The sequence below is a fragment of the Sphingopyxis sp. EG6 genome (assembly GCF_003609815.1).
In the GTDB taxonomy this organism is placed as follows: Bacteria; Pseudomonadota; Alphaproteobacteria; order Sphingomonadales; family Sphingomonadaceae; genus Sphingopyxis.
In genome coordinates, this window is record NZ_AP017603.1 from 1,024,958 (window position 1) to 1,078,913 (window position 53,956).

The 53,956-nt window shown below is 64.7% G+C and carries 58 protein-coding genes and 4 tRNA genes (1 of these 62 only partly in view); 30 read left to right on the forward strand and 32 right to left on the reverse strand.

Translation table 11 applies throughout. The annotated features are described in order from the left end of the window. Positions 1-81 precede the first annotated feature (81 nt). The 5 genes from gatC (at position 82) to SPYCW_RS05025 (ending at position 4,027) form a co-directional block, all read left to right on the forward strand. The gene (gene gatC / locus SPYCW_RS05010) at positions 82-384 is read left to right on the forward strand and encodes an Asp-tRNA(Asn)/Glu-tRNA(Gln) amidotransferase subunit GatC (protein WP_120215870.1); all 303 of its coding nucleotides are present in this window, start codon (positions 82-84) and stop codon (positions 382-384) included. Continuing rightward, the gene (gatA, locus tag SPYCW_RS05015; protein ID WP_120215871.1) at positions 384-1,865 is read left to right on the forward strand and encodes an Asp-tRNA(Asn)/Glu-tRNA(Gln) amidotransferase subunit GatA; all 1,482 of its coding nucleotides are present in this window, start codon (positions 384-386) and stop codon (positions 1,863-1,865) included. Before gatC ends, gatA begins: the two co-directional genes overlap by 1 nt. Continuing rightward, entirely contained in the window at positions 1,859-2,002 is a 144-nt protein-coding gene (locus tag SPYCW_RS18935) for a hypothetical protein (protein WP_172595425.1), read from the forward strand. Before gatA ends, SPYCW_RS18935 begins: the two co-directional genes overlap by 7 nt. Continuing rightward, on the forward strand, positions 1,995-3,461 hold the full coding sequence (gene gatB / locus SPYCW_RS05020; RefSeq protein WP_120215872.1) for an Asp-tRNA(Asn)/Glu-tRNA(Gln) amidotransferase subunit GatB: 1,467 nt from the start codon (positions 1,995-1,997) through the stop codon (positions 3,459-3,461). The genes SPYCW_RS18935 and gatB overlap by 8 nt, the downstream gene beginning before the upstream one ends. 92 nt (positions 3,462-3,553) lie before the next feature. Next, positions 3,554-4,027 (forward strand): hypothetical protein, encoded by a 474-nt coding sequence (locus SPYCW_RS05025; protein ID WP_172595426.1) that lies wholly within the window; start codon positions 3,554-3,556, stop codon positions 4,025-4,027. A gap of 7 nt (positions 4,028-4,034) precedes the next feature. On the opposite strand, the gene SPYCW_RS05030 is transcribed toward SPYCW_RS05025, so the two are convergent. Together SPYCW_RS05030 and SPYCW_RS05035 are read right to left on the reverse strand one after the other, a co-directional pair. Next, a complete protein-coding gene (locus tag SPYCW_RS05030) occupies positions 4,035-5,726 on the reverse strand; it encodes an amidohydrolase (RefSeq protein WP_120215874.1) in 1,692 nt (563 codons plus the stop codon). Positions 5,727-5,821: 95 nt separating this feature from the next. Further along, entirely contained in the window at positions 5,822-6,040 is a 219-nt protein-coding gene (locus SPYCW_RS05035; protein ID WP_120215875.1) for a hypothetical protein, read from the reverse strand. Between the two features lie 169 nt (positions 6,041-6,209). On the opposite strand from SPYCW_RS05035, the gene SPYCW_RS05040 reads away from it, so the two are divergent. Then, a tRNA-Leu gene (locus tag SPYCW_RS05040) sits at positions 6,210-6,294 on the forward strand. A gap of 100 nt (positions 6,295-6,394) precedes the next feature. Next, positions 6,395-8,002 carry a trigger factor gene (gene tig, locus SPYCW_RS05045; RefSeq protein WP_120215876.1) on the forward strand — a complete coding sequence of 536 codons (1,608 nt, stop codon included), beginning with the start codon at positions 6,395-6,397 and terminating at the stop codon, positions 8,000-8,002. 267 nt (positions 8,003-8,269) lie between these two features. Here tig and SPYCW_RS05050 read toward each other — a convergent pair whose 3' ends face one another. After that, positions 8,270-8,887, reverse strand: a complete 618-nt coding sequence (locus SPYCW_RS05050) for a DNA-3-methyladenine glycosylase family protein (RefSeq protein ID WP_120215877.1) — start codon at positions 8,885-8,887, stop codon at positions 8,270-8,272. A gap of 100 nt (positions 8,888-8,987) precedes the next feature. Here SPYCW_RS05050 and SPYCW_RS05055 point away from each other — a divergent pair, with 100 nt between their 5' ends. After that, complete coding sequence (locus tag SPYCW_RS05055; RefSeq protein WP_120218115.1) at positions 8,988-9,305, forward strand: 2Fe-2S iron-sulfur cluster-binding protein; 318 nt, start codon at positions 8,988-8,990, stop codon at positions 9,303-9,305. Positions 9,306-9,397: 92 nt separating this feature from the next. On the opposite strand, the gene rlmB is transcribed toward SPYCW_RS05055, so the two are convergent. Then, positions 9,398-10,165, reverse strand: coding sequence for a 23S rRNA (guanosine(2251)-2'-O)-methyltransferase RlmB (rlmB, locus tag SPYCW_RS05060; RefSeq protein ID WP_120215878.1), 768 nt, complete (start codon positions 10,163-10,165; stop codon positions 9,398-9,400). An 80-nt stretch (positions 10,166-10,245) separates the two neighbouring features. Here rlmB and SPYCW_RS05065 point away from each other — a divergent pair. Beyond that, positions 10,246-10,331 (forward strand) — tRNA-Tyr (locus SPYCW_RS05065). A 58-nt stretch (positions 10,332-10,389) separates the two neighbouring features. Here the strand turns inward: SPYCW_RS05065 and SPYCW_RS05070 are convergent. From SPYCW_RS05070 to SPYCW_RS05080, 3 genes are all read right to left on the reverse strand, one after another. Beyond that, the gene (locus tag SPYCW_RS05070; RefSeq protein WP_120215879.1) at positions 10,390-12,495 is read right to left on the reverse strand and encodes a prolyl oligopeptidase family serine peptidase; all 2,106 of its coding nucleotides are present in this window, start codon (positions 12,493-12,495) and stop codon (positions 10,390-10,392) included. Between the two features lie 101 nt (positions 12,496-12,596). Next, positions 12,597-13,019, reverse strand: a complete 423-nt coding sequence (locus SPYCW_RS05075) for a DUF4112 domain-containing protein (RefSeq protein ID WP_120218116.1) — start codon at positions 13,017-13,019, stop codon at positions 12,597-12,599. 40 nt (positions 13,020-13,059) lie between these two features. Continuing rightward, positions 13,060-14,562 (reverse strand): ABC transporter substrate-binding protein, encoded by a 1,503-nt coding sequence (locus SPYCW_RS05080; RefSeq protein WP_120215880.1) that lies wholly within the window; start codon positions 14,560-14,562, stop codon positions 13,060-13,062. Positions 14,563-14,651: 89 nt separating this feature from the next. Between SPYCW_RS05080 and SPYCW_RS05085 the strand changes: the two genes are divergently transcribed. Next, positions 14,652-15,584, forward strand: a complete 933-nt coding sequence (locus SPYCW_RS05085; RefSeq protein WP_120215881.1) for a GNAT family N-acetyltransferase — start codon at positions 14,652-14,654, stop codon at positions 15,582-15,584. A 14-nt stretch (positions 15,585-15,598) separates the two neighbouring features. Here the strand turns inward: SPYCW_RS05085 and SPYCW_RS05090 are convergent. Further along, a tRNA-Leu gene (locus SPYCW_RS05090) sits at positions 15,599-15,684 on the reverse strand. 91 nt (positions 15,685-15,775) lie between these two features. Between SPYCW_RS05090 and SPYCW_RS05095 the strand changes: the two genes are divergently transcribed. After that, positions 15,776-16,714, forward strand: coding sequence for an ABC transporter ATP-binding protein (locus SPYCW_RS05095; RefSeq protein WP_120215882.1), 939 nt, complete (start codon positions 15,776-15,778; stop codon positions 16,712-16,714). Then, entirely contained in the window at positions 16,711-17,478 is a 768-nt protein-coding gene (locus SPYCW_RS05100) for an ABC transporter permease (protein ID WP_120215883.1), read from the forward strand. Before SPYCW_RS05095 ends, SPYCW_RS05100 begins: the two co-directional genes overlap by 4 nt. A gap of 7 nt (positions 17,479-17,485) precedes the next feature. Here SPYCW_RS05100 and SPYCW_RS05105 read toward each other — a convergent pair whose 3' ends face one another. Beyond that, a complete protein-coding gene (locus tag SPYCW_RS05105; RefSeq protein WP_120215884.1) occupies positions 17,486-17,971 on the reverse strand; it encodes a MarR family winged helix-turn-helix transcriptional regulator in 486 nt (161 codons plus the stop codon). Positions 17,972-18,065: 94 nt separating this feature from the next. Here SPYCW_RS05105 and SPYCW_RS05110 point away from each other — a divergent pair, with 94 nt between their 5' ends. Next, positions 18,066-19,583 carry a serine hydrolase domain-containing protein gene (locus tag SPYCW_RS05110; protein WP_145985940.1) on the forward strand — a complete coding sequence of 506 codons (1,518 nt, stop codon included), beginning with the start codon at positions 18,066-18,068 and terminating at the stop codon, positions 19,581-19,583. A 198-nt stretch (positions 19,584-19,781) separates the two neighbouring features. Here SPYCW_RS05110 and SPYCW_RS05115 read toward each other — a convergent pair whose 3' ends face one another. From SPYCW_RS05115 to aroA, 5 genes are all read right to left on the reverse strand, one after another. After that, positions 19,782-20,060 carry an integration host factor subunit beta gene (locus SPYCW_RS05115; protein ID WP_120215886.1) on the reverse strand — a complete coding sequence of 93 codons (279 nt, stop codon included), beginning with the start codon at positions 20,058-20,060 and terminating at the stop codon, positions 19,782-19,784. Between the two features lie 206 nt (positions 20,061-20,266). Continuing rightward, positions 20,267-21,979: a 30S ribosomal protein S1 gene (gene rpsA, locus SPYCW_RS05120; RefSeq protein WP_120215887.1), complete on the reverse strand. Its 1,713-nt coding sequence runs from the start codon at positions 21,977-21,979 to the stop codon at positions 20,267-20,269. A gap of 274 nt (positions 21,980-22,253) precedes the next feature. Then, complete coding sequence (locus SPYCW_RS05125) at positions 22,254-22,883, reverse strand: (d)CMP kinase (RefSeq protein ID WP_120215888.1); 630 nt, start codon at positions 22,881-22,883, stop codon at positions 22,254-22,256. Further along, positions 22,883-23,419: a hypothetical protein gene (locus tag SPYCW_RS05130; RefSeq protein WP_120215889.1), complete on the reverse strand. Its 537-nt coding sequence runs from the start codon at positions 23,417-23,419 to the stop codon at positions 22,883-22,885. The genes SPYCW_RS05125 and SPYCW_RS05130 overlap by 1 nt, the downstream gene beginning before the upstream one ends. Next, entirely contained in the window at positions 23,416-24,744 is a 1,329-nt protein-coding gene (gene aroA / locus SPYCW_RS05135; RefSeq protein WP_120215890.1) for a 3-phosphoshikimate 1-carboxyvinyltransferase, read from the reverse strand. The genes SPYCW_RS05130 and aroA overlap by 4 nt, the downstream gene beginning before the upstream one ends. A gap of 124 nt (positions 24,745-24,868) precedes the next feature. Here aroA and SPYCW_RS05140 point away from each other — a divergent pair, with 124 nt between their 5' ends. Continuing rightward, entirely contained in the window at positions 24,869-25,192 is a 324-nt protein-coding gene (locus SPYCW_RS05140) for a TIGR02300 family protein (protein WP_120215891.1), read from the forward strand. A gap of 139 nt (positions 25,193-25,331) precedes the next feature. Continuing rightward, a tRNA-Ala gene (locus SPYCW_RS05145) sits at positions 25,332-25,407 on the forward strand. Between the two features lie 230 nt (positions 25,408-25,637). On the opposite strand, the gene SPYCW_RS05150 is transcribed toward SPYCW_RS05145, so the two are convergent. Continuing rightward, a complete protein-coding gene (locus tag SPYCW_RS05150) occupies positions 25,638-26,078 on the reverse strand; it encodes an RrF2 family transcriptional regulator (protein WP_120215892.1) in 441 nt (146 codons plus the stop codon). 148 nt (positions 26,079-26,226) lie between these two features. Between SPYCW_RS05150 and SPYCW_RS05155 the strand changes: the two genes are divergently transcribed. From SPYCW_RS05155 to SPYCW_RS05165, 3 genes are all read left to right on the forward strand, one after another. After that, positions 26,227-26,787 carry a hypothetical protein gene (locus SPYCW_RS05155; protein ID WP_232014837.1) on the forward strand — a complete coding sequence of 187 codons (561 nt, stop codon included), beginning with the start codon at positions 26,227-26,229 and terminating at the stop codon, positions 26,785-26,787. After that, a complete protein-coding gene (locus SPYCW_RS05160; protein ID WP_172595427.1) occupies positions 26,771-27,484 on the forward strand; it encodes a hypothetical protein in 714 nt (237 codons plus the stop codon). Before SPYCW_RS05155 ends, SPYCW_RS05160 begins: the two co-directional genes overlap by 17 nt. A 71-nt stretch (positions 27,485-27,555) precedes the next feature. Next, a complete protein-coding gene (locus SPYCW_RS05165) occupies positions 27,556-28,158 on the forward strand; it encodes an HD domain-containing protein (RefSeq protein ID WP_120215893.1) in 603 nt (200 codons plus the stop codon). Between the two features lie 87 nt (positions 28,159-28,245). Here the strand turns inward: SPYCW_RS05165 and SPYCW_RS05170 are convergent, their stop codons facing one another. Both SPYCW_RS05170 and SPYCW_RS05175 read right to left on the reverse strand, forming a co-directional pair. Continuing rightward, positions 28,246-29,052 (reverse strand): enoyl-CoA hydratase-related protein, encoded by an 807-nt coding sequence (locus tag SPYCW_RS05170; protein ID WP_120215894.1) that lies wholly within the window; start codon positions 29,050-29,052, stop codon positions 28,246-28,248. Between the two features lie 531 nt (positions 29,053-29,583). After that, positions 29,584-30,402 (reverse strand): SDR family NAD(P)-dependent oxidoreductase, encoded by an 819-nt coding sequence (locus tag SPYCW_RS05175; protein ID WP_120215895.1) that lies wholly within the window; start codon positions 30,400-30,402, stop codon positions 29,584-29,586. Positions 30,403-30,716: 314 nt separating this feature from the next. Between SPYCW_RS05175 and SPYCW_RS05180 the strand changes: the two genes are divergently transcribed. Continuing rightward, a complete protein-coding gene (locus tag SPYCW_RS05180) occupies positions 30,717-31,244 on the forward strand; it encodes a CarD family transcriptional regulator (protein ID WP_120215896.1) in 528 nt (175 codons plus the stop codon). Positions 31,245-31,407: 163 nt separating this feature from the next. Here SPYCW_RS05180 and truA read toward each other — a convergent pair whose 3' ends face one another. Beyond that, the gene (truA, locus tag SPYCW_RS05185; protein ID WP_120215897.1) at positions 31,408-32,148 is read right to left on the reverse strand and encodes a tRNA pseudouridine(38-40) synthase TruA; all 741 of its coding nucleotides are present in this window, start codon (positions 32,146-32,148) and stop codon (positions 31,408-31,410) included. A 112-nt stretch (positions 32,149-32,260) separates the two neighbouring features. Next, on the reverse strand, positions 32,261-33,181 hold the full coding sequence (gene fmt / locus SPYCW_RS05190; RefSeq protein ID WP_120215898.1) for a methionyl-tRNA formyltransferase: 921 nt from the start codon (positions 33,179-33,181) through the stop codon (positions 32,261-32,263). Positions 33,182-33,408: 227 nt separating this feature from the next. On the opposite strand from fmt, the gene recR reads away from it, so the two are divergent. From recR to def, 3 genes are read left to right on the forward strand one after another with little or no spacing between them, the layout of a single operon-like run. Next, on the forward strand, positions 33,409-34,005 hold the full coding sequence (recR, locus tag SPYCW_RS05195; protein ID WP_120215899.1) for a recombination mediator RecR: 597 nt from the start codon (positions 33,409-33,411) through the stop codon (positions 34,003-34,005). Next, positions 34,002-34,292, forward strand: a complete 291-nt coding sequence (locus SPYCW_RS18780; protein ID WP_145985941.1) for a hypothetical protein — start codon at positions 34,002-34,004, stop codon at positions 34,290-34,292. The genes recR and SPYCW_RS18780 overlap by 4 nt, the downstream gene beginning before the upstream one ends. 57 nt (positions 34,293-34,349) lie before the next feature. Beyond that, entirely contained in the window at positions 34,350-34,883 is a 534-nt protein-coding gene (gene def, locus SPYCW_RS05200; protein ID WP_120215900.1) for a peptide deformylase, read from the forward strand. Positions 34,884-35,084: 201 nt separating this feature from the next. Here def and grpE read toward each other — a convergent pair whose 3' ends face one another. Both grpE and hrcA read right to left on the reverse strand, forming a co-directional pair. After that, complete coding sequence (gene grpE, locus SPYCW_RS05205; protein ID WP_120215901.1) at positions 35,085-35,645, reverse strand: nucleotide exchange factor GrpE; 561 nt, start codon at positions 35,643-35,645, stop codon at positions 35,085-35,087. 4 nt (positions 35,646-35,649) lie between these two features. Next, positions 35,650-36,693 (reverse strand): heat-inducible transcriptional repressor HrcA, encoded by a 1,044-nt coding sequence (hrcA, locus tag SPYCW_RS05210; RefSeq protein WP_120215902.1) that lies wholly within the window; start codon positions 36,691-36,693, stop codon positions 35,650-35,652. Positions 36,694-36,917: 224 nt separating this feature from the next. Here hrcA and SPYCW_RS05215 point away from each other — a divergent pair, with 224 nt between their 5' ends. The 5 genes from SPYCW_RS05215 (at position 36,918) to SPYCW_RS05235 (ending at position 41,617) form a co-directional block, all read left to right on the forward strand. Further along, entirely contained in the window at positions 36,918-37,718 is an 801-nt protein-coding gene (locus tag SPYCW_RS05215) for a dienelactone hydrolase family protein (RefSeq protein WP_120215903.1), read from the forward strand. A 48-nt stretch (positions 37,719-37,766) separates the two neighbouring features. Further along, a complete protein-coding gene (gene rph, locus SPYCW_RS05220) occupies positions 37,767-38,483 on the forward strand; it encodes a ribonuclease PH (RefSeq protein WP_120215904.1) in 717 nt (238 codons plus the stop codon). Between the two features lie 214 nt (positions 38,484-38,697). Further along, positions 38,698-39,324 carry an RdgB/HAM1 family non-canonical purine NTP pyrophosphatase gene (rdgB, locus tag SPYCW_RS05225; protein ID WP_120215905.1) on the forward strand — a complete coding sequence of 209 codons (627 nt, stop codon included), beginning with the start codon at positions 38,698-38,700 and terminating at the stop codon, positions 39,322-39,324. Between the two features lie 153 nt (positions 39,325-39,477). Continuing rightward, positions 39,478-40,623: a radical SAM family heme chaperone HemW gene (gene hemW, locus SPYCW_RS05230; protein ID WP_120215906.1), complete on the forward strand. Its 1,146-nt coding sequence runs from the start codon at positions 39,478-39,480 to the stop codon at positions 40,621-40,623. 100 nt (positions 40,624-40,723) lie between these two features. Continuing rightward, complete coding sequence (locus tag SPYCW_RS05235) at positions 40,724-41,617, forward strand: tyrosine-type recombinase/integrase (protein WP_120218119.1); 894 nt, start codon at positions 40,724-40,726, stop codon at positions 41,615-41,617. 82 nt (positions 41,618-41,699) lie between these two features. Here SPYCW_RS05235 and SPYCW_RS05240 read toward each other — a convergent pair whose 3' ends face one another. The 4 genes from SPYCW_RS05240 to rsmI form a co-directional block, all read right to left on the reverse strand. After that, positions 41,700-42,308: a DedA family protein gene (locus SPYCW_RS05240; RefSeq protein ID WP_120215907.1), complete on the reverse strand. Its 609-nt coding sequence runs from the start codon at positions 42,306-42,308 to the stop codon at positions 41,700-41,702. A 109-nt stretch (positions 42,309-42,417) separates the two neighbouring features. Beyond that, positions 42,418-43,368 (reverse strand): glutathione synthase, encoded by a 951-nt coding sequence (gshB, locus tag SPYCW_RS05245; RefSeq protein WP_120215908.1) that lies wholly within the window; start codon positions 43,366-43,368, stop codon positions 42,418-42,420. A 174-nt stretch (positions 43,369-43,542) separates the two neighbouring features. Then, a complete protein-coding gene (locus SPYCW_RS05250) occupies positions 43,543-43,893 on the reverse strand; it encodes a YraN family protein (RefSeq protein ID WP_120215909.1) in 351 nt (116 codons plus the stop codon). Continuing rightward, positions 43,890-44,750, reverse strand: coding sequence for a 16S rRNA (cytidine(1402)-2'-O)-methyltransferase (gene rsmI / locus SPYCW_RS05255; RefSeq protein ID WP_120215910.1), 861 nt, complete (start codon positions 44,748-44,750; stop codon positions 43,890-43,892). The genes SPYCW_RS05250 and rsmI overlap by 4 nt, the downstream gene beginning before the upstream one ends. A gap of 10 nt (positions 44,751-44,760) precedes the next feature. On the opposite strand from rsmI, the gene SPYCW_RS05260 reads away from it, so the two are divergent. Together SPYCW_RS05260 and infC are read left to right on the forward strand one after the other, a co-directional pair. Further along, the gene (locus tag SPYCW_RS05260) at positions 44,761-45,948 is read left to right on the forward strand and encodes a penicillin-binding protein activator (protein WP_120218120.1); all 1,188 of its coding nucleotides are present in this window, start codon (positions 44,761-44,763) and stop codon (positions 45,946-45,948) included. A 165-nt stretch (positions 45,949-46,113) separates the two neighbouring features. Continuing rightward, entirely contained in the window at positions 46,114-46,650 is a 537-nt protein-coding gene (gene infC, locus SPYCW_RS05265; RefSeq protein WP_039572576.1) for a translation initiation factor IF-3, read from the forward strand. A gap of 90 nt (positions 46,651-46,740) precedes the next feature. Here infC and SPYCW_RS05270 read toward each other — a convergent pair whose 3' ends face one another. Beyond that, a complete protein-coding gene (locus tag SPYCW_RS05270) occupies positions 46,741-47,442 on the reverse strand; it encodes an NRDE family protein (protein WP_331852388.1) in 702 nt (233 codons plus the stop codon). A 163-nt stretch (positions 47,443-47,605) separates the two neighbouring features. On the opposite strand from SPYCW_RS05270, the gene SPYCW_RS05275 reads away from it, so the two are divergent. Continuing rightward, positions 47,606-48,043: a hypothetical protein gene (locus tag SPYCW_RS05275; protein WP_120215911.1), complete on the forward strand. Its 438-nt coding sequence runs from the start codon at positions 47,606-47,608 to the stop codon at positions 48,041-48,043. Positions 48,044-48,215: 172 nt separating this feature from the next. Here the strand turns inward: SPYCW_RS05275 and SPYCW_RS05280 are convergent, their stop codons facing one another. From SPYCW_RS05280 to uvrB, 6 genes are all read right to left on the reverse strand, one after another. Beyond that, positions 48,216-49,718 (reverse strand): S10 family peptidase, encoded by a 1,503-nt coding sequence (locus SPYCW_RS05280; RefSeq protein ID WP_120215912.1) that lies wholly within the window; start codon positions 49,716-49,718, stop codon positions 48,216-48,218. A 68-nt stretch (positions 49,719-49,786) separates the two neighbouring features. Next, complete coding sequence (locus tag SPYCW_RS05285; RefSeq protein WP_120215913.1) at positions 49,787-51,304, reverse strand: S10 family peptidase; 1,518 nt, start codon at positions 51,302-51,304, stop codon at positions 49,787-49,789. Positions 51,305-51,397: 93 nt separating this feature from the next. Next, complete coding sequence (locus tag SPYCW_RS05290; RefSeq protein WP_120215914.1) at positions 51,398-51,688, reverse strand: addiction module antidote protein; 291 nt, start codon at positions 51,686-51,688, stop codon at positions 51,398-51,400. After that, the gene (locus tag SPYCW_RS05295) at positions 51,663-52,028 is read right to left on the reverse strand and encodes a type II toxin-antitoxin system RelE/ParE family toxin (RefSeq protein ID WP_145985942.1); all 366 of its coding nucleotides are present in this window, start codon (positions 52,026-52,028) and stop codon (positions 51,663-51,665) included. Before SPYCW_RS05295 ends, SPYCW_RS05290 begins: the two co-directional genes overlap by 26 nt. Before the next feature lie 146 nt (positions 52,029-52,174). Further along, positions 52,175-53,143 (reverse strand): Gfo/Idh/MocA family protein, encoded by a 969-nt coding sequence (locus SPYCW_RS05300; RefSeq protein ID WP_120215915.1) that lies wholly within the window; start codon positions 53,141-53,143, stop codon positions 52,175-52,177. A 7-nt stretch (positions 53,144-53,150) separates the two neighbouring features. Continuing rightward, positions 53,151-53,956: the 3' portion of an excinuclease ABC subunit UvrB gene (gene uvrB, locus SPYCW_RS05305; RefSeq protein ID WP_120215916.1), read on the reverse strand. The gene runs 1,381 nt beyond the window's last position; 806 of the gene's 2,187 nt are visible here — the last part of the coding sequence; its start codon lies off the right edge, out of view — the gene reads right to left on this strand; it ends in the stop codon at positions 53,151-53,153.

Sequence of the window (53,956 nt, forward strand, 5' to 3'; positions counted from 1 at the left end):
ACGAAGCCATGGGGAGGATCATAGTTGAAGCGATCGGGTGAGAATGCTAGCGGCGCTGCTTCTCCCGATAAGGCGAAATACATGGCAATCGATCAGGCAACGGTCAGGAAAATAGCGTCGCTGGCGCGCATCGCGATCAGCGATGCCGAAGCCGCCGCGATGGAAGGTGAACTCAACGGCATTTTGGGCTGGGTCGAGCAACTCGGCGAGGTCGATGTGACCGGGGTCGAACCGATGACCGCGGTGATCCCGAACAAATTGCGGCTGCGCGACGATGTGATCGACGCCGACCCGCTGACCGGCGGCAACCGCCGCGATGATATTTTGGCCAATGCGCCTGCCGCGCAGCATGGCTTCTTTGGCGTGCCCAAGGTGATCGAATAATGACCGAGCTGACCAACCTGACCGTCGCGCAGATTCGCGATGGCCACCGCGCGGGCGACTTCAGTGCCGTCGAGGTCGCCGAGGCGTTCAACGCCAATGTCGCGGGCGCGAAGGCGCTGAACGCGTTTATCGTCGAGACGCCCGAGCATGCGATCGCCGCGGCGAAGCAAGCCGACGCCGACCGCGCGGCGGGGACGCTGAAGCCGCTGTCGGGCGTGCCGATCGGGATGAAGGATCTGTTCGCAACGAACGGCGTCCAGACGACCGCCGCGAGCCATATGCTCGAAGGCTTCGTGCCGCGCTATGAATCGACGGTTTCGCAGAAATTGTGGGACGCGGGTTGCGGCATGCTGGGCAAGCTGAACCTCGACCAGTTTGCGATGGGGTCGTCGAACGAGACCAGCTATTTCGGCAACGTCATCAGTCCGTGGAAGCGCAAGGACGGCGGCAATGCCGCGCTGGCGCCAGGCGGCTCGTCGGGTGGGTCGTCGTCGGCGATCGCGGCGCGGCTCTGCCCCGCGGCGACGGGAACCGACACCGGCGGTTCGATCCGCCAGCCCGCGGCCTTCACGGGCATTTCGGGGATCAAGCCGACCTATGGCCGCTGCTCGCGCTGGGGCATTGTCGCGTTCGCGAGCTCGCTCGACCAGGCGGGCCCTATGGCGCGCGACGTCCGCGACTGCGCGATTATGCTCGAAAATATGGCGGGCTTCGATCCAAAGGACGCGACGAGCCTCGATATGGCGGTGCCGAATTGGGAAGCGGCTTTGTCGAGTGATTTGAAGGGCAAGACGGTCGGGATTCCGAAGGAATATCGTCTCGAGGGCATCGATCCCGAGATCGATGCGATGTGGGATGCCGGCATCGCGATGCTGAAGGATGCTGGCGCCGCGGTCGTCGAGATCAGCCTGCCGCACACCAAATATGCGCTGCCGACTTACTATATCATCGCGCCCGCCGAAGCGTCGTCGAACCTCGCGCGCTACGACGGCGTGCGTTACGGGCTGCGCGACCTGCCGGAGGGGGCGGGGTTGCAGGACATGTACGCCGCGACGCGTGCCGACGGCTTCGGGCCCGAGGTCAAGCGCCGCATCATGATCGGTACCTATGTGCTGTCGGCGGGCTTCTACGACGCCTATTACACGCAGGCGCAGAAGGTGCGGACGCTGATCGCGCGCGATTTCGAGGCGGCTTTTGGCTCTTGCGACGTGATCCTCGCGCCGACCGCGCCGTCGGCGGCGTTCGGGCTGGGCGAAAAGATGGCCGACCCGCTGGCGATGTACCTCAACGACGTGTTCGCGGTCCCTGCGAGCCTCGCGGGGCTGCCCGCGATGTCGGTCCCCGCGGCGCTGAACCGCGAAGGGCTGCCGCTGGGCTTGCAGATCATCGGCAAGGCGTTCGACGAGCAGGGCGTGCTGAATGCGGGGCTGGCAATTGAAGAGCGGGCGGGCTTTACCGCGCGCGCCGAGAAGTGGTGGTAAGCGCACTGATCGAAGCGTTTGCCGCTCTCGTGCAAGAGGCTTTGCAGAGCCTCTTCATCAGGGACAAGCGCGCCGGCAAGAAAACCGGCACGGCGCAGTCGAGTGACAAAACGGGAAAGAAAAAACGCGATGTCTGATTATCGCATCAAGGGCGAAACCGGCGAGTGGGAGGTCGTGATCGGCCTTGAGGTCCACGCGCAGATCACCTCCAACGCCAAGCTGTTCTCGGGCGCCGCGACGGCGTTCGGAGCCGAGCCGAACACGCAGGTGTCGCTGGTCGACGCCGCGATGCCGGGGATGCTGCCGGTGCCGAACCGCGAGTGCATCCGCCAGGCGGTGCGCACCGGCATGGCGATCGAGGCGCAGATCAATCGCTGGTCGCGGTTCGACCGCAAGAATTATTTCTACGCCGACCTGCCGCAGGGATACCAGATTTCGCAGCTTTATCATCCGCTTGTCGGCGAAGGTTCGCTGACGATCGCCGCCGATGAAAAAGCGGGGATTCCGGCCGACAAGGTGATCGGGATCGAGCGTATCCATGTCGAGCAGGACGCCGGCAAGCTGATGCACGACCAGCATCCGACGATGTCGTACGTCGACCTCAACCGCTCGGGCGTCGCGCTGATGGAGATCGTCTCGCGCCCCGACATGCGCTCGCCCGCCGAAGCCGGCGCCTATGTGCGCAAGCTGCGCTCGATCCTGCGCTATGTCGGCTCGTGCGACGGCAATATGGAAGAAGGCTCGATGCGCGCCGACGTCAACGTGTCGGTCCGCAAGCCCGGCGACGAGTTCGGGACGCGCACCGAGACGAAGAATGTCAATTCGGTGCGCTTCGTGATGGCGGTGATCGAGGGCGAGGCGAAGCGCCAGGTCGAGCTGATCGAAAGCGGCGGCACGGTGGTGCAGGAAACGCGGCTTTACGATCCCGACCGCAATGAGACGCGCTCGATGCGGTCGAAGGAAGATGCGCATGATTACCGCTATTTCCCCGATCCCGATTTGTTGCCGCTCGAACTCGACGATGCGTTTCTCGACGAATGCCGCGCGAGCCTGCCCGAACTGCCGGACGCCAAGCGCGCGCGTTACCTGAGCGAAGGCATTTCGGCGTATAACGCCGATGTGCTGACCGCCGAGGTCGAGGCGGCGCGCTGGTTCGACGCGCTGCTCGAAGCGGGCGCGAAGCCGGTCGCGGCAGCGAACTGGGTGACGAGCGAGCTGTTCGGCGCGCTCAACCGCCTCGGCCGCGACATTTCGGATTCGCCGGTATCGCCCGCGCAGGCGGCCGAACTGCTCGGGCTTGTCGCCGATGGCACGATTTCGGGGACCATCGCCAAGCAGGTGTTCGAAAAGATGCTCGAAACCGGCGACGGCGCCGCGGCGATCGTCAATCGCGAGGGGCTGAAGCAGACGAGCGACACCGGCGCGATCGAAGCCGAGATCGCCAAGGTGCTCGCCGCGAACGCCGACAAGGTCGAGCAATATAAGGGCGGCAAGGAAGCCTTGTTCGGTTTCTTCGTCGGCCAGACGATGAAGGCGATGCAGGGCAAGGCGAATCCGCAGGTGGTCAACGAGCTGCTCAAAAAGGCGCTCGGCTGATCCGTCCTTGTGATCGACTTCACAGCAAATTCAGCGACTTCTGCCGCATATAGGCGCAACTGCGACGCGGATATGCGAATGAAGGAGCAATGATGGGGCGAACGATGATTACGGTGGGCGGCGCAATGATGCTGGTGCTCGGCGGCACCGCAAGCGCCGCGCCCGCGGTGAACGACGGCTATGACTGGACGATGCGGGTCAACGAGGACCGGATTTCCGACGCGATCCTGGCCTATGAAGTCGACGGCACCGACGACCAGCCGCTAAATTTCACTTGCGAGCAGGGCGGCAATCGTATCTTTGCCGGGATTTCGGGCGGGTCGCCCGATCTGACCGCGATCGAGCTGGTGTCGGGCAGCGCCAAACTACGCGTCACCGGCACCACCGAAGTCGACGAAATGCCCTTCTTTCGGTCGCAGGAAATTGCCGGCGGGTCGCCGCTGATCCGCGCCTTTGCCGCGAATGGCTGGTTGCGCATGACCGCCAAAGGCCGCGCAGTCGACATGGCGGCGACGGCGACCGGCAGACAGGCGATCGCGCGCTTCGTGGCCTTTTGTACCGAGTGAAGCGGGGTTAGTCGGCAGCGCGCCAGACGCTGCGGCCCTCCTTGATCGTTTCGACAACCTTCATGGCCTTGATGGCGCCCACCGGCGTCGTCAGCGGGTTTTTGTCGAGGATGACGAAATCGGCGAGCAGGCCGGGCTTGATCCGGCCTTTGCGGTCTTCTTCGAAGATTTGCCATGCCGGGCCGGTGGTGAGCGCCTGAAGCGCCGCATAGGCATCGACGCGTTCGTCGGCGCCGCTGACGACGCCGGTGGGCGAGACGCGCGCCATCGACGTCCACAGCATGAAGCGGGTATCGAGCGGGGTGACGCTATAGTCGCTGTGGTTCGACGGGATGAGCCCCGTGGCGCGCGCCGAGCGGAGCGGGCTGATGAAGTCGACGACTTCGGCGGGAAAATTGGTGCGGTGGACGTCGCCCCAGTACCACGCATGGTTCGAGAAATAGGCGGGGCCGACGCCGATGCGCTTATAGGCGGGCAGTTGGTCGCGGCGCTGGAACTGCGAATGGATCACGATCGGGCGGCGATCGTCGGCGGCCTTGATGCCGAGCGCGTCGAAGCCGCGGACCGCCATGTCGATCGCGGCATCGCCATTGGCGTGGACGAACAGCTGCCAGCCGCGGTCGTGAACCTTTTTGGCCTGCGCGATGAAGTCGCCTTCGGACAGGATCGGTTCGCCGTGCCAGGGGTGATGCCCCTCGGGACTGCCGCGCCGGTAATCGCGGGTAAAATAGCCGGTGCGCGCCTGCACCGATCCGTCGAGGACGAACTTGATTCCCTGCAGCTTCACATGGCCCTGATAGACGCCGAATTTGAGGTCGGGATTGGCAACCAGGCCGTCGAGGCCGGTCGAAAAGGGGAGCAGCGCGAGATCGATCCTGAGCCGCTCGCGCGCCGCCGCGCTGGTGAGGAAGGCGATATCGGGCGGCTGCGTCGCGCCGTCCTGCGCATGGGTATAGCCTTCGGCGAAATAGGCATTTTGCGCGGCGTCGAGCGCGGCGAGCTTTTGCTCGGCGGTCGGCTGCGGCATTTTGGCGAGCAGCAGGAACATCGCCTTTTCGAGCAGCACCCCGTTGAGCTTGCCTGCCTCGTCGCGCAGCATCATGCCGCCGGGCGGCACCGCAGTCGCCTCGTCGATCCCCGCGGCCTTTAGCGCGGCGCTGTTCGCGACCGCGCCGTGAAGTGAGACATGGAGCACGACGACCGGATGGTCGGGGACGATTGCGTCGAGTTCGGCGCGCGTGATGTAGCGCTTTTCGGTTAGGTTTTCCTGATCGAATTGCCAGACCGTCGTCCAGCCGCCGGGCGTCGGACCACGGCGCTGCATATAGTCGCTGATCTCGCGCTGGACGTCGTTGATGTCGGAAACCGGCTGACGGGCGCCCGTGCGCAGGTCGAAACCACCCGCGCTCATCGTCGCGACGGTGAAGTGCGAATGGGCGTCGATGAAGCCGGGGAGCAGGGTTGCGCCCTTCAGGTCGCGAATGGCGGCATCATCGCCAGCGGCCGCGCGCGCTGCTCCCTCCGGACCGGCAAAGATGATGCGGCCATCGCGTGCCACGACCGCCTCGACGGTCTGCGGTGTGTCGCCGTCCATCGTGATGATCGGCCCGCCGTGGTAGAGCGTCGCGCCGTCCTGCGCGCTGGCTGGCGCGGCTATCGCCAGCAAGGATGCGGCGATGGCGGCAATAATCGCTTTCATACAACTCTCCCCGCCGCGCACCGTGCGGAGCGGGCGGGGAGAGGTCAAGTCTCTCTATGCAAGTTATCGGGCGCTTGGCTGGTAAACGCGACCGTTCAGACCTGCTGCGGCGGGACTTCGTCGGGGCCGCGGCCCGGTTCGTCGATGTCGCCGCCGCCGGGTCCGCCGGGGATTTCCTGCGGCTGGCCCGCCGGGTCTTCCTGCGGGGTCGGTTGCACCGGATGCTCGGGCGGCGCCATCGGCTCGATGGTGTCGGGCTTGGGTTTGGGAAAGGGGTCGGTGGCGCGGACGTGCAGGCTGGATGCAAAGGTCATTGGGGCTCTCCTTGTCCCCAACAACGAACGGGCGTGACGCGCGTTCCCGCCGCCGAATTGTCGGGCTTTCGGCGCTTGCCCTCGGCGCCGCGTCTGCTATAGCCCCGCGCGGCCCGCACGGGCGTGCGCGGCACAGCGCGCGGCTTTGTGCACCCGGCCGACAGCCTCTGCGGGCGTGGCGGAATTGGTAGACGCGCTGGTTTTAGGTACCAGTATCGCAAGATGTGGGGGTTCGAGTCCCTTCGCCCGCACCAGTTCCGACGATCTGACGGGGATGCAGCCGGGATAGGGGAACCCCGCCATATGGCCGGGGTTCATCGATACGAGATTTTGAGCAAGGATAAGACCAAGGCAATGAAGACCGTCGAAACGCTGAACGAAGGCCTGAAGCGCGAATTTCGCGTGACCATCACCGCCAAGGATATCGACGCGCGCGTCGACGACGAGGTGAAGAACATCGCCCCGACCGTCCGGATGCCCGGCTTCCGCCCCGGCAAGGTTCCGCCGAACCTGATCCGCAAGATGCACGGCGCCGCGCTGTCGGCCGACGCGCTGAACAAGGCGATCGATCAGAGCGTCCGCGACCTGATGGCCAAGGAAAAGCTTCGCCCGGCGCTGCAGCCGGCGGTGACGCTGGCCGACGGTTATGAAACGGGCCAGGATGCTGAACTGACCGTGGCGCTGGAAGTGCTGCCCGACATCGAAACCCCGTCGATCGACGGTCTGAAGCTCGAGCGGCTGACGGTCCCCGCCGACGACAAGGCGGTGATGGCCAAGATCGAGGAATTCGCGGCGCAGATGAAGCGCTTTGAAGAAGCGCCCAAGACCAAGAAGGCCGCCACCGGCGATCAGGTCATCATCGACTTCGCCGGCAGCGTCGACGGCGTTGCTTTCGACGGCGGCACCGGCGAAGACATGGCGGTCGAGATCGGTTCGGGCCAGTTGATCCCGGGCTTCGAAGACCAGCTGATCGGCGCCAAGGTCGGTGACGAAAAGACCGTCAAGGTGACCTTCCCCGACGAATATCCGGTCGAGAATCTGAAAGGCGCCAAGGCAGAATTCGCCGTGACGGTGAAGGAAGTGAAGGTTCCGGCGGCGTCGAAGATCGACGACGAGTTTGCGAAATCGCTGGGCCTCGAAAGCCTCGACAAGCTGAAAGAGCTGATGAAGGATCAGGTCGAGCAGGAACTGAACGGCCTGACGCGCACCTATATGAAGCGCAAGCTGCTCGACCAGCTCGCCGCTGCCCACGACTTCGACGTGCCGCCGACGATGGTCGAGGCCGAATTCGGTCAGATCTGGCAGCAGCTGGAACAGGAAGTCGAGCGCGAGGACGATCCCGCTGCGGCAAAGGCCGAACTGGAAGCCGACCGCGACGATTATCACGCGATCGCGGTGCGCCGCGTGCGCCTGGGCCTGCTGCTGTCGGAAATCGGCCAGGCGCATGGCGTGCAGGTCAGCCAGCAGGAAATGCAGCGCCTGATCATGCAGGCTGCGCAGCAGTATCGCCCCGAAGATCGCGGCCGCTTCATGGAATATGTGCAGCAGGACGCGCTCGCCGCGGCCCAGCTCCGCGCCCCGCTCTATGAAGACAAGGTCGTCGACTTCCTGTTCGAAAAGGCCGAGATCAGCGACCGCGAAGTGACGCGCGAAGAGCTGGAAGCAGCGATCGAAGCCGACGACGACAGCGGCCATGTCCACGGCCCGGGCTGCGGCCACGACCACGACCACAAGCCGGCCAAGAAGGCGGCAGCGAAAAAGCCCGCGGCCAAGAAGGCCGAGGTGAAGGAAGAAGCCAAGGCCGAGGAAGCTCCCGCCAAGAAGGCTCCGGCGAAGAAGGCCGCCGCCAAGGCTGAAGCCGAAGAGAAGCCCGCTGCGGCGAAAAAGGCTGCTCCGGCGAAGGCCGCAGCAGAAAAGCCCGCCGCCAAGGCTCCGGCGAAAAAGGCCGCGGCGAAGAAATAAGCTTCGGCTGACGGATCACCGAAAAGGCCGGGTGGAGGATGCTCCACCCGGCCTTTTTTTTTGGATTTCGTGTAACCCTCCCCCTTGATGGGGGAGGCAGCGAGACTTGCCAGCTCGCTGGCTTAGTCGCAGCGGTGGGGGTGCGCTGTCGGCCTGAAGCGACGGGCGATGACGGGCCCTCACCCTCATCCAACTTCGCCTAATCGCTTCGCGATAAGGCTACGTATCCTTCCCCCATCAAGGGGGAGGGATATTTGACGATGAACTTCAAATCACCGCCATATTATAGCAATGCCAGCTGAAGATCGCGGCGGCACCGCGGTGCGGGCGCCAGGGTTCGGCGAGTTCGCGTGCCTGCTTCTCGCTCGGGCGCGCGCCGAGTTGGAGGATGCGGCCCACCGCTTCCTGTACCGCAAGATCGCCCGCGGGCCAGATGTCGGGGCGTCCTTCGGCGAAGAGCAGGTAAATCTCCGCCGACCAGCGGCCGATGCCCTTGACCTTGGTGAGCAGCGCGATGGCGTCCTCGTCGTCGGCGGGGAGGGCGTCGAACTTCAGCTCGCCATCGAGGATCAGTTGCGCGAGGCTCTTGGCATAGCTCTGCTTCTGCCCCGACAGGCCGCAGGCGCGCAGCGTATCGAAATCAGCGGCGGCCACCACCTCGGCAGGACAGCCTGCGCCAAACTGCGCTTCCAGCTTGTTCCAGATCGAGGTCGCGGCGGCAACGCTGACCTGCTGGCCGACGATCGTGCGGAGGAGGGTGGTGTAGCCCGGCGCGCGGATGCGCGGTTCGGGGTAGCCCGCGTTGCCGAGCGCGCGGGCAAAATTGGCGTCGCGCGCCGCCAGTGCGTCGATTCCGGCGTTCAGCTGTTCTTGCGACAGACCCATATATATTCCCTTTTTGTTCCTCTGATCGTCACTAGCAGCGCTTGATTTGGCGCGCAACGCGCGACATAGCGCCAGCAACTTCGAAGATATGGGGACTAGCATGGCCAAGCTGATTGTCGTGACGCGTGACGGAACCGAACATGAGATCGAGGGCGACACCAGCCTGACGGTGATGGAAAATATCCGCGACGCCGGGTTTGACGAACTGCTGGCGCTGTGCGGCGGGTGCTGTTCGTGCGCGACGTGCCATGTCCATGTCGAGGCGGGCGCCACCGATCAACTGCCCGCGATGAGCGAGGACGAGAACGACCTGCTCGATTCGACCACCGACCGCGATGCCACTTCGCGCCTGTCGTGCCAACTGCCGTTCAGCGAGGCGCTGGATGGGTTGAAGGTGCGGATCGCGGCGGAGGACTAAAACGTCGCCCCCGCGAAGGCGGGGCCGCTAGAGGTTTATGCCGCGGCGAAGGACACGGCCGACAAGGGCTCCCGCCTGCGCGGGGGCGACGCTTACTTGCCCGCCGCCGCGACCGCGTAGAGCGCGATCGCCGCGGCGTTCGAGATGTTGAGGCTCTCCATCCGCGGCGAGATCGGCAGCTTGGCCAGTACGTCGCAATGCTCCATGACATTGTGCCGCATGCCGTCGCCCTCGGACCCCAGCACCAGCGCGACCTTGCTGCCGTCGAGCGTCGAGCCGAGCGTCGTTTCGGTGTCGCCCATCAGCCCGATGCGCCAATATTGCGCCTCGGCGATTTCCTCCAGCGCGCGCGACAGGTTGACGACGCGCACCCATGGCACCGTCTCCAGCGCACCCGACGCCGATCGCGCGATCACGCCGCTTTCGGGCGGGCTGTGCCGATCCTGCGTGATGATCGCCGCCGCGTCGAACGCCGCCGCCGACCGCAGCACGGCGCCGATATTATGCGGGTCAGTGACCTGGTCGAGGATGACGAGCGGACGTTTGCTTTCGGCGTCGACCTCTTCCTGCAACAGGTCGCCGAGGTAGATGCCCTCCAGCGGATCGACCTCGATCACGAGTCCCTGGTGCGGCGCATCGCGCGCAACGAGTCGCGCGAGGTCGGTGACGTCGGCATAGGAGATCGGCACCACCGGCGGCAGATCGAGCTGGCCCAGCGCATCGCGGGTGCCCCAGATGCGCTTGACGGTGCGCTCGGGGTTGGCGAGCGCCGCCAACACGGCGTGGCGACCCCAGAAGCGAATGGCCTGTCCGCGCTGGCTTTGCCCGGCGGGACGGCGATGGCGAGAAAATTGACGCATGATGGGGCGCCTTTCCCACGACTGCCATTGACAGGCAAGCATCGTTTCGCCATTGGACCGCTTCCCAAAGCGGACCCCATGGACAGGTGGCCGAGTGGTTAAAGGCAGCAGACTGTAAATCTGCCCGGGTTTCCGTACGCTGGTTCGAATCCAGCCCTGTCCACCACCCTCTTCGATCGATGCCAGCAATGGCCCGGAGCCCGAGAGGCTCCGGGGTGATCGCGTTATTTTCTCTCCACCAGTTCCCGCAGCAGAAAGGCGTGGAGCATCGCGGCGCGGACCGCGTCTTCGGCGTGGTCGGCGCCGACCGAGTGGCCGCCTTCGATATATTCGTGGTAATAGACGCTGTTGCCGAGTTCCTTCAGTCGCGCCGCATATTTGCGGGCGTGCCCCGGATGAACGCGGTCGTCCTTGGTCGACAGGTAAAGGAAGATCGGCGGATATTTCACGCCCTTGCGCAGTGCCTGATAGGGCGAATATTTCGACAGGAAGGCCCAATCTTCGGGAACGTCGGGATCGCCATATTCGGCGACCCATGACGCGCCCGCGAGCATCTTGTCATAGCGCCACATATCCTTGATCGGCGATCCTGAGATGACCGCGCCATAGAGGTCGGGGCGCTGAGTCATCGCGGCGCCGACCAGGACGCCGCCGTTCGAGCGGCCCGAAATCGCGATCTTGCCTTTCGCGCTGATCCCGGCGGCGACCAGATCCTCGGCCACGGCGTGCAGGTCATCGAAGCTGTTCTGGCGTTTTTCGCGCAGCGCCGCCTGATGCCAGGCCGGACCATATTCGCCCCCGCCGCGGATGTTGGCGAGGACATAGGCATTGCCGCCCTCGACCCAGTACAGGCCGAGCGGGCCGGCGCGGTAAGGCTGGCCCGTGAGATAGCCAGGCGTCTGTGCGGCGCGGAAACCGCCATAGGCATGGACCAGCGCGGGGACGGGGCCGCTGGCGCCTTTTTTGCGGGCGAGGAAATAGGGGATTTTGGTGCCGTCCTTCGACGTCGCAAAGCGCTTCTCGACGGTCATGTCCGCGGCGTCGAAGGTCGCGGGCAGGCTCTGTACCGCTTGCGGTGCCTTGTCTTCGGCCACTGCGTAGAGGGTCGGCGGGGTCAGCATCGTTTCGGCGGTAGCGAGCACAAGGTCGCGTTTGCCGACCGTCCCGGCGATCCCGACGGTGGCGTTGGCGGCCAGCGGCACCTCCTTCTGGCTCCATTGGCCGGTTGCCGGGTTGCGGCGCAGCGCGAACAATTTGCCTTCGACGTCGTCCAGCGCCTTGACCCACAGGATATTGTCGGTCGCCGACACCTCCTCGATTGCCTGCGCGCTGGTCGGCGTCATCGCCGTGACGATCGGCACCTGCCGGTCGGCGGCCATGTCGGCGAGCGACAGCGAGACGAGTGATCCCGCGGGGATGCCCGACCATGGCTGGTTGAGGAAAATGATGAGCTGTCCGCCGATCACGTCGCGGATGCTCGCGGTGTCGGGGACGATGGTGGAGATGTAGCGCGACCCGTCGCCGCTGCGCAGCTTGATGTCGGCGGTGTAGAATGTCTTGCCGCGGCTGATCATCGGCCAGCGCCGGTCGCCATCGGTCAGCGCAAAGACGTTCATCCCGACGTCTTCGGTTTCACCCTCTGCCACCGTTTCGGCGGCGGCCAGCGGTGTCCCGCGTTTCCAGCGCTTGACGATGCGGGGATAGCCCGACGCGGTCATGCTGCCCGCGCCATAATCGGTCGCCACCAGCAGCGTGTCGGCATCCTCCCACGTCACGCTGCTTTTCGCCTGCGGCACGGTGAACCCGCCCTCGACAAAGCTTTTGGTCGTCCGGTCCCATTCGCGCACGACATCCGCGTCGGTGCCGCCGGGGCTCAGCGACACGAGGCAGCGGGTATAGGTGGGCGCCAAGCACTCGGCGCCGTGCCACACCCAGCTTTGCTTTTCGGCTTTGCCCAGTACGTCGACGTCGATCAGCGTCGTCCACTCGGGCTTGCCAGCCAGCCAGGCATCGAGCGGGCTTTGCCGCCACAGCCCGCGCGGGTTGGCGGCGTCGCGCCAGAAGTTGACGATCATGTCGCCCATCACGCCGCCGGGCATCGCGATCTGGCGATCATCGTCCAGAATGTCGCGGGCGCGCTTGCGATCGGCCTCGAAACCCGGGCGATTGACGACCAGCGCGTCGGTGGCGGCATTTTCCTGTTTGACCCAGCCGAGCGCCTTTTCGCCTTCGATGTCTTCCAGCCACAGATAGGGATCGGATTCTTGCGCGGCGGCGACCGCCCCGAACGAACAGCTGAGAGCAAGCGCGGCAATGCTGGCGCGGATCATCAATATATCTCCCCTGGGGTATGGTGACGCTGTGCTAGCATCATCAGACACCCAAGGGGAAGGCTCTACCCGGTGTCGTTTCGTTCCGCGCCAAGACGGGGCTATTGATCGATAATCATCGTCCCGGGGTGATGTTTGTCGAGGTGGCGCTTGATGATCTTGAGATTGCGGCTGTTCGAACGAAAGAACAGGTCGAACGCGTCGCCCACCAGCGGGATTGCGCCCAGCGCCGTATCGACGCCGACGTTCCCGGCCATGCGCCACAGCTTCCATTTCGGCATGCCCAGATTGCGCGCTTCCCAGATCAGATAGGCGCCCATCAGTCCGGCGATGACGTCGCCGACCACCGGTACCAGACCGACGACGGCGTCGAGGCCGACCTGGCGATTGATGCCAGGAATGACGAAGCTGCGTTCGAGCAGGACTTCCAGCGTCTCGACGCGCTTGCGTAGCGCCGCAGGGTCGGTGCGGTTCGGGATCAGCGCGTCGAAAATGGCGTCGGGATTGGGCGGCGAAGGGGCCATGGGCGTGCTTTCATAAAGCGCCAAGATTGGCGCCGTCATTTTAGTTGGGAGCGGCGATCACGTGATTCAATGGGTGCTGCGCGCGCGGGTTCGCGCGCAGGCCGGTCAGACGCTGCGCGGCGACCGACCAGCGGAGCGGGGTGGCGAGGGGGATGAAGGGGGTATAGCGCGCCAGCAGGACCTCGGCCTCGGTCACTTGGGCCGACCGCTGGCCGACGTCGATGTTGCGCATCGCCTGTTCGATCAGATCCTGTGCCTCGCGATTGCACAGCGTGTCGCGTCGGCACGACAGGCGGCGCAGCGCCCACAGCGGATCGTCATTGGGCGCTACCTCGTCGATCAGGCGCAGGTCGGCCGTCGACGCCATCGCCACCCGGCGGCTGGGAACGCCGATCGCGGTGAAATCGGCCGCGATATAAGCGAACAGGATGCGCCCGCCCGGCGAATCGGGGACGGCGATGCGGATCGGCTCGATCTCGCGGCCCGCCGCGCGCCACGCGTCGACGACGCGTTTTGCCTGCGCCTGCCGCGACGCATCGTCATAGTCGGCCCATGCCGGCTGCAACGGCGCGGGGCCGCCACTGCGAACATGGACCACGGGGCGCAAGGTCAGCTGCGCTTGCCATTCTTCGAGCCCGAACGCTTCGACCAGCCGCTCGCGCCGGATCGCACGCGTCAGCGCGTCGCGATTGGTGTCGGTCGCCAGAAACCCTTCGGCGCGGACGAACGACAGGCCGAACAGGCCGGGCGCGGGGTCGACGACTAGCCGCGATCGCGCGATGTTCGATGCGGCGAAATAGGGAAGGGTCGAAAATCGGCCGCCGACCACCCCGTCGGCATAGCCGTTCTTGAACCGCGCGAGCGCCCCGGCGGGCGAGGTGCCGACAAGCTCGATCGACGCGGCGGGATCATTGGCGGCGGCTTCGGCGGCGGCGGGGTCTTCCGCGAGCGGATCGGGCACCGGCGACAGCAGGATGGCGCGGCCGATCCTGCGCGCGCGCATCGGACCCCATCCCATCCCCTTGTTGACGATCGCCATCGACGGTTGCGCCAGCAGTTCGAGAATCGCGGGCTGCGGCACCGACAGCCGGATTTCGATCACCGTGTCGGTCATCGCCCGGATCGTCTCGATTTCCGGGAAGTCGTTTTTCAGCATGTGGCGGCTCGCCGGGGCCAGATAGGTGCGAAGGATCGCCGCGACATCCTGAGCCGTCACCTTGCGACCGTTGCCCCACTTTGCCTCGCGCAGCCGAAAGATATAGCTTCGCCCGTCGGTGGTCACCGTCCAGCGATCGGCCAGCCCGGTATCGATCTGGCCCTCGCCATCATAGCTGACCAGCCCCTGCGACGTCGCGTCGAGCAGCGCGGCGTTGGTCGCGGACAATTCGCCGTTCAGCGGACTGGCGGCAGGGTTGATCGATCCCATCGCGGCGATCCGCACCGGGCCCGCCTCTCCGAAGAGGCCGCAGCTCGACACGGTCAGCACAAGGCCTGCCGCCGCCATCAGCATGGTGGTGCGCCGATATCTGCCTGCCGCCGTCATTCCTGGTCTGGTCCTTTTCGTCTGCGTAAGCCAATCATAACCAAAGGCTGCGAAACCGGAATAGGGCTATCGTCGCAAATGGTGAGAGAATGAACGGGCAGGGCGACCAACTACCGGGGCAATCGGTGGCGCTGCGCGTCGAGGTGGCCGGGCGCGCGGTCGGGCATGTCCGGCGGCAATTGAGCGTGGTCCCGCACGGGCTGGACGCCGCCCTGGCAGGGGGCGCGGCCGTGCTGCCGCCGGCAGGGCGCGACGGCTGGCTGCTGCGGTCGCTGCCGGCGCAGCATCTGCCCGCGCTCCGCGCCCAACTCGGCGGCTGGCTGTTCGCCGTCCGCCAGCATTATCCGCGCCACTATATCGCGATGCAGGGCGGCAGTTTCGACGATTGGTGGCAGGGGTTTTCGTCAAAGACCCGTTCGACGCTGTCGCGCAAGGCGCGGCGGCTGGGCGACCAGTTCGACGGTGGTTTCACCGTACGCTCATATCGCACTGCGGCGGAGGTCGCCGAATTCATGGCGATCGCGGGCGATCTGTCGCGCCGCACCTATCAGGCCCGGTTGATGCAGGCCGGGCTCCCTTGCGACGTGGCGGACGTTGCGCAGGCGGTTGCCGCCGCTGCGGACGACAAGATCCGCGCCTTTCTGTTGTTCGCGGGTGGGCGGGCGATCGCCTATCTGTATCTGCCGGTCGAGCACGACGTGCTGGTCTATGCCTATCTTGGCTATGATCCCGACTACGCCGATCTTTCGCCCGGCACGGTCTTGCATGTCGAGGCGATGCGCGCGCTATATGGCGAAAACCGCTTTCGCGCCTTCGATTTCACCGAAGGCGATGGCGCGCACAAGGCGCAGTTCGGCCGCGCGACCATCGCCTGCGCCGATATACTCATACTCCGCCCGACGCTGCGAAACCGGCTAACACTGGCGGCGATGCAGGGAATCGACAGCGCGGCGGCGCGTGGCAAGGCGGTGCTCGACCATCTGGGACTGCGTGCCAAAGTGAAGGCACTTATCCGCCGCTGACGGGACTGGATTGCTGGTGCGGACGGCGGGACTTGAACCCGCATATCCAGAGGATGGCAGATTTTAAGTCTGCTGCGTCTACCGATTTCGCCACGTCCGCACGGGGCGGTGCCGGTCAAGCCGATGGGTCGATTGAGGTCAAGCAATGTTTGCCGCTTCACCCGGCGATGCTGCTCGGCTAGACCGCGAACATGACAGCAGTTCTTGAAATTTCCGGGCTCGGGAAAACCTATAAAAGCGGCCATGTCGCACTCAGCGACGTCGACCTTTCGATCAACAAGGGCGAGATTTTCGCGCTGCTCGGGCCGAACGGCGCGGGCAAAACGACGCTGATCAGCATCGTTTGCGGCATCGTGACCGCCAGCGAGGGGAGGGTGACCGTCGCGGGGCATGACCATGCGCGCGATTATCGCGCGGCGCGGACGATGATTGGACTGGTGCCGCAGGAATTGCACACCGACGCGTTTGAAACCGTGCTGGCGACGGTCAGCTTCTCGCGCGGCTTGTTCGGCAAACCGCGCGATCCCGGGTTCATCGAACAATTGCTGCGCGACCTGTCGCTGTGGGACAAGCGCGGGTCAAAGATCATGGAATTGTCGGGCGGCATGAAGCGCCGCGTGATGATCGCCAAGGCGCTGAGCCACGAGCCCGAAATCCTGTTCCTCGATGAGCCGACCGCGGGGGTCGACGTCGAGCTGCGCCGCGACATGTGGCAGATGGTCCACGGGCTGCGCGAGCGCGGGGTGACGATCATCCTGACCACCCATTATATCGAAGAGGCCGAGGAAATGGCCGATCGGGTCGGGGTGATCAGCAAGGGCCGGTTGATCCTGGTCGAAGAAAAGCACGCGCTGATCAAGAAATTGGGGCGCAAGACGCTGACCCTGAACCTTGCCGAACCGATCGCGGCGGTGCCCGCGGAACTGGCGGACTGGAAACTGGTACTTGCCGGCGACGGCCACGAACTCGTCTATGAATTCGACAGTCAGGCGGAGGCGACGGGGGTGCCGTCGCTGCTGCGGCGGATGACCGACATCGGGATCGCGTTCAAGGATCTGCATACGAAACAAAGCTCGCTCGAGGATATTTTCGTCGGGCTGGTGCATGAAACCAAGGGAGAGGGCGCATGACCGCGAACTGGCGCGGGGTGCGCGCGATCTATGCGTTCGAGTTGGCGCGCTTCGGGCGGACGGTCTGGACCAGCCTGGCGCTGCCGGTGATCACCACCGCGCTCTATTTCGTGGTGTTCGGATCGGCGATCGGCGGCCGGATGAGCGAAGTCGGCGGCGTGCCTTATGGCGCCTTCATCGTTCCCGGCCTGATGATGCTGACGATGTTCACCGAAAGCATCAGCAACGCGTCGTTCGGCATCTATATGCCGAAGTGGACGGGGACGATCTACGAGATGCTGTCGGCGCCGCTGTCGCCGCTGGAAACGGTCCTTGCCTATGTCGGGGCGGCGGCGACCAAGTCGGTGATCATCGGATCGATCATCTTTGCGACCGCGCATCTGTTCGTCGATGTCCAGGTCGCGCATCCGCTGCTGATGGTCGGCTTCATGCTGTTGATGGCAGTGACATTCTGCCTGTTCGGCTTCATAATCGGCATCTGGGCGCAGAGCTTCGAACAGTTGCAGGCTATCCCGATGCTGGTGATCTATCCGCTCACCTTCCTGGGCGGCGCCTTCTACTCGCTCGACATGCTCCCCGCCGCGTGGCGCGCGGTGACGCTGTTCAATCCGGTCGTTTATCTGATCAGCGGGTTCCGCTGGACCTTCTTCGGCAAGGGCGACGTCGGCATCGAGGTGAGCATGGCGGCGGTCGCCTTGTTCTTCGCGCTGTGCCTGGGCGTGATATTCTGGATGTTCCGTACCGGGTACCGGCTCAAGAACTGACCCTCGATCAGCGACCGAGGCGGCGCAGCGCCGCTTCGACCGCGGCGATCTGATCGGCGCCCAAACCGGCGAGCGATTGCCGCGCCAAGGCGAAGCGGGCGTCGATCAGCTCTTCGACCATCGCAAAGCCCTTGGGCGTCAATCGGGCGGATAGCTTGCGCCGATCGTCTGGGCTGGTGCCGCGCTCGATCAGTCCGGCGCACTCCAGCCGCCGCAGACACGCGGTCATCGCGCCCGATGTCAGCAGCACATTGTGCTGAAGTCGGGAAGGGACGCTTTCATAGGGCGGTCCCGCGCGCCGCAGCGTCGCGAGCACGTCGAAGTCGGAATAGCTCATGCCGTGCGTGCGCAACAACTGCGAAGCCTCCTGTTCATAGACGCGGCCGAGCCGGATGATCCGGCCGACGACCTGCATTGCCTCGGCGTCCGACGCGGGCCGCTCGCGCCGCCAGTCGGCGACCAGATTGTCGATCAGATCGGGCGGTGTCGTCATATGTACCGGTGCTTTGTCCGAGGTCAGTTGCTGCAATTAATCTTTATATGAAGATAAATTCGTGTGGCAATATTCTGGCGTGGAGATTGATCGAGTGGCTAGCGTGAAGATGACCCGGTTCCAGCATGTGCTGCTGTCGTGCGCAGCGTTAATGTCGATCGCCGCGCCCGTCGCCGCGCACACCAGCGCGGCGCCCGCTGTCGTACCGGCTCCACCGCCGTCGCACGCCGATGTCGACAGCGCGAAATGGCAGGCGATGGATGTCTATATGCAAGCGCAGGTGCGGAACGATATGTTCAGCGGCACCGCGCTGGTCGCCCGCGATGGCGAGCCCCTCTTCGTCAAAAGCTATGGCATGGCGAATTATGAATTGGGGGCGCCGAACACGGCCGAGAATAGTTATTTGCTGGGATCGGTGGTCAAGCAGTTCACCGCGACCGCGATCCTGCAATTGCAGGAGCAGGGGAAGCTGAAGGTCAGCGATCCAATCTGCCGGTACCTCGAAACCTGTCCGCAAAGCTGGCAGGAGATCACGCTGCACCATCTGCTGACCCATACGTCGGGCATTCCCAATCTTACGAGCCTGCCCGGTTGGGACGAGAAACTGGCGATGCTGAGCTACACCCGTCCCGAGCTGGTCGCGCTGTTTCGGGACTTGCCGCTGGACTTCGCGCCGGGCGAAAAGTTCGACTATTCCAATTCAGGATATACGCTGCTCGGGGTGGTTATCGAACGCGTCGCGGGGCAGGGATATTATCAATATCTCGACGAAAGGCTGTTCAAACCCGCCGGGATGACGCGCACCTACAGGGGTGACACGCGCGCGCTCGTCCCCGGTCGGGTGACCGGCTATTATTCGGTTGGAACCGATTTTATCAGCGCGCGACTGGTTAGCCCGACCGTCGACCTTGGCTCCAGCGGTGTCTATTCGACGGTGGGCGATATGCTGCGGTGGGACAAGGCGCTGACCGACGACCGCCTGATCTCGCGCGCGTCGCGCGACGCAATGTTTACCGCGGGCAGGGGGGATTATGGCTATGGCTGGTTTATCGGCCAGCGGCATGGTCGGCCGATCCAGTTTCATTCGGGCAGCGACAACGGGTTTTCGACCAATATCGCGCGCTTTCCAGACGACCGGTTGACCGTGGTGGTGCTGAGCAACAGCGACCGGGCCAACGCCGGGCGGGTGAGCAGCGACCTCGCGGCGATCGCTTTTGGCGCGCCGTACAAAATGCCGGCCGAACGATTGGGCGACCTGCTGTGGAATGTCATGCGCGATCGCGGCGTGGCGGCGGCTCTGGCGCGCCATGCCGAGCTGAAGCGGACGGCGCCGACGGCCTATGACTTCGGCGACGAAACGCTCGTGACGATGGGCTATGACCTGTTCGAAGTCCGGCGACTGGCCGAGGCGAAAGCGGTTTTCGAATATAATCTGCAGCAATACCCCAAATCGGCATACAGCTATGACGGGCTTGCCGATGTTGCCGATGCCGAAGGCGACAAGGTTCGCGCGATTGCGATGTTCGAAAGGTCGCTCGAGGTGGATCCCAAGAACCGCTATGCGGTCGAGGGACTGGCCCGGCTCCGCGCCGTGGGTGCGACAACGCCCTGACGGGTTCCTGAATCATATCGAACGGGGCCGCTGATGAACAATCTTAGGCGGCCCCGCGATCGTGTCAGCAACCGCGGGCAGCCCGAAGCGCCGCGCGCCGCCAGTGCATGGTGGGCCGATTTCGCGGCTGGTTTCGGCCGGAAACCGGCTCAAACTTAACGTCTGTATTCGGGTTCGGTGCCGCTTCGACCGGCGAGGTCAGTCGTTCAGGCGCTCGCGCATTTCCTTGCCGGGTTTGAAATAAGGGACGTTTTTCGCCTTCACATCGACCGACGCGCCGGTGCGCGGATTGCGGCCGGTGCGCGATTCGCGTGCACGGGTCGAAAAGGCACCAAAGCCGCGCAGCTCGACGCGGCCCCCCGCCGCTAGCTGCTCGACAATGGAATCAAAAAAAGTATCGACGATGCGTTCGACTTCTTCGACGCGCAAATCGCTGTTTTCGCTCGCGATCTTCTGAACCAGTTCTGACCGGATCATCTGCTTCCCCTATTATATAAGTCACGCGTTTCCCGCCAAAGCGGGCGTCCGGTCGTTGCCGGTCCATTCCTTGCGTGAGACCCCTCCCAACGCGCGCCGAAGGTATCACGAATCACTGTTTGGTCAAAATATATCACCAAAAGAAAAAGGCCCGCAGAGGGACACTCTGCGGACCTTTTTGTTCGTTTCGCTATGCAAGTTTGAAATTAATCTTTCTTGCCGGCTTTCAATGCTTCGCCGAGGATGTCGCCGAGCGAGGCGCCCGAGTCCGACGAACCATATTGTTCGACCGCCTGCTTCTCTTCGGCGATCTGCATCGCCTTGACCGAGAAGTTCGGCTTTTTCGAACGGTCGAAGCCGATAACCATCGCATCGAACTTCTGGCCGACCTGGTAACGCTCGGCGCGCTGTTCGTCGCGGTCGCGGCCAAGGTCGGCGCGCTTGATGAAGCCGGTGGCGCCATCGTCGCCGGCCTGCACTTCCAGGCCGTTGTCGCGGACTTCGAGGACGGTGACGGTGACGACGTCGTTCTTCTTCACCGAACCGGCAGCGGCTGCGCCACCGCCAACGGCCGGAGCGCCCTTTTCAAGCTGCTTGATGCCCAGGCTGATGCGTTCCTTCTCGACGTCGACGTCGAGAACGACGACCTGAACCTGCTCGCCCTTGCGGTGGAGGTGCAGCGCTTCTTCGCCCGAGATGCCCCATGCGATGTCCGACATGTGAACCATGCCGTCGACGTCGCCCGGCAGACCGACGAACAGGCCGAATTCGGTCGCATTCTTGACTTCGCCTTCGACGACCGACCCGACCGGGTGGGTGTCGGCGAATGCGCCCCAGGGGTTCGACTGCGCCTGCTTCAGGCCCAGCGAGATGCGGCGCTTGTCGCTGTCGACTTCGAGGACGATGACGTCGACTTCCTGGCTCGTCGAAACGATCTTGCCGGGGTGGACGTTCTTCTTGACCCACGACATTTCGCTGACGTGGACCAGGCCTTCGATGCCGGCTTCGAGTTCGACGAACGCACCGTAATCGGTGATGTTCGTGACGGTACCCGACAGCTTCGCACCGACGGGGTACTTGGCGGCGACGCCTTCCCACGGATCGCTTTCGAGCTGCTTCATGCCCAGGCTGATGCGCTGGGTGTCGCGGTTGATGCGGATGATCTGCACCTTGACCGTGTCACCGATGTTGATGACTTCGCTCGGGTGGTTGACGCGCTTGTAGCTCATGTCGGTGACATGGAGCAGGCCGTCGATGCCGCCGAGGTCGACGAACGCACCATAATCGGTGATGTTCTTGACCGCGCCTTCGATGATCTGGCCTTCTTCCAGGTTCAGGATCAGACCCGAACGCTGTTCGGCGCGCGTTTCTTCGAGGATGGCGCGGCGCGACACGACGATGTTGCCGCGGCGGCGATCCATCTTGAGGATCTGGAACGGCTGCGGCAGGTCCATGAGCGGGCCGACGTCGCGCACGGGGCGGATGTCGACTTGGCTGCCGGGCAGGAACGCCACGGCGCCGCCGAGGTCGACGGTGAAGCCGCCCTTGACGCGGCCAAAGATGACGCCTTCGACGCGGGCTTCCTTGTTGAATTCTTCTTCCAGGCGGTCCCACGCGGCTTCGCGGCGAGCGCGGTCGCGCGACAGCATGGTTTCGCCATTGGCGTTTTCGACGCGGTCGACATAGACTTCGACTTCGTCGCCGACGTTGATGTCGGCCTTCTGGCCCGGCATGGCGAATTCGCGCAGCGGCACGCGGCCTTCGCTCTTCAAACCGATGTCGATGACTGCCAGGTCGTTTTCGATCGCGGTGACGGTGCCCTTGACGACGCGGCCTTCAAAGCCGCCATCAGCACCACCAAGCGATTCATTGAGCATCGCGGCGAAATCGTCGCGCGTCGGGAAAGCCGTAGTGGCCATAAAAACAGGTTCCTTACTTCATTGTTCCGGCCAAGCGGTTGGTTCCGCTGGTCTTGTGGCCGATATGTCCTGCGCGCCGGATGCGATGCAGAACATCCTTCGGACCACAGCGGACGGGGCAGGGGCAAAGCAAAAGGGGCGCGGCGGGAGAGGCCCGTCGCGCCCGACGCCCGGTTTCGGGCGGCGGTTGTCCATGCCTCGACCGGCGCTATGGCCCGTCGGACCGCGCGCCTATAGCCCCCAAACCCCGCAAACGCAAGGTTGAAAGCCAGGTTCAGGCGGCGCCGCGAGCGCGCGCTTCGACAAACGCAATGGCTGCGGCAATGGCGGCTTCGCGCGGCATGTCGCTGTTGTCGAGCAGCATCGCGTCGGGCGCGCGCAGCAAAGGCGCGTCGGCGCGCCCGGTGTCGCGCGCATCACGCGCGTGAACATCGGCAAGCACCGCGTCAAAGGTGACGTCGACCCCGCGCGAAAGCATCTCGGCATGGCGGCGCCGCGCGCGCACGTCGGGGCTGGCGGTGACGAACAGCTTGGCATCGGCATGCGGGGCGATGACGGTGCCGATGTCGCGCCCGTCGAGGATCGCGCCGCCGGGCTGGTTGGCAAAATCGACCTGACGCTGAAACAGGGCCGCGCGCACTTGTGGATGCACCGATACCCGGCTGGCAAGCCCGCCGGTGGTTTCATAGCGGAGCGCCGGATCGTCGAGCAGGCTGTCCGGAAAATCGCAGGCGGCGAGGGCGTCAGCGGCATTGTCGGCATCGCCATGGTCGAGCTGCGTCTGATAGCCGACGGCGCGATAGAGCAGCCCGGTGTCGAGCACCGGCAATCCGAAATGATCGGCGAGCGCGCGCGCGATCGTGCCCTTGCCCGACGCGGTGGGGCCGTCGACGGCGATGATCATCAGTTGCCCTGAAATGCGTCGATACGCACAAAGGTCAGCCGGTTATCGGGGCCGAACAGCAATTTGATCCATCCATCGGGTTCGAACGAGCCGCCGCACGACGCGATACCTTCGCCTTCGCCCGCCTGACCGGGTTCGAGGCAGTCGATCGCGATTTCAGGCAAAAAGGCGCGAACGCGCGCCATGACCTCGGGCCGCGTGCGCGCGGTGCCGATATTGAGCGCCGAAATGTCGCGGTTGCCGACGTCGGCGGCATTGATGATTTTGATCGCGACCACCTCGCCGAAAATGATGTGGCGGACACCGGCGCGGTCCTGCCATTCGCAATCGATCGCGGTTTCGGTGCAATCCTTTTCGTTGACCAGTCTCCCGATCTTTTTCGGATCGACCGCGCGGTTCAGCTCGTGCGCCGAAAAGCTGGCGTCGGCGCGGGTCAAGGGATCGGCGATCGTTGCCTTTGCCTGCGCCTGCGGGCTCGCGGCCAACATCGCGGCGGCGGCGAGGGGCCATGCGACCGCGTTGCGATATATGATCATGCCTGCAATTCTCCCAACAGCGTCTCGAAATTGGGAAAGCTTGTCGCGACCGGCGCCATGTCGTCAATCGTCACCGGTGACCTGGTGACAAGTCCGGCGACGGCAAAGCTCATGCAGATGCGATGGTCAAGATGACCGGCAATGGTGGCACCGCCGGGCAGCGGATCGCCCCCGCTGCCGTCGATGACCAACCCGTCCTCGCCTTCCGTCACGCGCGCGCCAATGGCTTTCAGGCCGGTCGCCATCACCGCCAACCGATCGCTTTCCTTGACGCGCAATTCGTCGAGCCCTCTGGTCGTCGTGCGGCCCTTGGCCAGCGCCGCGGCCACGAACAGGATCGGGAATTCGTCGATCATGCTCGGCGCGACCGCGGGATCGACGTCGATGCCGGTGAGCGCGCTGTGCCGGACGCGCAGGTCGGCAACGGGCTCGCCGCCGACTTCGCGCGGATCGATCAGTTCGATGTCGCCGCCCATCTGGCGCAGCACCTCGATCAGCCCGGCGCGCGTCGGGTTCAGCCCGACATTGGTGATGCTGACGTCGGATCCGGGGACGATCAGCGCCGCGACGATGAAGAAGGCCGCCGACGACGGGTCGCCGGGAACGACGATCGTCTGCGGTTTCAGCTCGGCCTCGCCCATGATGCAGATATGGCGCGTGCCGGTCGGATCGATTTCAATGCTGAGATTGGCGCCGAACCCGCGCAGCATTCGCTCGCTATGGTCGCGCGTCGGTACCGGCTCGATCACTTCGGTGACGCCAGCGGTGTTGAGTCCCGCAAGCAGGACCGCGCTTTTGACCTGCGCCGACGCGACGGGAAGGCGGTAGGACATCGGAATGGCCGGAGCGAGACCGCGCACCATCAACGGCAGGCGCCCCCCCGACGAGGCGGTGATGTCGGCGCCCATCTGCGACAAGGGATCGATGACGCGGCCCATCGGGCGGCCCGACAGGCTGGCGTCGCCCACAAAGGTGGCGGTGATCGGGTGGCTGGCGACCAATCCCATCAAGAGCCGGGTCGAGGTGCCGCTGTTGCCCATGTCGAGCGCTTCGCGCGGTTGGAGTAGCCCGCCCACGCCGACGCCGTCGATTCGCCATTCGCCATCGGGGCGGCGTTCGATGCTGGCGCCCATCGCGCGCATCGCCGCGGCAGTGGCCAGCACGTCATGTCCTTCGAGCAGGCCGGTGACGCGGCTTGTCCCGACCGCCAGCGCGGAGAGCATCAGCGCGCGATGCGAAATGCTCTTGTCGCCGGGGATCGCGATCCTACCTTTGAGCGGAACGGATGCGGCAAAGCTGCGCGGGCTGGCAGGTTGATCGGTCATGGCGAGCGGCTTTTGACAGCGCCCTAACAATCTGGCAAGGCGCACGCCGATTTGACGGATAGCTATTCAGGCGCCGTCGCTTTCCGATATTTTTATCCTGTTTCCAGAAGGTTACGAGGCTTATATGATCAAGGCTGAATGGGGCACGAAGCGCAGCTGCCCGAAATGCGCCACCCGATTCTATGATTTGACCAAGGATGATCCGGTCAGCTGCATCAATTGCGGGTATAACTGGATTCCGGAATCGGTGCTGAAATCAAAGCAGTCGACCCCGTTCGAGGCTGAAAAGCCCGGCAAGACCGTCAAGGAAGATGTCGCGGTCGACGAGGATCTGGATCTGGACGTCGATGTCGACGAGGACAATGATTCGCCCGACAATGACGTCGACCTCGGCGGTGACGACGATCTGGGCGTCGCGACGGCGGATGACGACGACGTCGAAACCTGATTTATTTCGCCTTTGGTTTCAGGGGGCCAAAAAAGGCATCGCGAGATGCATTTGGCCCCTTGCATCAGCCGCCCGCACTGTTAAAGGCGGCAACCCGATCGCAGCAGCCTTGATGGCGAGGGTGGTCGAATGAAGATGTGGGGCCTTAGCTCAGCTGGGAGAGCGCCTGCATGGCATGCAGGAGGTCAGCGGTTCGATCCCGCTAGGCTCCACCACTTCTTAAAAAAATGGCCCGCGAAAGCGGGCCTTTTTTGTTGGACGTGATGGGTTCAAGTTGGCGTCGTCGATGCTGGGCTTGAAGGTGGGGAACTGGCGTTGATACAGCGTCGCCCCCGCGAAGGCGGGGGCCGCTAGCCGCCTATTCCTTCGCCGCTGCGTAAACCGACGGCGGCCCCCGCCTTCGCGGGGGCGACGGCTGGTCGGCCGCTACCAGCCGTTGCGCCTTTTACCCTGCAACCTCATCAAACAGCGGTTCCAGCGCGATCGGATCGGCCAGCGTGATGCGGTCGAGAATTGACGCGGTGTCGTCGCGTACTTTCAGCATCAGGCTGCGCAACCGGCATTCGGATTCGGGCAGGCAATTCTTGCAATGCTCGTGCGCGTTGCGCGCCGCGCAGGGCACGAGCGCCAGCGAACCGCGGGTCAGGCGAACGAGGTCGCCATAGCTGATGTCGATTGGCGAGATCGCGAGCTGGTAACCGCCGTCGCGCCCGCGCTGTGAAATCAGCAGCCCTTCGCGCGCCATTTCGGACAGGATCACGGTCAGGAATTTGGGCGGGATATTCTGTGCCTCCGCAATATCCGCGAGCTGGACCTGCCCCTTGCCCCAATGATCGGCAAGATGCTGGAACGCACGGATCGTGTAGCGGGTCTTTTGCGAAAGCATGGCGGGCTTACTGTGACATATTCAGGCTTAATTCAACCTGTCGGGATGACATTTCGCCCGGAGTTGATGAAAATCACAGCGGGTGGCATGAACGCGGTCTATAAGCGCGGCCAGGACGCTGATGGTGGCGACGATTGGGGTGTAGCGGATGATGCGTAAATTCTGGGGTGCTCCGGCGATGTTGGCGGCTTGTATGCTCGCCGTTACCCCCGCGCAGGCACAATTTGGCGGGCTGCTGCGCAAGGTGACGACACCGGCGCCCAAGCCGAGCAGCGATGACAATGGCGGCTGTCCCAAGGGCAAGAAGGGCAACAGCATCGGTCGCAACATCCTGGGCAATGTGCTGAACGACGCGGTCGGCGATGCAGCGAGCAAGGCTGGCGTGTACAGCTATGTGCCGATTTCCGAGGTCAGCGGGACGCTGACCGATGCCATCGCGTGCCGCCTCGACCCCGGTGAGCAGGTGCAGGCGGCGGTCGCAACCGAGGAAGCGACGCGCAGCGAAGAGGTGGGGGCAACCGCCAATTGGACCAGCGCAACCCGCCCCGAAGTCAGCGGCTCGTCAACGGTGGCGTCGATCAATGAAGAGGGCGGCGGGCGCAAGTGCATGAACGTCAACGACTTCATCATCGTCGAAGGCGAAGAGACACGCGTGACGAAGCGCATGTGCAAGGGACCGGGCGAGTCGCGTTATGTCCTGGCGGCGTAGGGCAGCGCGCTGCGGCATTTCGCTGCTGGCGCTCGGCAGCCTGAGCGCCGCTACGGCGGTCGATCCGGTCAACCCGACCTGTCCGCTCAATCCCAACTGGTCGGCCCATCCGACGATGAAGCTGACCGTCGAAAAGCGCGGCGGGATGAAAGTCATGCTGGCCGAAGGGCGGATCGATGCCGGACTTCCCGACCGGCTGACCGCCGCGTTGAAGGCCAATCCCGATGTCAGCGAAATCTGGCTGCGCTCGCCCGGCGGCGATGCCCGCGCCGGCAATGCGGCGGGGCGGATCATCCGCTCGAACCTGGGGGTCACGACGCGCATCCCGGCGGGCTGGGCCTGTTTCAGCGCCTGCAATTTCGTGTTCATGGGCGGCGCGCCGCGCGTCATCGACCCCGGCGGGCTGTTTATCGTTCACATGTTCACGCGAACCGGCGACCGATCGGCGATCGACATGAGCGTCGCGTTGGGGACCGACGCGACGCGCGAGCTGATCGGCGACATCGAACAGGATTCGGCGCTGCTGGCCAGCGAGGACAATGATTTCCTGATCCGCATGGGCATCTCGCGAAAATTGCTGACCGAGGTCATGTATCGCCAGCAAGCCGTGGCGACCGAGGAGAATAAATCGACCCGCCGCTGCCTGACGCTCGACGAAGCGCTCAAATATGGCGTCACCTACGCGCCCGAAGAATGATCGGGCCACGCGTGGAGCGTTGCAAACTGAAACCAATGTCGTAGATTGGCCGCCAAAGAGGAGAGGCTGCCATGAACGAGATGACGCACGACCATGCGACTTTCCGGTCGATGATCGACGGGACGCAGGACGACTGGGACATTATCGCGCGCGAGCAAAAGGAATTCGCGCCGCAGAATGGCAAGCGCATCCTCGACCATCTAGAATTGCTGGGCGGCGATTATGGCGGGTTCCCCGTCGACCGGCTCGAACATTGCCTGCAGACCGCTACGCGAGCGCACAGGGATGGCCGCGACGAGGAATATGTCGTGATGGCGCTGCTCCACGACATCGGCGATACGCTCGGCGCGTTCAACCACCCCGACGTCGCGGCGGCGATCCTCAAACCCTTCCTGTCAGAAGAAAATCTGTGGATCGTCCAGCATCACGGCATTTTCCAGGGCCATTATTTCTTCCATTATATCGGCCTTGACCGCGACATGCGCGACCAGTTCAAGGATCACCCCCATTACACGGCGTGCGCCGAATTCTGCGAAAAATATGATGCCCCGGCGTTCGACCCCGATTATGACAGCGAGCCGCTGGAATTCTTCGAACCGATGGTGATGCGCATTTGCGGCTATCCGAAGAACAGCATCTACAAGAAGGTGATGGTCGAGGAAGCGGCGGAGTAGATTGACGCCGCCCCCGCGAAGGCGGGGGCCGCCATCGCCGCGCATCGATCCGCCAGCGGCCCCCGCCTTCGCGGGGGCGACGTGCTGTTACCTCCCCTTGAACTCGGTCTTGCGCTTCTGCTGGAACGCCATGATCCCTTCCATCGCATCGGCGGTGCCGCCCGCGATGAACTGTCCCTTGGCTTCGGCGTCGAGCGTCGTTGCGAAATCCTGCGTCAGCCCGTCGCGCAGCACCTTGCGCATGGTGCCGAGCGCGATCGTCGGGCCGTTCGCCAGGCGCGTCGCGAGCGCCTTGGCCTCGGTCAGCAGGTCGGCATCCTCGACGCTCTTGTAGATCATGCCCCAATCGGCGGCCTGGTCAGCGGAGATTTTTTCGCCGAGCATCATCATCTGCAACGCGCGCGGTACGCCGACCAGCCGCGGCAGCAACCATGACGAGCCGCCGTCGGGGACAAGGCCGATGTTTACGAAGGCCTGGAGGAAATAGGCGCTTTTGCCCGCGATGGTGAAATCGCCCGACAGCGCAAAACTGCACCCGACCCCGGCCGCGGGGCCGTTGACCGCGACGACCACGGGAATGTCGAGGTTAGCGAGCGCGAGCAGCATCGGATTGTAATGCCCGCGCAGGGCGTTACGGCTCCGCGCGCCGCCGCTGACCGCACCGCCGGCGGAACGATCGCCCGCAAGGTCGGCGCCCGAACAGAAACCGCGTCCCTCGCCGGTGATCAGCAGCGCGCGCGCGCCGAGACCCGGCAGATGATCCAGCGCTTCGCGAATATCGTCGGCCATCGCGGGCGGCATCGAATTGAGCCGGTCGGGGCGATTGAGCGTGATGGTCGCGACATTGTCGGCGCTGTCCAGCTTGATCGTGTCGAAGGTGGGGATGTCGGTCATGGGGAAGAATCCTCTCGCAGGCACTTTACCTTTACGTTCACGTAAAGATGTGACTCATTTGGCCGACGAGTGCAAGGGGGAAGGGGGCAACGGCTACGGAGCACCACTGGGTTCGGCGTAAGGTAAAGCACCGATTCGGGAAAACGAGATGATGTCGGAGCCATCAAGGGGGGTGCTTTGGGGTGGGAAGCGGACGCACCAAAACCGTCGCCCCCGCGAAGGCGGGGGCCGCTAGCTGCCTATCCCTGCGTCGCTGGGTAAACCGACAGCGGCCCCCGCCTTCGCGGGGGCGACGGCTAGTTTCGATCGGTAACCGCTACGCTCAATTCGTCATCCCGGCGCAGGCCGGGATGACGATGCTATAGATCCTCCCTGTGGCGAAGCCATGGGGAGGGGGACCGTTCGCGAAGCGAATGGTGGAGGGGCCGCAACGGTCGCGCCAAAGCCCCTCCGTCAGCGCTTCGCGCTGCCACCTCCCCATCGCTTCGCGACAGGGAGGATCGATGGCAACCACCGCCCGTCACCGGCCAGCTAGACCGACTTCGCGGCCTTCATCTGCTGCGCATAGCCCGCCTGCACCATGGCGCTCATGCGGTCGAACAGCGCGTCGGGGTCGCTGCGGCGCAGGTCCGCAATCGCGGCCTCGGCGCCCTCGGCCACCACCAGCTCGCGCGTCCCGGCATCGACCGCCGCCAATATCTGCGCGGCGGCGATGTCGGGCGACAGGCCATTGTCGATCGCGGCGTCGCTCTCCCCGCGGACGCTGCCGTCGGCGTTGAGCGCGTTGCGGCTGACGTTGGTCTGCACCGAGCCCGGCGCGACGACCAGCACCTTCAATCCCAGATGCTCATTCTCGGCGCGGACGCTGTCGTGATAGCCGATCAGGCCGTGCTTGGCGGCGCAATAGGCGCTGCGCAGCGGCACCCCGGCGATGCCCGCAACGCTGGAGATCGCGACGATCTGGCCGCCGCCCGCCTCGACCATGCGTCGCAGCAGTTGCTGGGTCAGCGCGATCGGGGCGAGCAGGTCGACCGCGACAATCTGTTGATAGACGGCAAAGTCGGTGTCGATCGCCAGGCTGCGCTGCGAGATGCCCGCATTGTTGACCAGCCCGTCGATGCGGCCCTGCCAGTTCCATGCTTTCTCCGCGATGGCGGGGAGGGCGGCATAGTCGGTCGCCTCGAACGGCAGCACCAGGGTTTCGGTCGCGCAGTCAGCAGTGACCGCCTCCAGCGCGGCGAGATTGCGTCCCGACAGGATCAGCTTGGCGCCGCGTGCGCCGAGCGCGCGGGCCAGCGCCGCACCGATTCCCGACGAGGCGCCCGTAATCCACCAGATCTGATCTTTCATACCCGCTCCCATTCTTGGCTTTCGTTTCAACCTGAAACGGGTTCGTGCAGCCGTCAAGGCGTCGCCCAGGGGCAATCCCGGGCGGGGGTGGCAATTTTGTTGCGAATCTGTTATAATAAATATCAACGCGCCGACATTCTGCCTCTTCCCGTCGCTGGGCTGGGGCGCTTTTCGGCGTTCCGATGGAGCCATATCCCTTGTCACTCTGACTGGCTAGCGCCGAGCGATCGTAGGTCCCCCTTGGCTAGAGGGCGGGAAGCGCCGCTGTTGTCGCAGTTTCAGATCGGGGTCAAGGCACAACAAAAGGAATTTGCATGTCCGTGAGCACGCTCTTGTTCGAAGTCGGCGATTATGTTGTTTATCCCAAGCATGGCGTGGGGCGCGTCATTGAATTGCAGCGGTCGGAAATCGCCGGCATGCAGCTCGAACTTTATGTCCTGCGTTTTGAAAAGGAAAAAATGACGCTTCGCGTGCCGACGAACAAGGCCGAAGGCGTGGGCATGCGCAAGCTGTCGTCGGACAAGACGCTGAAGGAAGCGCTGCAGGTCCTGACCACCAAGCCGAAGGTAAAGCGCACCATGTGGTCGCGGCGCGCGCAGGAATATGAAGCGAAGATCAATTCGGGCGACCTCGTGTCGATCGCCGAAGTGACCCGCGACCTGTTCCGCGCCGACGACCAGCCCGAGCAGAGCTATTCGGAGCGTCAGATCTTCGAAGCGGCGTCGAGCCGCCTTGCGCGCGAACTGGGCGCGATGGAAGAAAGCGACGAAAAGACCGCGCAGGCGAAGATCCTCCAGATTTTGAATGAACATGCGCCGCTGTATTACGCCGAAAAGGTGTAAGTTCGCGGGGTAGCGATTGGGGAAAGGGCGGTCCGAGAGGGCCGTCCTTTTTCGATGTGCGCCGCATTCTTTCGTCATGCCGGACTTGATCCGGCATCCATCGCGGCGCTGAAGTCATGGACCCCGGATCAAGTCCGGGGTGACGAGTGATGGGATGGCTCGCCTAGGGATACACCGCCCCCACGAAATAGAGCCCGTCGGGCGGCGCATTCAGCCCCAGCGCTTGCCGATCCGCCGCCTCCAGCGCCGCTTTCAAATCGCGCGCCGACCATTTGCCATAGCCGACGAGCGTCAGGCAGCCGACCATCGAGCGTACCTGATGGTGCAGGAAGCTGCGCGCCGCGGCCTCGATGATGATTTCCTCGCCGTGGCGGCTGACGGTCAGCTTATCGAGCGTCTTGACCGGGCTTTGCGACTGGCAATGCGCCGAGCGAAAGGTCGTGAAATCGTGCAGGCCAATCAGCTGTTGCGCCGCCGCGTGCATCGCATCGGCGTCGAGCGGGCGTGCGACCTGCCACGACAATCCCTTGTCCCACGTCAGCGGTGCGCGGCGGTTGACGATGCGATATTCATAGGATCGGCCGATACAGGCAAAGCGCGCGTGCCAGTCGTCGGCGACGATCTCGCACCCGACGATCGCGATCGGCGCGGGGCGCAGCTGCGCGTTCAGCGCCTCGGTCAGCTTGAACGGGGTCAGCGGCTTTTCGATGTCGACATGCGCGCGCATCGCGATCGCATGGACGCCGGCGTCGGTACGCCCGGCGCTCAGCACCTGCACCTCTTCGGCGGTGAAGCGGTGGATCGCCTCCTCGATCGCCTGCTGGACGCTGGGGCCATGCGCTTGCCGCTGCCAGCCCATAAAGGGGCGGCCGTCATATTCGATGGTGAGGGCGAAACGGGTCATACGGGCCCTTCTTTCCCAAAATCGTCACCCCGGACTTGATCCAGGGTCCATGTCGTCAGCGCTGGAGTGGACCCCGGATCAAGTCCGGGGTGACGAGGGAGGAGTCGGTGTGTCATGCCAAGCGCGTGCCCGCCGGGATCGCCCGTCCGCGCAGCAGCTCGCCCGCGTCCATCGCGGGCTTGCCCGCGCGCTGCACCCGCATCGCACGGATCGCGCCGGGGTTGCAGGCGATGGTGAGCGCGTCGTCGAGCGTGACGCCGGGCGCTGCGCCCGCGATCGTCTCCGCCGGGTGGACGATTTCTGCCGCCAATATCTTGTACCGCTCGCCGTCGAGTTCGAAAAAGGCGCCGGGCATCGGGTTGAACGCCCGAATCTGCCGTTCGACCTGCGCCGCGCTGGGCAGGAAATCGAGCCGCGCCTCGCTCTTGTCGATCTTGGCGGCATAGGTCACGCCGTCAGCGGGCTGGGGTTCGGGCATGAAGGCGTGGAGGTCGCTCAGCACCTTGACCATCATCAGCGCGCCCATTTCGGCAAGCTCGTGGGTCAGCACGCCCGCGGTCTTGCGCCCGATCGGGGTTGCTTCGACCAGCCGCATCGCGCCGGTGTCGAGCCCGGCGTCCATCTGCATGATCGTCACGCCCGTTTCGGCATCGCCCGCCAGGATCGCGCGCTGCACCGGTGCGGCGCCGCGCCAGCGCGGCAGGATCGAGCCATGGACGTTGAGGCAGCCCTCGCGCGGGGCACCGAGCACCGCTTGCGGCAGGATCAAGCCATAAGCGGCAACGACCGCGACATCGAGGTCGAGCGCGGCGAATTCGGCCTGCACTTCTTCGCTTTTCAGGCTGCGCGGTGTGCGGACCGGCAGGCCATGCTCCTCGGCCCAGACCTGCACCGGACTCTTCTGCAGTTTCTTGCCGCGCTGCGCCGGGCGGGGGGGCTGGCTATAAACGCACGCAATCTCATGCCCCGCCGCGTGGAGCGCGGCAAGCGTCGGTACCGCAAAGGGCGGCGTTCCCATGAAGGCGATACGCATGGGTGCGGGCTTTGGCGGACGGCGACGCGTGGTGCAAGCCCCTCTCCCCTTGCGGGAGAGGGCAGCGAGACTTGCGAGCTTGCTCGCCAGTCGCAGCGGGTGAGGGGGCTGCGCCGTCGCAACCCCTCTCCAGCCTTCGCTAAGCGCTACGCGCCAAGCTGCGGCATCCTCTCCCGCAAGGGGAGAGGATTGTTGTGCGACCGGGCGGGCCGCGATAGGTGCTGTGCATGGCCTCCACCGAAATCGAAGCCCTCGTCCAGCAACTCGCCCGCTTGCCGGGCCTCGGCCCGCGGTCGGCGCGGCGCGCGGTGCTGCACCTGATGAAAAAGCGCGAGAGCGCGTTCGCACCGCTGCTCGCGGCCCTCCAGACGGTGTCCGAGCGGCTCGTCACCTGCGGCACCTGCGGCAATGTCGACACGAGCGACCCCTGCGCAATCTGCGCCGACCCGCGCCGCGATGCGCTGTCGCTGTGCGTGGTCGAGGAGGTGTCGGACCTCTGGGCGCTCGACAAGTCGCGGCTGTTCCCCGGCAAATATCACGTCCTCGGCGGGCGGCTGTCGGCGCTGGAGGGCATCCGCCCGCAGGACCTCAGCATCGACGCCCTCGTCGCGCGCGTTGCCGCGGGCGGCATCGACGAGGTCGTGCTGGCGATGAACGCGACGCTGGAGGGGCAAACGACCGCGCATTATCTGGCCGAGCGGCTGGAGGGTTATCCGGTACGGCTGACGCAATTGGCGCATGGTTTGCCGGTGGGGGGCGAGCTGGATTATCTGGATGAGGGGACGCTGGCGCAGGCGCTTAGGGCAAGGCGGCCGGTGGGATGAAAGTCCGTGCGGTCGCAGCTTATACCGATGGTGAAGGAACCCGCCGTTTTCGAATTTGTATACGGCCGGACGGTTTCTTTCAGATCGCGACAGAGGAGTGGTGTTCGCGCAACGAAGATGGGCAGCAATACTCGTTCTGGCGTTACCTCTATCCGCCGTCGGGCATCTATCAATCCGTTGAGGAAACGAAAGCCGCCATCGATGTAATGCCGGAAGCGCTAGTGGCACTGGCTCTAAATTCAGACGTCGAGTTTGATCTTAGTTGTGGCCCGTATCCCGATTTGTAATCGGGATCGGAATTGCGCCCCCTTGACCCCACGCCCCTCCGACCATACCTGCACCCGATGGCCATCCTACCCATCATAGAGACCCCGGATCCGCGGCTGCGCGTCATTTCCAAGCCCGTCGAGACCTTCGACGCCGAGCTGAAACAGCTTGTCGCTGATATGTTCGAGACGATGTACGACGCGCCCGGTATCGGGCTTGCCGCGATTCAGGTCGGGGTGGCGAAGCGCATTCTGGTGATCGACCTGCAAGAAGCCGATCCTGAGGACCCCGAGGGCAAGAAGGTGATCCGGAGCCCGTGCGTCTTCATCAATCCCGTCTTTTCGGACGAGAGCGAGGAGCATAGCGTCTATTCGGAAGGCTGCCTGTCGGTCCCCGAGCAATATGCCGATGTGACGCGCCCCGCCGAGGTCACCGTCGATTGGCAGGACGAGGACGGCAAGCATCATCAGGAACGGATGACCGGGCTGATGGCGACGTGCATCCAGCACGAGCATGACCATCTGGAGGGCATCCTCTTCATCGACCATCTGTCGCGGTTGAAGCGCGAGATGGTGTTGAAGAAGCTGATGAAGATGCGCAAAGCGGCGTGATTAGCTCGTCCCTCTCCCCTTGCGGGAGAGGGCTGCGAGACTTGCCAGCTTGCTGGCTAGTCGCAGCGGGTGAGGGGGCTGGCGCACCTGTGCGCCAAGAGACTCTCTTGCCAACCTCTATGTCGCAAATTCTTATGCGGCGCAGACGCGCCGCGGCACCCACCCCTGTATCCCCTCCCGTAAAGGGAGGGGAGGGTTTGGCTACTCCGCTTTCTTCGCCACCGCGACCATCGCCGGGCGTAGCAACCGGTCCTTCATCATGTAACCCGCCTGCATTTCCTGCACGATCGTACCGGGTTCGGAATCGCTGCTCGGGATTTCCAGCATCGCCTGGTGCTGGTTCGGGTCGAGCGGCAGGCCGATTGCCGCGATGCGCGTGATACCGTGGCGTTCGAAGACGCCGAGCAATTCGCGCTCGGTGGCTTCAAGCCCCGTGATCAGCGGCTTGATGCCCTCGTTGGCGCGCTGTTCGTCGGTCAGCGCCGCCAGCGCGCGGCCGAGGTTGTCGGCGACCGACAAGATGTCGCGCGCGAATTTCGTCGCGGCATAGGCGTGCGCGTCGGCGATTTCCTTGTCTTTGCGGCGCGTGACATTCTGCGTCTCGGCGCGCGCATAGAGCAGGTCCTGCTGCAGCGCGGCGAGCTGTTCGGTGAGCTGCGCCAGCTCGTCATTCGCCTCTTCGGCGGGCGCCGCGGCTTCGGCAGCTGCGGCTTCGGTGTTCGCGCCGTCGTCGACCGGCGTGTCGTTTTCTTGTGTCGTCATAAACCTATCGTATCAGTCTGGAGAGCGATTGTGCGGTGAAATCCACCATGGGTACGATGCGGGCATAGTTCAAGCGGGTGGGGCCAATGACCCCGACCACGCCGACCACGCGCCCGTCCGATCCGCGATAGGGCGCCGCTATCACGGACGAGCCCGAAAGCGAGAATAATTTATTTTCCGATCCGATGAAAATCCGGGTTGCGCTGCCCTCGCGCGCGCTGTCGAGCAGCTGCGCAATGTCCTGTTTGGTTTCGAGCTCGTCGAGCAGCTGGCGGACGCGGTCGAGGTCGCCGACCGCATTCTCGTCGAGCAGGTTCGCCTGCCCGCGCACGATGAGCACCGGGCGGTCGGCGCCGTCCGACGACCAGATCGCGAGGCCGCGGCTGACGAGATCCTGCGCCGCGCGGTCGATCGCGATGCGTTCGGCCTCGATCTCGTGCCGCACCCGCGCCATCGCTTCGGTGAGCGTCAGGCCGGTCAGCATCGACGAGATATAATTACCCGCCTCGACCAGCGCCGACGGATTGAGCCCGGGCGGAATGTCGATGACGCGATTCTCGACCGCGCCGTCGCCCGCCACCAGCACGACGAGCGACTGGTTCGCCGATAACGGCACGAAGGCGAGTTGTTTCAGCACGCGTTCGTGCTTCGGCACCAGCACCAGCCCCGCGCACGCCGAGAGACCCGACAGCGCCGAGGTCGCCTGCGCGAGCGCGCTCTCGATCGGGCCGGCGTCGGCAAGTGACGCTTCGATCTGCGCGCGGTCCTCGGCCGACGGTTCGGCGACCTGCATCATGCCGTCGACAAACAGCCGCAGTCCCTGTTCGGTTGGCAGCCGCCCGGCGCTGGTGTGCGGGCTGGCGAGCAGGCCGAATTCCTCCAGATCCTGCATCACGTTGCGGATCGACGCGGGCGAAAGGTTGAGGCTCGCGAGTTTTGACAGTGTGCGCGACCCGACCGGCTGCCCGGTTTCGAGATAGGCGTCGACCACGAGCCGGAACACGTCGCGCGCGCGCATGGTCAGTTCGGTGATCGGCGGGGTCGTCATAGGGTGGATTTAGGGATGGGGAGGGGCGGGGGCAAGCGCATGATCCTCCCCGTCGCGAAGCGATGGGGAGGGGGACCGCGCCCGCAGGGCGTGGTGGAGGGGCTGCGACCTTGGCGCCATTGCCCCTCCGTCAACGCTTCGCGCCGCCACCTCCCCATGGCTTCGCCACAGGGAGGATTGTGTTGCGCCAGATCGCCGCTAGCCTCTCCCCGGGGGAGAACGCCATGACCACACGCCCGCTCGACCGTGACGACCCGCTCGACGATTTCGACCACCGCGACATCATCCTGCTCGGCCGCAAGCACCGCGTCTATACGATGGGCCGCGGCCCCGCGGTGGTCGTGATGACCGAAATGCCCGGCATCAGCCCGCATGTCGCGCGTTTCGCGCGCTGGGTCCGCGACGCGGGCTTCACCGTCTATATGCCGCACATCTTCGGGAAAGATGGCGCGGTGCCGCGCATGCCCGGGGCGCTGTTCACGATGCTCGGCGGGTGCGTCAGCCGCCAGTTCCGCGCTTTTCAGGCGAACGAAAGCTCGCCCGCGACGCAGTGGCTGCGCGCGCTGGCTGCGCAGGCGCATCGGGAATGCGGCGGCAAGGGCGTCGGCGCGATCGGCATGTGCTTCACGGGCAATTTCGCGCTGTCGATGATGCTGGAACCCGCGGTGCTCGCGCCGGTGCTGGCGCAGCCGTCGCTGCCGCTCAATGATCCCGCGGGGATGCATATCGCCCCTGACGAGCTCGCCGCGGTCAAGGCGCGGATGGAGGCCGAGCACCTGACCGTTCTCGCCTACCGTTTCGAGGGCGACAAATATTGCAAGGCGGCGCGCTTCGCGGCCTATGAAGATGCGCTCGGCGACCGCTTCATCGGCAAGGTGCTGCCCGATAGCGCCGCGAACCCCGACAGCCCGATGAAGAACCCGCACAGCGTGGTGACGATCCACCTGATCGACGAGGCCGGCCAGCCGACGGTACAGGCGCGTGACGAAATCCTCGATTTTTTCAGGATGCGGTTGAGCGAATGAAGGTGGCGGCCTAAGGGCGTCGGCAATCACAAATCGAAAGGACTGTTTATGCGCCCCTCCGGCCGCGCGCCCGATCAGATGCGCTCCATCGCGATCGAAACCGAATTCACCATTCATGCCGAGGGCAGCGTCCTCGTCAGCTTTGGCAATACCAAGGTGCTGGTGACCGCCAGCGTCGATGAAAAAGTGCCGTCGTGGATGCGCGGTAAAGGGGCGGGCTGGGTCACCGCCGAATATGGCATGCTGCCCCGCGCGACGCACACCCGCGGCAGCCGCGAGGCGGCGAAGGGCAAGCAGTCGGGGCGGACGCAGGAAATCCAGCGGCTTATCGGGCGCAGCTTGCGCGCCGTCGTCGACATGAAGAAGCTCGGCGAGCGGCAGATCGTCATCGATTGCGACGTGATCCAGGCCGACGGCGGCACCCGCACCGCGTCGATTTCGGGCGCGTGGGTCGCGATGCGGCTGGCGGTCGACAAGCTGATTGCGGCCAAGACGATCGCCGAGGATCCGATCGCGGACAAGGTCGGCGCAATCTCGTGCGGCATCTATCAGGGAACGCCGGTGCTCGACCTCGACTATGACGAGGATTCGGTCGCCGAAGCCGACGGCAATTTTGTGCTGACGGGCAAGGGCCAGATCGTCGAGGTACAGGCGAGCGCCGAGGGCGCGACCTATGACGAGGAAGGCCTGCTGCGCCTGCTGCGGCTGGCGCGCATCGGCTGCGGCGAGATTTTCGCGGCGCAGGACAAGGCGACGGGTCGCTGAGGTAAAGAAGATTCGATTCGCACAAAGACACAAAGACTCGAAGACGGCAGTTTGGGCCGGCAGGCCCCGTCCTTCACCAGCGTTGCGACCAGCCGCAACGCCAAAAGCGAAGGCCGCTTCACGGCAAACACGAACTCTTCGTTTCTTTGTGCCTTTGTGCGAAACTCTCTAAACTCAGGCTTTGCGACCTGATCCACGGGAAAATCAGCACACCATGGCCCACCGTAAGCTCTCCCCCGGCAAGCTCGTCATCGCCAGCCACAATGCCGGCAAGGTGCGCGAGATTCGGGCGCTGCTGGAGCCCTTCGGGATCGATCCGGTGTCGGCGGGCGACCTCGGTCTGCCCGAGCCTGAAGAAACCGGGACGACGTTCCGCGACAATGCGCTGCTGAAGGCGCATGCGAGCGCATCGGCGGCTGGGCTGCCCGCGCTTGCCGACGACAGTGGGCTCGAGGTTGCGGCGCTGGGCGGGCGGCCGGGGGTTTATACCGCCGACTGGGCCGAGCGACAGGCATTTGAAGGCCCGCCGGGTCGCGACTGGTATATGGCGATGGGCAAGGTCGAAGGGCTGCTCGCGGAGCAGGGGGGCGACGTCGATCGCAGCGCCTGTTTCGTCTGCACCCTCGCGCTCGCGTGGCCCGATGGCCATGCCGAAGTGTTTGAGGGGCGTGCCGAGGGCAGCCTGACCTGGCCACCGCGCGGGCTGCTGGGCTTTGGTTATGATCCGGTGTTCGTGCCGACCGGCAAGTCGTTGACTTATGCCGAAATCGACCCGGCGGAAAAGCATGCAATCAGCCACCGGGCGGATGCGTTTGCGAAGCTGGTGGCGGGGGTGTTTTAGAAGGCCGACCTCCCAAACCTCGTCACCCTGAACTTGTTTCAGGGTCCATGGCCGCCGTTTCTTTCGGCGCCGCCCCAAATTCGGCGTCCGGCCATGGATGCTGAAACAAGTTCAGTATGACGAAGATGGATAGGCATCGCTATATCGCCCCGTATGGCCGAACCACTCGCCCTTTATGTCCATTGGCCGTTCTGCGTCAGCAAATGTCCCTATTGCGACTTCAACAGCCATGTGCGCGAAAGCGTCGATCAGGACGTCTGGCGCGCCGCGTTGCTGGCGGATTTGCGGCATGAGGCCATGCTGCTGCCGGGGCGGACCGTGTCGTCGATCTTCTTTGGGGGCGGCACGCCGAGCCTGATGCCGCCCGCGACGGTGGCGGCAGTGATCGCCGAGGCGGCGGCGCTGTGGGGGCTGACCGACGATTGCGAAATCACGCTGGAAGCGAACCCCAATTCGGTCGAAGTCGCCGCTTTCGCCGATCTGGCGGCGGCGGGGGTCAATCGCGTATCGATCGGCGTCCAGAGCTTCGATCCGCAAGTGCTTGATTTTCTGGGCCGTGCGCACAGCGGCTACGAGGCGCGGCGCGCGATTGCCGCGGCGCAAACCTGTTTCCCGCGCGCGAGTTTCGACCTGATCTATGCGCGGCCGGGGCAGGGGCTGGGCGCGTGGGAAGAGGAACTGTCCGCTGCGCTGGCGTTCGGAACGGGGCATTTGTCGCTGTACCAGCTCACCATCGAGCCGGGGACGCGCTTCGCCACGCTCGCGGCAAAGGGCGAACTGGTCATCCCCGATGGCGACGCGGCGGCCGATCTGTTCGACGCGACGCAGGCGCTGACCCGCGCCGCCGGGCTGCCGCGCTACGAAGTGTCGAACCACGCGCGCGTCGGCGAGGAGAGCCGGCATAATCTGACTTATTGGCGTTATGGCGATTATGTGGGGGTCGGGCCGGGGGCGCACGGGCGGCGCACGGGCCAAGCGACCGAACGGCACAAGAAGCCCGAGAATTTCGTCGCGGCGGTCGAGCGCAACGGCCACGGGATCAAGGGCGAAAGCAACCTGCCCGCGCACGAACGCGCGACCGAGGCGATGCTGATGGGGCTGCGGCTCAATGAAGGCATCGACCTTCGCCGCGTCGAGCTGCGGAGCGGGCTGGGGCGCGAGGCGTTTGTCGATGCAGACGCGGTGGCGCGGCTTGCGCGCCAGGGGTTCTTGCGCGCCGCGGGCGACCGGCTGGCAGTGACCGATGCGGGGATTTTGCTGCTCGACTCAATCCTTTCCGAGGTGGTGAAAACGCACTAACCTGTTGGCACCGTTCGTCCCGAGCGAAGTCGAGGGACGTGCGGCACGGCGCAAACATGTCTCGACTTCGCTCGACACGAACGGAATCAAGGTGCGGTCTTTGTCTTCTGGCATCATCCGCGACTGGGACGCCCATCTGGCGCACGAACGGCGCCGGTCGGAGCATACGCGCCGCGCCTATATCGCGACCGCGACCCGCTTTTGCGCCTTCTTGTCGCGTCATCAAGGCGGCGTGGTCGATGCACGCATCCTCAAAAGCCTGACCCCGAACGACCTGCGCGCCTACCTCGCCGAACGCCGCGCCGAGGGGCTGGGCAATGCGTCGGCGGCGCGCGAGCTGTCGGCGCTCCGTACCTTTCTGCGCTTCGTCGGCGGATCGAACGCCAGCGTGCCGCAAATGCGCGGGCCGCGCGTCAAGAAGGGGCTGCCGCGTCCGGTTTCCCCCGCCGAAGCCTTGCAACTCACAGAGGACGTCGCGGACAATGCGCGCGAGGGCTGGGTCGGCGCGCGCGATTTTGCGCTGCTGCTGCTGCTCTATGGCGCGGGGCTGCGTATCGGCGAGGCGCTGGCGCTGACCGGTGCAGCGCTGCCGCTGGGCGATACGCTGCGCGTCACCGGCAAACGCAACAAGACGCGGATCGTGCCGATCCTGCCCGCGGTTGCGGCGGCGGTGGCGCGCTATGTCGCGGCCTGCCCTTATCCGATCGCGAAGGAGACCCCGCTGTTCCTCGGCGCGCGCGGCGGCCCGCTCCAGCCTGGCGTGGTGCGCGCGAGCGTGCGCGCGGCGCGGCGCGCATTGGGGCTGCCCGAACGCACGACGCCGCATGCGCTGCGGCACAGTTTCGCCACGCACTTGCTGGCGGGGGGCGCTGATTTGCGCAGCTTGCAGGAATTGCTCGGCCATGCGAGCCTGGCCTCGACGCAGGTGTACACCGCGGTCGATGCCGCGCACCTGCTCGATATCTACCGCAGCGCGCATCCGCGGGCAGGTTAGCCTATTGCCGTAGCCCTGAGCCTGTCGAAGGGCGCCTCACTGGGAAGCGCCCTTCGACAGGCTCAGGGCTACGGTGACATGGTCAGCCTTCGCGCGTTTTCGGTTTCCACGTAATCACCCGGTACACATACAGCAGCACCAGCGATCCGATCGCCGCCAGCGCCACCGGGCCGACGAAGGCATCCAGATTGGCGAACTGACCGCCGAACCAGTTGCCCGCGCCGGCCAGCGCACTGATCCAGATCGTCGATCCGGCGGCGGTCCACGCCAGGAATTTCGCCTGGTTCATCTTCACCATGCCCGCGGGCAGCGAGACCATCGTGCGCGCGACCGGCATGAAGCGCGCCACGAACACGATGCCGGGGCCATATTTCAGGAACCAGCTATGCAGTTTTTCGACCTCGTCCCAGTCGAGGGTCAGCCAGCGGCCGTGGCGGTCGATGAAGGGTTTGAGCCGTTGGTAGCCGATCCAGCGCCCGACCCCGTACCACACCCAATTGCCCGCGGTCGTTCCGGCGACGGCGACCGCGACCAGGGTCCAGAAGTCGAAATGCCCTTTTGCCACCGCGATGCCGCCAAGGCCCATGATGACCTCCGACGGGATCGGCGGGAAGACATTTTCAAGGAACATGAGGATGAAGATCCCGGCGTAGCCCCAGCTCTGGATCAGGTTCAGGATGAAATCGGTCATCGTTCAACAAGCCTCGTCATTGCGAGCGAAGCGAAGCAATCCAGAGGCGGCCTTACACCGCTCAGGATTGCTTCGTCGCTTCGCTCCTCGCAATGACGCATAACATTGGCTAACCGATCCTTCGTTTGATCGCGTCCCAGATCATGCCCGCCGTATCGCTGTTGTTGAACCGGTCGATCGCGACGATGCCGGTGGGCGAGGTGACGTTGATTTCGGTCAGCCATTCGCCGCCGATCACGTCGATCCCGACAAAGATCAGCCCGCGGTCCCTGAGCGCGGGACCGAGCGCGGCGCAGATTTCCTGTTCGCGCGGGGTCAGCTCGGCCGCCTCGGCATAACCGCCGACCGCCAGGTTAGAGCGGAATTCGCCTTCGCCGGGTTTGCGGTTGATCGCGCCCGCGACCTCGCCGTCGACGAGGACGATGCGCTTGTCGCCTTGCGCAACGCTGGGCAGGAATTGCTGAACCATGAAGGGTTCGGGCCACACCTGCCCGAACAGCTCGACCAGCGCGCCCAAATTGCTGCCGTCGGCGTCGATCTTGAACACCGCCTTGCCGCCATTGCCGTGGAGCGGCTTGATGACGACCGCGCCGTGGCGCGCCTGAAAATCCTTCACCGCGTCGAGGTCGCGGGTGACCATCGTCGGCGGCATAAATTCGGCATAGTCGAGCACGAAGACCTTTTCGGGGGCGTTGCGGACCGAGACGGGATCGTTGACGACCAAGGTTTCCCCGGCAATGCGTTCGAGCAGCCAGGTGCCGGTCAGGTAGCCGAGGTCGAACGGTGGATCCTGCCGCATCAGTACGACATCGACATCACGGCCAAGGTCGAGGGTCACCTGGTCGCCGAGGCGGTAGTGATCGCCGGCCTCGCGCTTCACGTCGAGCACGCGGTGCGCCTTCGTCGTCAGCCGTCCGGCCTCCCACGTCAGGCCGCGCACGTCATAATGGTAGAGAGTGTACCCGCGTTCGAGCGCCTTCAGCATCAGGTGGAAACTGCTGTCGCCCCCGATGTTGATATTGTCCATCGGGTCCATTTGCACGGCTGCGCGCAGGGTCATTCGTCTATCCTTCTCAAGCCCCTCCCCTTCAGGGGAGGGGTTGGGGTGGGGGCTGTCGGCGTGATGCAAGGCCGATGGCCCCCACCCCGCTCGACTAAAGGCCCGGCTAACGCCGGGCCAAGTCTCGCTGCCCCTCCCCTGAAGGAGAGGGGCTTGAATATTTTCAGCAACCCGTCACGGCTGCCAGACGTGGACCAGATGGCGCGGCAGGCGCCCCGGCGCAAGGAGCATCACGTCGATGCGGATGTCATCTTGCGGCCGGGCAAAGCGCGGGCTGAGCATTTCTGCCGCCGCCGCGACGCGGCGCAGGCGATATTGGTCGATCGCGAGGTCGAGGTCTTCGGGGCGTTCGCGCCATTTTACCTCGATGAAGGCGACGACGCGCCCGCGACGCGCGACCAGATCGACTTCACCCGCCGCGACGCGCAACCGTTCGCCCAGGATACGCCAGCCGTGCAGCCGCAGCCACCATGCCGCGCGGCGTTCGGCCTTGCGACCTCGCGCTTCGGCGGCGGCGCGCTTCAACCGGCATCCTTTAGCGCGAGCGCGCGGGCATAGACGTCGTGCCGATCGAGCCCGAAGCGTTTGGCGACCGCTTTCGCGGCCTGTGCGACCGGCTTGTCGGCCATCGCTTTGCGCAGCGCCGCGGCAAGTGTCGCGTCATCGGCCGCTTCGGGGGCCGCTTCGCCCGGCGGGGCGACGACGATGACGATCTCGCCCTTTGGCGGGGCGTCGGCATAACGCGCCGCGAGTTCGCTCAGCGTGCCGGTGACGCATTCCTCGTAGAGCTTGCTGATTTCGCGCGCGACCGCCGCCTCGCGGTCGCCCAGTCCCTCGGCGAGCGCGGCGAGCGCGGCGGCAAGGCGCGGGCCACTTTCGTAGAAAACAAGCGTGGCGCGCAGCGCGGCAAATTCGGCAATCGTGTCGGCGCGTGCCTTCGCCTTGTTGGGCAGGAAGCCCGCGAACAGGAAGCGGTCGCTGGGCAGCCCCGACAGGGTGATCGCGGCGATCGCGGCGCAGGGGCCGGGCAGGGTGGTGACGTGCCGCCCGGCGGCGCGCGCATCGCGCACCAGCTTGTATCCGGGGTCCGAAATCAGCGGGGTGCCGGCGTCTGACACCAGAACGACAATTTCATAAGCCATGCGGCTGATCAGCGCCGCGCGGGTCCGCTCGTCGCTATGGTCATGATAGGGAGTCATCGGCACGCGCAGGCCAAGATGTGAAAGCAGCTTTGCCGTGACGCGGGTATCCTCGGCGGCGATCAGGTCGGCGCGCCCCAGCACCGCCGCGGCGCGCGCGCTGATGTCGCCGAGGTTGCCGATGGGGGTCGCGACGATATAGAGACCGGGCAAGGGAGAATTTGAGATGGTCGAATCTGGCATGACGCCGAAAATGGCAGAAACTGCTGCCGAGCGCCAAGCATATGCATCGCCGCGGCGGCAGCTGCTGCGCGGACTCGGCGCGGTGGCGATGGCGGGGTTGCTCGCCGCGTGCCAGGTGGTGCCGAAAAGCAATGGCCCGGCGACGCCGCCGCCGCCCGAAACCCCGACCGACAATGTCGGGCCCGGCCTGCCGACCGACACCGATCGCCACCGCGTCGCGCTGCTGGTGCCGCAGACCGGCGCCAACGCCGACGTCGGCACCGCAATCGCCAACGCGACGACGCTGGCGCTGCTCGATTCGCGGACCGAGCGTGTGCGCATCACCACCTATGACACCGCGCTCGGCGCCGCCGCGGCGGCGCGGCAGGCGGTCGCCGATGGCAACAAGCTGATCCTCGGTCCGCTGCTCAGCGAAGATGTCGCCGCGGTGGCGCCGATCGCGCGCGATGCCAAGGTGCCGGTGCTGAGCTTCTCGAACGACAGCAGCGTCGCGGGCAATGGCGTGTTCATCATGGGCTTTGTCCCCGGCCAGTCGGTCGAGCGCGTTGTCGCCTTCGCGCGCGGCAAGGGGCATCAGCGCTTTGGCGCGCTGGTGCCGAAAAATGTCTATGGCGACCGTTCGGTCGCGGCCTTCCGCAGCGCGGTCAGCGCCGCGGGCGGGACGCTGGTCGCAGTCGAAAGCTATGACCGCAGCGCCACTGCGCTGACCGGCGCGGCGCGGCGGATCGCCAATGCCGGCGCGATCGATGCGGTGCTGATCGCCGACAGCGGCGGCAATGCGATCCGCGCCGTTCCGGTCATCAAGGGCAGCGGCCCGCGCCAGATTCTGGGGACCGAGCTATGGAACACCGATGCGTCGCTCGGCAGCAGCCCGGTGATGCGTGGGTCGTGGTTCGCCAGCGTGTCCGACGGGCTCTATGGCCAGCTCGCGGGGAAATATCGCACCCGGTTCGGCAAGGCGCCGTATCGGCTCGCCAGCCTCGGATATGATTCGGTGCTGCTGACCGTCCGGATTGCGCGCGACTGGAAACCCGGCACCAGCTTTCCGGTGAACCAGTTGCTCGCGGCCGACGGGTTCGGCGGCATCGACGGCATTTTCCGCTTCAACAACCGCGGCATTGCACAGCGCGCGCTGGAGGTCAGCGAGATCGGCGCTGGCGGCTTCCGCGTCGTCGATCCGGCGCCGACAAAATGGTGATCGGCGTGGCCTGACCGGCACAGTAGGCCCAAAAAGCGTCGCCTGAATGTCACGCGCGGCCTTTACGGCGCGTGCGCGTTCACTATATGAACATGGCGTGCGTGGATCGCGCTGATTCCGCGCGCCACCCGTCCACGATCAGGAGATACAGCTATACCACCGCCCATGACTCGCCGCCCGATGGCGCCGATGCCGCCGAAAAACGGCCCGCGATACAATGAATTCATCGCCTCGCCCAAGGTCCGCGTGATCGACGAGGAAGGCGAAAATCTGGGCGTGATGCTGACCGCCGAAGCGATCGAACAGGCCGCCTCCGTCGGGCTGGACCTGGTCGAAGTCTCCCCCAACGCCGATCCGCCGGTGTGCAAATTCCTCGATGTGGGCAAGTTTAAATACGAAGCCCAGAAAAAGGCGAACCTGGCGCGCAAGAGCCAGAAGACGCAGGAAATCAAAGAGATCAAGATGCGTCCGAACATCGACGATCATGATTTCGATGTGAAGATGCGCAAGGTTTTCGACTTCCTGGAGGAAGGCGACAAGGTCAAGATGACCATGCGCTTCCGCGGCCGCGAAATGAGCCACACCCAGCTTGGCCTGAACGTGCTCCAGCGCGTTGCCGAACTGACGTCGGAAATCGCGAAGGTCGAGGCGCATCCGCGCACCGAAGGCCGCCAGATGCTGATGGTCATCGCGCCGAAGTAACTTATTCGTCGCCCCCGCGAAGGCGGGGGCCGCTGTCGGCGTGGCGTAAGGTTGCTTGCGGCCCCCGCCTCCGCGGGGGCGACGGTATGTTCAGCCAATCCGAAATTCCAGGGCGGTCGTTCCAACGGGACGGCCGCCCTTTTCGTATCGGCGTTCGGTCATCCGCACGCGGCCGTCGGCGGCGATCGCGACGAGCGTCGACGCGCGCGTGCCATAGACGTCGCCGCGCAGGAACAGCGCCGGGTCGCTTGTCGCGGTCAGCGTGTCGAGCAGGCCTTCGGGGTCGGCGCGCGCCTCGACCACCGCTGCCAATGCGGCGCGCAGGCGCTCGGCGCGCGGGCAGGGCGTGTCGACGGGCTCGTTGGCGAGCGCGTAGATACCGGCGCTAAGCGTGGCGATCTGTGGCAGCGGCCGATTGGTCAGCAAGCGGGCCTGCCCGTCGCCGACAGCCAGCAGGTTGAAGGCGTTGAAACGGTCGAGGTCGGTTGCGGTTGGATTGGCAAACCGCCCCTCGCCGCGCAGCATGTCGGTCACGAGCGCGCCGCGCGATTCCTTCGCCGGATCGGGCATCGCGCCACGCACATTGGTGACGACGACCGCGCGGCCGCTGGGCGCATGGACGCCAAGCCACGTCCCGCCCGCCTGCAAATCACGCCCGGCGACGATACCGCTGCCATCGCTCCACGCCGCGAGCGGCGCCGCGGCGCGCGCGTGGAATTCGTCGCGGTTGCCGATCAGGATCAGCGGCCAGTCGGGATGGACCTGCCAGGCGAGAGCAACAACGCACATCATGCGCCTATCGCGATCTCGGCGCGGCTTGCCAAGCGCCTTGGCAGGTCGCCGCGACATCTTTGTTTCGGTTGTGCCGCCAGTGTGTTATATCATTAGCGCACCGCGGTTGCTGAGGGGCGCCGGCGGTTTGCGCGTTGCAATCTTTCTGGGGAGGGAGATCATTATGACCGAAGCTGGAAAAACGCCGTGGCACTTGTGGGCCGTCGGCATCATATCATTGCTGTGGAACGCTTTCGGCGCGTTCGATTACGTCATGACAAAGCTGAAGAACCCCGATTACATGGCCGCCTTCACCGCGGAGCAACAGGCGTATTTCTATAGCTTCCCGCTATGGGCGAATGTCGGCTGGGCGCTGGGCGTGTGGGGGTCAGTGCTAGGGTCGGTGCTGCTGCTCGCGCGCAGCCGCCATGCGGTGACGGCATTTCTGGTTTCGCTCGTCGGCCTGGCGATCAGCAGCGTCTATCAGTTCGGCATGCATTATGGCGATTTGGAGCGCATGTTCGGGACGTTTCCGATGATCTTTACCGCCGTGATCTGGGTGATCGTGATTGCGCTGTTCCTGTATGCCCGGGCGCAGGCGGCGAAGGGCGTTTTGCAGTAAGTTGCTTTTAAATCCTCCCTGTCGCGAAGCGATGGGGAGGTGGCAGCCCGCAGGGTTGACGGAGGGGGAAAGACGCAACGTCGCGGCCCCTCCACCGCCGCCTGCGGCGGCGGTCCCCCTCCCCATCGCTTCGCGACAGGGAGGATTTTGTGACCGCAATTCGCCGCGGCTCCTATCGCGCCCGAATAAACGCCCGCACATCCTCGGACAGCTTCCGCCGATCCTCGTCGCGGATATACATCATATGGCCCGCGCCATAATATGTGTAGGTGATGCGATCCTGCGGGATGCCGGTGCGCGACAGCGCATATTCGGCGGCGAAAAAGGGCGTCGAGAAATCATAATAGCCTTGTGCAACCAGAACCTTCAGTCCTGAATTTTCGCGCAGCGCCTGTCCGATATAGGGGGTGACGTTCAGATAAGCGTTGACGTCGCGGGCGCCGATGCGCCAGTCCCACTGGCTGCTGATATTGCTGATCGACTGATATTCACGGTCGGTCTTGAAGCCGAGCCCGTCGCGGCTCCAGCTGTTGATCGCCGCTGTGTAGCTCGCATCAATGCCATAGAAGCTGGGATCGTTGTCGGGACGTTCACCGGCGTTGTCGTAGTCGCGGCCCGTGTAACGAGCATCGAGCCGGCCGACGGTCAGGCCGCGGTCGCGCAACAACTCCTTGTAGAAACGGTTGGGCAAGACGCGCAGGTCGGTGCTGTCGAGATAGGTTTCGGAAAGGCCGGTGAAGCGCGCCAGATCGCGGCGGATCACGGCGCGTTCTTCGCCCTGCAACTTCTGCCCTTTGAGCAGCGCCGAGGCATAGGGGCCGATCGCCCATTGCCGGGCTTCCTCGGCAAAGGCCTCGGGCGACGTCGCGGTCGCTTTGCCATGATAGAGCGCGGTGACGGCCATCGACGGCAGGTTGGTGATCGGTGACAGCTCGTTGCCCGGAACATCGGCGCCGGCGCCAAAATCGAGCACGGTCGAAATGAGGATGATGCCGTTCAGCGCGACGTCGTTGTACGTCGTGTTCATCAACTGGTTGGCGACTGCGGCGGATCGGGTGGTGCCGTAGCTTTCACCGCCAAGATATTTCGGGCTGTTCCAGCGGCCATTGTCGTTCAGCCAGCGACGGATCACCTCGGCGACCAGCTTGGCGTCCTGCGTCACACCGTAATAATCCTTGGGATCGGCCTTGCCGATCAGGTGCGAGAAGCCGGTGCCGGGCGGGTCGATGAACACCATATCGGTGACGTCCATCAACGCGTCGGCATTGTCGACGATCGGATAAGGCGGCGCGCCATCGTCGGTGCCGTTTCCCGGGATCTCGACGCGTTTCGGCCCGAACGCGCCCATCATCAGCCACACGGTGCCCGACCCCGGGCCACCATTGAACAGGAAGGTGATCGGCCGGTTCGGGTCGCGCGGTTCCTTGACGTAGGCGGTGGTGACGACCGCGACTTCGGGCACGCCATCCTTATTCTTGATGATCGTCTCGCCGATCGTTGCGGCATAGTTGATCCGCTGGCCCCCGAACGTACCGGAGAGTTTGGTGGTGCGAACCTGGGGTTCGTAGTCGGAGGGTTTTTCGGCTTTCGGTTTGTCGGCGATGTCCTGCGCGTAAAGGATGGACGGCGCCGCGGCGGCAACTGCCATGGCGACAAGCGACAGGCCCGATTTCATGCGTATCTTCTCCCCGATTGCGGTGGCGGTCCTTATGCCGCGGGCAAGGGCGGGGCAAGAATACTAGTCTATTTTCGAGCGATAAACGCGCGCACATCCTCGGACAGCTTCCGCCGGTCTTCGTCGCGGATATACATCATGTGGCCCGCGCCATAATAAGTGTAGGTGATCCGGTCCTGCGGGATGCCGGTGCGTGACAGCGCATATTCGGCGGCGAAAAAGGGCGTCGCGAAATCATACCAGCCCTGCGCGACGAGCACCTTCAATCCCGAATTTTCGCGCAAGGCCTGCCCGATATAGGGCGCGACGTTGAGGTACGCGTTGCTGTCGCGGCCGCCGATGCGCCAGTCCCACTGGCCGCCGATGCCGCCGATCGACTGATATTCGCGGTCCGTCTTGAACCCCAGTCCGTCGCGGCTCCAGCTGTTGATCGCGGCGGTGTAGCTCGCGTCGATGCCATAGAAGCTCGGATCATTGTCGGGGCCTTCGCCCGCATTGTCGTAATCCTTGCCCGTGTAGCGGCTGTCGAGGCGGCCGACGGTGAGGCCGCGGTCGCGGAGCAATTCCTTGTAGAAGCGCTGCGGCGTCACGCGAAGGTCCGCCTGTTCTAGATAGGTTTCCGAAAGCCCCGTGAAGCGCGCGAGCTCGCGGCGGATCGCGGCGCGTTCTTCGCCCTGCAGTTTCTGGCCCTTGAGCAGCGCGGTGGCATAGGGACCGATCGCCCATTGGCGCGCTTCCTCGGCAAAGGCTTCGGGCGAAGTGCCGGTCGCCTTGCCGTGATAGAGCGCGGTCACCGCCATCGACGGCAGGTTGGTGATCGGCGACAGCTCGTTACCCGGCGTGTCGGCGCCCGCCGCGAAATCGAGCACGGTTGAAATAAGGATCAGCCCGTTGAACGCGACGTCATTATAGGTCGCGTTCATCAGCTGGTGCGCAACCGCGGCGGTGCGCGTCGTGCCATAGCTTTCGCCGCCCAGATATTTGGGGCTGTTCCAGCGGCCATTGTCGGCGAGCCAGCGGCGGATGACCTCGGCCACCAGCTTGGCATCCTGCGTCACCCCATAATAATCCTTGGGATCGGCCTTGCCGATCAGGTGCGAGAAACCGGTCCCCGGGGGATCGATGAACACGACGTCGGTGACGTCCATCAGTGCGTCGGGATTGTCGACGATCGGATAGGGCGGGGCGCCGTCGTCGACCCCGGTGCCGGGGATGGCGACGCGCTTCGGCCCGAACGCGCCCATCATCAACCAGACGGTACCCGACCCGGGGCCGCCGTTGAACAGGAAGGTGACGGGGCGGTTCGGGTCGCGCGGTTCCTTGACATAGGATGTGGTGACGACGGCGACTTCGGGCACGCCGTCCTTGTTCTTGATGATCGTCTCGCCGATCGTCGCGGCATAATTGATCCGCTGGCCGCCGAAGGTGCCGCTCATCCGCGTGGTGCGGACCTGCGGTTCGTAATCGGCGGGCTTTTCGGCCTTTGCCTTCGCGGCGCCAGCATCGTCGCGCTTGTCCTGCGCGTGGAGCACGGCGGGTGCCGCGACGGCGAGCGCCAGAGCGATAAGTGACAGACCCGATTTCATATTTTCCTCCCCGGTTGCGGCGCGGACGCTAGGCCGCGGACGCGGAGGAGACAAGGTTACTTGTCGGTTACAAAGGGACTTTGGTCGAAGGGGTCAGGCGGCTTTGGGTTGTACTCCGAGTTGCAGGCCAAGCGCGTCAAGAACCGCCGTCAACGTCTGAAGGGTCGGATTGCCGTTTTCGGAAAGCGCGTTGTAAAGCGCCTGTCGCCCGAGCCCGGTCTGGCGGGCAATTTCGGTCATGCCCTTCGAGCGGGCAACGGCACCCAGCGCGCGGGCAATATGCTTCGCGTCATTCCCTTCCATCGCCGCTTCGAGAAAATAGCGAATGTCCTCGGCGGTTTCGAGATAATCGGCCGCGTCAAAGGGATGTGTCTTCAAAGCCATTTTCAATCTTCTTTGCTAGCGTCTTGGCTTGCGCGATATCGCGTGCCTGACCGTCTTTGTCACCGCCCATCAGCAGCAAGATCAGCTTGTCGCCATTTCTCATATAATAGATTCGATATCCGGGGCCGAAGGCAAATCGCAGTTCGAACACGCCGTCGCCAACGGACTTCGCATCTCCCGCATGACCGAACGCCAGCCGATCGAGCCGATCAATGATCCGCGACCGTGCCGAGCGGTCCCGCAAAGCCCGCAGCCATTTATCGAATTGCGGCGTTCGATGGAGTCGAACAATTTGTCCTTCATACAGGACATCTCGCCGATTGTCAACGGATTCGTCCATGGGAGCTTCATAGCCGATAGCTCGCTAAGGCTGTCGTACCATCAGGGTAGATAAGTCCGTTTCGGTGGCGATTGCGCGACCGGCCGCGCCTTGTTTTACTCTGCTCATTCGAGCTTCAATCAATTGGCGATTGCGCCAGATGCGCGTCACCGCCGCAACAAGATCCGGTCCATCACCCAGGCGGTGTGCGCGCCGCTTTCGCCCGTCGAGGGATGCGGGGTTCCTCTGGTGAGGTGGTCGCGCATCGCTTCGACGTGGAAATATTGCACCGTCGGCGGGTGTTCGATGACGCGTTCGACCATTTCGTCGCCGCGGACCAGCCGCAGCGGTTCTTCGTCGAAGATCGAGAAGGTGATGCGACCCGTGCTGCCCGTGATTTCGACGCGGTCCTGCCGGTCTGCGGCGCCGAAGTTCCAGCTGCCCGAACCGGTGACGCCGCCGCCGTGTAGCCAGCACCCCGTCACCGCGTCCGCCGCGCTGTAGCGGCCCTGCTGGTTGATCGCAAAACCCGCGACGTCGGTCACTTCGCCGAACAGCCAGCAGAAAAGGTCGAGGCCGTGGCTTGCGAGGTCGTCGAAATAGCCGCCGGGGGCGACTGCCGCGTCGACGCGCCAGTTGTCCCCGGCAAGGTCGGCGGGGCTGGCGGCCTTGGTCAGCGTCCAGTGGACGTGCCGCACCGCGCCGATTTCGCCGTCGTCGAGCCACGCGCGGACCTGCCGAAAGCGGGGGAGCGAGCGCCGATAATAGGCGATGAACAGCGGCACGCCCTGTGCGGTGAAGGCATCGCGGATGCGAACGCAGGCGGCGTGATCGGGCGCCATCGGCTTTTCGATACAGCACGGCTTGCCCGCGCGGGCGACGGCAAGCGCATAGGCTTCGTGGCTGTCAGGCGGCGTCGCGATATAGACGGCGTCGATTTCGGGCGAATGGATCAGCGCCTCGGCACTGGCGAACGCATGCGGCACGCCATGGCGCGCGGCATAATGTTCCGCTTTCGCCAGCGTGCGGTTGAACACGCCGTGCAGCGCGAAACCCTCGACCTGCTGGTAGGCGGGGCCGCTCTTGCGCTCGGTCACGCTGCCGCAACCGATCACGCCCCAGCGGATCGTCGTCATCGGGCGGTCATCGCCCCCACTTCGTCTTGCTCTGTTTCCCAAATCGCCCCTTGCGCGTCCCCGGTTTGCCTTCGTTCGAGCGGCCGACGCGCGGTGCAACCTGCTCATCCGGGGGGAGCCCCAGCTCGTCGGCCTCGAGCTTGCGGATTTCGTCGCGGAGGCGGCCGGCTTCCTCGAACTCCAGGTCTGCTGCCGCGTCGCGCATCTTCTTTTCGAGCTCGGCAATATAGGCGCGCAGATTGTGCCCGACCATGTGCGCGGGCTTGTCGTCGCCGATGTCGATCGTCACGCCGTCCTTCGACGCGACATGCGCGATGATGTCGCCGATGTTGCGCTTGATCGTCGTCGGGGTGATGCCGTGCGCTTCGTTATATGCCTTCTGCTTTTCGCGGCGGCGGTCGGTTTCGCGCATTGCGCGTTCCATGCTGCCGGTGATGCGGTCGGCGTAGAGAATGACGCGGCCGTCGACGTTGCGCGCGGCACGGCCGATCGTCTGGACCAGCGACGTTTCGCTGCGCAGAAACCCTTCCTTGTCGGCGTCGAGGATCGCGACGAGCCCGCATTCGGGAATGTCGAGCCCTTCGCGCAGCAGGTTGATGCCGACGAGCACGTCGAACACCCCGAGCCTCAAGTCACGGATGATCTCGATGCGTTCGAGCGTTTCGACGTCCGAATGCATGTAGCGGACCTTGAGCCCGGCTTCGTGCAGGAATTCGGTCAAATCCTCGGCCATGCGCTTGGTCAGCGTGGTGACGAGGGTGCGGTAGCCTGCGGCAGCGGTTTTCTTCGCCTCGGCGATCAAATCGTCGACCT

Excerpts from the sequence above, each read along its gene's own strand:
- gatC (WP_120215870.1), top strand. The coding sequence starts at position 82 with ATGGCAATCGATCAGGCAACGGTCAGGAAAATAGCGTCGCTGGCGCGC.
- gatA (WP_120215871.1), top strand. The coding sequence starts at position 384 with ATGACCGAGCTGACCAACCTGACCGTCGCGCAGATTCGCGATGGCCAC.
- gatB (WP_120215872.1), top strand. The coding sequence starts at position 1,995 with ATGTCTGATTATCGCATCAAGGGCGAAACCGGCGAGTGGGAGGTCGTG.
- SPYCW_RS05025 (WP_172595426.1), top strand. The coding sequence starts at position 3,554 with ATGGGGCGAACGATGATTACGGTGGGCGGCGCAATGATGCTGGTGCTC.
- SPYCW_RS05030 (WP_120215874.1), bottom strand. The coding sequence starts at position 5,726 with ATGAAAGCGATTATTGCCGCCATCGCCGCATCCTTGCTGGCGATAGCC.
- SPYCW_RS05035 (WP_120215875.1), bottom strand. The coding sequence starts at position 6,040 with ATGACCTTTGCATCCAGCCTGCACGTCCGCGCCACCGACCCCTTTCCC.
- tig (WP_120215876.1), top strand. The coding sequence starts at position 6,395 with ATGAAGACCGTCGAAACGCTGAACGAAGGCCTGAAGCGCGAATTTCGC.
- SPYCW_RS05050 (WP_120215877.1), bottom strand. The coding sequence starts at position 8,887 with ATGGGTCTGTCGCAAGAACAGCTGAACGCCGGAATCGACGCACTGGCG.
- SPYCW_RS05055 (WP_120218115.1), top strand. The coding sequence starts at position 8,988 with ATGGCCAAGCTGATTGTCGTGACGCGTGACGGAACCGAACATGAGATC.
- rlmB (WP_120215878.1), bottom strand. The coding sequence starts at position 10,165 with ATGCGTCAATTTTCTCGCCATCGCCGTCCCGCCGGGCAAAGCCAGCGC.
- SPYCW_RS05070 (WP_120215879.1), bottom strand. The coding sequence starts at position 12,495 with ATGATCCGCGCCAGCATTGCCGCGCTTGCTCTCAGCTGTTCGTTCGGG.
- SPYCW_RS05075 (WP_120218116.1), bottom strand. The coding sequence starts at position 13,019 with ATGGCCCCTTCGCCGCCCAATCCCGACGCCATTTTCGACGCGCTGATC.
- SPYCW_RS05080 (WP_120215880.1), bottom strand. The coding sequence starts at position 14,562 with ATGACGGCGGCAGGCAGATATCGGCGCACCACCATGCTGATGGCGGCG.
- SPYCW_RS05085 (WP_120215881.1), top strand. The coding sequence starts at position 14,652 with ATGAACGGGCAGGGCGACCAACTACCGGGGCAATCGGTGGCGCTGCGC.
- SPYCW_RS05095 (WP_120215882.1), top strand. The coding sequence starts at position 15,776 with ATGACAGCAGTTCTTGAAATTTCCGGGCTCGGGAAAACCTATAAAAGC.
- SPYCW_RS05100 (WP_120215883.1), top strand. The coding sequence starts at position 16,711 with ATGACCGCGAACTGGCGCGGGGTGCGCGCGATCTATGCGTTCGAGTTG.
- SPYCW_RS05105 (WP_120215884.1), bottom strand. The coding sequence starts at position 17,971 with ATGACGACACCGCCCGATCTGATCGACAATCTGGTCGCCGACTGGCGG.
- SPYCW_RS05115 (WP_120215886.1), bottom strand. The coding sequence starts at position 20,060 with ATGATCCGGTCAGAACTGGTTCAGAAGATCGCGAGCGAAAACAGCGAT.
- rpsA (WP_120215887.1), bottom strand. The coding sequence starts at position 21,979 with ATGGCCACTACGGCTTTCCCGACGCGCGACGATTTCGCCGCGATGCTC.
- SPYCW_RS05125 (WP_120215888.1), bottom strand. The coding sequence starts at position 22,883 with ATGATCATCGCCGTCGACGGCCCCACCGCGTCGGGCAAGGGCACGATC.
- SPYCW_RS05130 (WP_120215889.1), bottom strand. The coding sequence starts at position 23,419 with ATGATCATATATCGCAACGCGGTCGCATGGCCCCTCGCCGCCGCCGCG.
- aroA (WP_120215890.1), bottom strand. The coding sequence starts at position 24,744 with ATGACCGATCAACCTGCCAGCCCGCGCAGCTTTGCCGCATCCGTTCCG.
- SPYCW_RS05140 (WP_120215891.1), top strand. The coding sequence starts at position 24,869 with ATGATCAAGGCTGAATGGGGCACGAAGCGCAGCTGCCCGAAATGCGCC.
- SPYCW_RS05150 (WP_120215892.1), bottom strand. The coding sequence starts at position 26,078 with ATGCTTTCGCAAAAGACCCGCTACACGATCCGTGCGTTCCAGCATCTT.
- SPYCW_RS05155 (WP_232014837.1), top strand. The coding sequence starts at position 26,227 with ATGATGCGTAAATTCTGGGGTGCTCCGGCGATGTTGGCGGCTTGTATG.
- SPYCW_RS05160 (WP_172595427.1), top strand. The coding sequence starts at position 26,771 with ATGTCCTGGCGGCGTAGGGCAGCGCGCTGCGGCATTTCGCTGCTGGCG.
- SPYCW_RS05165 (WP_120215893.1), top strand. The coding sequence starts at position 27,556 with ATGAACGAGATGACGCACGACCATGCGACTTTCCGGTCGATGATCGAC.
- SPYCW_RS05170 (WP_120215894.1), bottom strand. The coding sequence starts at position 29,052 with ATGACCGACATCCCCACCTTCGACACGATCAAGCTGGACAGCGCCGAC.
- SPYCW_RS05175 (WP_120215895.1), bottom strand. The coding sequence starts at position 30,402 with ATGAAAGATCAGATCTGGTGGATTACGGGCGCCTCGTCGGGAATCGGT.
- SPYCW_RS05180 (WP_120215896.1), top strand. The coding sequence starts at position 30,717 with ATGTCCGTGAGCACGCTCTTGTTCGAAGTCGGCGATTATGTTGTTTAT.
- truA (WP_120215897.1), bottom strand. The coding sequence starts at position 32,148 with ATGACCCGTTTCGCCCTCACCATCGAATATGACGGCCGCCCCTTTATG.
- fmt (WP_120215898.1), bottom strand. The coding sequence starts at position 33,181 with ATGCGTATCGCCTTCATGGGAACGCCGCCCTTTGCGGTACCGACGCTT.
- recR (WP_120215899.1), top strand. The coding sequence starts at position 33,409 with ATGGCCTCCACCGAAATCGAAGCCCTCGTCCAGCAACTCGCCCGCTTG.
- SPYCW_RS18780 (WP_145985941.1), top strand. The coding sequence starts at position 34,002 with ATGAAAGTCCGTGCGGTCGCAGCTTATACCGATGGTGAAGGAACCCGC.
- def (WP_120215900.1), top strand. The coding sequence starts at position 34,350 with ATGGCCATCCTACCCATCATAGAGACCCCGGATCCGCGGCTGCGCGTC.
- grpE (WP_120215901.1), bottom strand. The coding sequence starts at position 35,645 with ATGACGACACAAGAAAACGACACGCCGGTCGACGACGGCGCGAACACC.
- hrcA (WP_120215902.1), bottom strand. The coding sequence starts at position 36,693 with ATGACGACCCCGCCGATCACCGAACTGACCATGCGCGCGCGCGACGTG.
- SPYCW_RS05215 (WP_120215903.1), top strand. The coding sequence starts at position 36,918 with ATGACCACACGCCCGCTCGACCGTGACGACCCGCTCGACGATTTCGAC.
- rph (WP_120215904.1), top strand. The coding sequence starts at position 37,767 with ATGCGCCCCTCCGGCCGCGCGCCCGATCAGATGCGCTCCATCGCGATC.
- rdgB (WP_120215905.1), top strand. The coding sequence starts at position 38,698 with ATGGCCCACCGTAAGCTCTCCCCCGGCAAGCTCGTCATCGCCAGCCAC.
- hemW (WP_120215906.1), top strand. The coding sequence starts at position 39,478 with ATGGCCGAACCACTCGCCCTTTATGTCCATTGGCCGTTCTGCGTCAGC.
- SPYCW_RS05240 (WP_120215907.1), bottom strand. The coding sequence starts at position 42,308 with ATGACCGATTTCATCCTGAACCTGATCCAGAGCTGGGGCTACGCCGGG.
- gshB (WP_120215908.1), bottom strand. The coding sequence starts at position 43,368 with ATGACCCTGCGCGCAGCCGTGCAAATGGACCCGATGGACAATATCAAC.
- rsmI (WP_120215910.1), bottom strand. The coding sequence starts at position 44,750 with ATGCCAGATTCGACCATCTCAAATTCTCCCTTGCCCGGTCTCTATATC.
- SPYCW_RS05260 (WP_120218120.1), top strand. The coding sequence starts at position 44,761 with ATGGCAGAAACTGCTGCCGAGCGCCAAGCATATGCATCGCCGCGGCGG.
- infC (WP_039572576.1), top strand. The coding sequence starts at position 46,114 with ATGACTCGCCGCCCGATGGCGCCGATGCCGCCGAAAAACGGCCCGCGA.
- SPYCW_RS05270 (WP_331852388.1), bottom strand. The coding sequence starts at position 47,442 with ATGATGTGCGTTGTTGCTCTCGCCTGGCAGGTCCATCCCGACTGGCCG.
- SPYCW_RS05275 (WP_120215911.1), top strand. The coding sequence starts at position 47,606 with ATGACCGAAGCTGGAAAAACGCCGTGGCACTTGTGGGCCGTCGGCATC.
- SPYCW_RS05280 (WP_120215912.1), bottom strand. The coding sequence starts at position 49,718 with ATGAAATCGGGCCTGTCGCTTGTCGCCATGGCAGTTGCCGCCGCGGCG.
- SPYCW_RS05285 (WP_120215913.1), bottom strand. The coding sequence starts at position 51,304 with ATGAAATCGGGTCTGTCACTTATCGCTCTGGCGCTCGCCGTCGCGGCA.
- SPYCW_RS05290 (WP_120215914.1), bottom strand. The coding sequence starts at position 51,688 with ATGGCTTTGAAGACACATCCCTTTGACGCGGCCGATTATCTCGAAACC.
- SPYCW_RS05295 (WP_145985942.1), bottom strand. The coding sequence starts at position 52,028 with ATGGACGAATCCGTTGACAATCGGCGAGATGTCCTGTATGAAGGACAA.
- SPYCW_RS05300 (WP_120215915.1), bottom strand. The coding sequence starts at position 53,143 with ATGACGACGATCCGCTGGGGCGTGATCGGTTGCGGCAGCGTGACCGAG.